General features: G+C 37.9%; 49 protein-coding genes (2 of these 49 cut by a window edge). 20 read left to right on the forward strand and 29 right to left on the reverse strand.

The features are described from left to right. From bafA (ACFIKH_RS02165) to bafA (ACFIKH_RS02175), 3 genes are all read right to left on the reverse strand, one after another. Positions 1-1,273 carry the start of a BafA family autotransporter gene (gene bafA / locus ACFIKH_RS02165; protein WP_375670891.1) on the reverse strand. The gene continues 1,298 nt to the left of window position 1, outside the view, so only the first 1,273 of its 2,571 coding nucleotides appear in the window; the start codon lies at positions 1,271-1,273; the stop codon falls past the left edge of the window. 405 nt (positions 1,274-1,678) lie between these two features. Next, positions 1,679-4,243, reverse strand: a complete 2,565-nt coding sequence (gene bafA / locus ACFIKH_RS02170; RefSeq protein ID WP_375670893.1) for a BafA family autotransporter — start codon at positions 4,241-4,243, stop codon at positions 1,679-1,681. A 363-nt stretch (positions 4,244-4,606) separates the two neighbouring features. Next, positions 4,607-10,171, reverse strand: a complete 5,565-nt coding sequence (bafA, locus tag ACFIKH_RS02175) for a BafA family autotransporter (RefSeq protein ID WP_375670895.1) — start codon at positions 10,169-10,171, stop codon at positions 4,607-4,609. Positions 10,172-10,734: 563 nt separating this feature from the next. Between bafA (ACFIKH_RS02175) and ACFIKH_RS02180 the strand changes: the two genes are divergently transcribed. Continuing rightward, positions 10,735-12,024 carry an MFS transporter gene (locus ACFIKH_RS02180; protein WP_375625008.1) on the forward strand — a complete coding sequence of 430 codons (1,290 nt, stop codon included), beginning with the start codon at positions 10,735-10,737 and terminating at the stop codon, positions 12,022-12,024. Here the strand turns inward: ACFIKH_RS02180 and ACFIKH_RS02185 are convergent. Next, a complete protein-coding gene (locus ACFIKH_RS02185) occupies positions 12,021-12,284 on the reverse strand; it encodes a hypothetical protein (RefSeq protein WP_012754973.1) in 264 nt (87 codons plus the stop codon). The two genes, ACFIKH_RS02180 and ACFIKH_RS02185, sit on opposite strands and share 4 nt — an antisense overlap. A 165-nt stretch (positions 12,285-12,449) precedes the next feature. After that, positions 12,450-12,896: a DNA polymerase III subunit chi gene (locus ACFIKH_RS02190; RefSeq protein WP_330167384.1), complete on the reverse strand. Its 447-nt coding sequence runs from the start codon at positions 12,894-12,896 to the stop codon at positions 12,450-12,452. 397 nt (positions 12,897-13,293) lie between these two features. Here ACFIKH_RS02190 and lptF point away from each other — a divergent pair, with 397 nt between their 5' ends. The 6 genes from lptF to rsmA all read left to right on the forward strand — a co-directional run bounded on the left by lptF (position 13,294) and on the right by rsmA (position 20,833). Continuing rightward, the gene (gene lptF, locus ACFIKH_RS02195) at positions 13,294-14,484 is read left to right on the forward strand and encodes an LPS export ABC transporter permease LptF (RefSeq protein WP_375653297.1); all 1,191 of its coding nucleotides are present in this window, start codon (positions 13,294-13,296) and stop codon (positions 14,482-14,484) included. Continuing rightward, on the forward strand, positions 14,481-15,572 hold the full coding sequence (gene lptG, locus ACFIKH_RS02200) for an LPS export ABC transporter permease LptG (protein WP_375653293.1): 1,092 nt from the start codon (positions 14,481-14,483) through the stop codon (positions 15,570-15,572). The genes lptF and lptG overlap by 4 nt, the downstream gene beginning before the upstream one ends. After that, a complete protein-coding gene (locus ACFIKH_RS02205; protein ID WP_375670185.1) occupies positions 15,573-17,933 on the forward strand; it encodes an LPS-assembly protein LptD in 2,361 nt (786 codons plus the stop codon). Positions 17,934-18,042: 109 nt separating this feature from the next. Next, on the forward strand, positions 18,043-18,999 hold the full coding sequence (locus ACFIKH_RS02210; protein ID WP_375670897.1) for a SurA N-terminal domain-containing protein: 957 nt from the start codon (positions 18,043-18,045) through the stop codon (positions 18,997-18,999). Then, the gene (pdxA, locus tag ACFIKH_RS02215) at positions 18,999-20,012 is read left to right on the forward strand and encodes a 4-hydroxythreonine-4-phosphate dehydrogenase PdxA (RefSeq protein WP_375670899.1); all 1,014 of its coding nucleotides are present in this window, start codon (positions 18,999-19,001) and stop codon (positions 20,010-20,012) included. The genes ACFIKH_RS02210 and pdxA overlap by 1 nt, the downstream gene beginning before the upstream one ends. Further along, complete coding sequence (rsmA, locus tag ACFIKH_RS02220; RefSeq protein ID WP_375625014.1) at positions 20,003-20,833, forward strand: 16S rRNA (adenine(1518)-N(6)/adenine(1519)-N(6))-dimethyltransferase RsmA; 831 nt, start codon at positions 20,003-20,005, stop codon at positions 20,831-20,833. The genes pdxA and rsmA overlap by 10 nt, the downstream gene beginning before the upstream one ends. A gap of 30 nt (positions 20,834-20,863) precedes the next feature. Here the strand turns inward: rsmA and gmk are convergent, their stop codons facing one another. The 7 genes from gmk to ACFIKH_RS02255 form a co-directional block, all read right to left on the reverse strand. Beyond that, positions 20,864-21,541: a guanylate kinase gene (gmk, locus tag ACFIKH_RS02225; protein ID WP_375625015.1), complete on the reverse strand. Its 678-nt coding sequence runs from the start codon at positions 21,539-21,541 to the stop codon at positions 20,864-20,866. A gap of 300 nt (positions 21,542-21,841) precedes the next feature. Then, positions 21,842-22,951, reverse strand: coding sequence for an endolytic transglycosylase MltG (gene mltG, locus ACFIKH_RS02230; protein ID WP_375625016.1), 1,110 nt, complete (start codon positions 22,949-22,951; stop codon positions 21,842-21,844). Positions 22,952-23,047: 96 nt separating this feature from the next. Continuing rightward, entirely contained in the window at positions 23,048-24,310 is a 1,263-nt protein-coding gene (gene fabF, locus ACFIKH_RS02235) for a beta-ketoacyl-ACP synthase II (protein ID WP_375625890.1), read from the reverse strand. Between the two features lie 101 nt (positions 24,311-24,411). After that, positions 24,412-24,648: an acyl carrier protein gene (locus ACFIKH_RS02240; protein WP_004860281.1), complete on the reverse strand. Its 237-nt coding sequence runs from the start codon at positions 24,646-24,648 to the stop codon at positions 24,412-24,414. 261 nt (positions 24,649-24,909) lie between these two features. Next, a complete protein-coding gene (gene fabG, locus ACFIKH_RS02245; protein WP_375625888.1) occupies positions 24,910-25,647 on the reverse strand; it encodes a 3-oxoacyl-[acyl-carrier-protein] reductase in 738 nt (245 codons plus the stop codon). Between the two features lie 18 nt (positions 25,648-25,665). Further along, positions 25,666-26,610, reverse strand: a complete 945-nt coding sequence (gene fabD / locus ACFIKH_RS02250; protein WP_375670901.1) for an ACP S-malonyltransferase — start codon at positions 26,608-26,610, stop codon at positions 25,666-25,668. Between the two features lie 74 nt (positions 26,611-26,684). Beyond that, the gene (locus ACFIKH_RS02255; RefSeq protein ID WP_375625884.1) at positions 26,685-27,272 is read right to left on the reverse strand and encodes an undecaprenyl-diphosphatase; all 588 of its coding nucleotides are present in this window, start codon (positions 27,270-27,272) and stop codon (positions 26,685-26,687) included. A gap of 329 nt (positions 27,273-27,601) precedes the next feature. Here ACFIKH_RS02255 and rpsF point away from each other — a divergent pair, with 329 nt between their 5' ends. From rpsF to ACFIKH_RS02300, 9 genes are all read left to right on the forward strand, one after another. Then, the gene (gene rpsF, locus ACFIKH_RS02260; protein ID WP_375625882.1) at positions 27,602-28,012 is read left to right on the forward strand and encodes a 30S ribosomal protein S6; all 411 of its coding nucleotides are present in this window, start codon (positions 27,602-27,604) and stop codon (positions 28,010-28,012) included. Then, positions 28,012-28,260 (forward strand): 30S ribosomal protein S18, encoded by a 249-nt coding sequence (rpsR, locus tag ACFIKH_RS02265; protein WP_375625880.1) that lies wholly within the window; start codon positions 28,012-28,014, stop codon positions 28,258-28,260. Before rpsF ends, rpsR begins: the two co-directional genes overlap by 1 nt. 151 nt (positions 28,261-28,411) lie before the next feature. Continuing rightward, positions 28,412-29,392, forward strand: a complete 981-nt coding sequence (locus ACFIKH_RS02270) for a hypothetical protein (protein WP_375625878.1) — start codon at positions 28,412-28,414, stop codon at positions 29,390-29,392. 25 nt (positions 29,393-29,417) lie between these two features. Then, the gene (rplI, locus tag ACFIKH_RS02275) at positions 29,418-30,014 is read left to right on the forward strand and encodes a 50S ribosomal protein L9 (RefSeq protein WP_375625876.1); all 597 of its coding nucleotides are present in this window, start codon (positions 29,418-29,420) and stop codon (positions 30,012-30,014) included. Positions 30,015-30,609: 595 nt separating this feature from the next. Beyond that, the gene (locus tag ACFIKH_RS02280) at positions 30,610-32,100 is read left to right on the forward strand and encodes a replicative DNA helicase (protein WP_375670903.1); all 1,491 of its coding nucleotides are present in this window, start codon (positions 30,610-30,612) and stop codon (positions 32,098-32,100) included. A 6-nt stretch (positions 32,101-32,106) separates the two neighbouring features. Then, positions 32,107-33,483: a DNA repair protein RadA gene (radA, locus tag ACFIKH_RS02285; protein ID WP_375648249.1), complete on the forward strand. Its 1,377-nt coding sequence runs from the start codon at positions 32,107-32,109 to the stop codon at positions 33,481-33,483. A gap of 127 nt (positions 33,484-33,610) precedes the next feature. Further along, the gene (locus tag ACFIKH_RS02290; RefSeq protein WP_375625022.1) at positions 33,611-34,186 is read left to right on the forward strand and encodes a CvpA family protein; all 576 of its coding nucleotides are present in this window, start codon (positions 33,611-33,613) and stop codon (positions 34,184-34,186) included. An 82-nt stretch (positions 34,187-34,268) separates the two neighbouring features. After that, positions 34,269-35,762: an amidophosphoribosyltransferase gene (gene purF, locus ACFIKH_RS02295; RefSeq protein ID WP_375625023.1), complete on the forward strand. Its 1,494-nt coding sequence runs from the start codon at positions 34,269-34,271 to the stop codon at positions 35,760-35,762. 2 nt (positions 35,763-35,764) lie between these two features. Beyond that, on the forward strand, positions 35,765-36,508 hold the full coding sequence (locus tag ACFIKH_RS02300; protein ID WP_375625024.1) for an SDR family NAD(P)-dependent oxidoreductase: 744 nt from the start codon (positions 35,765-35,767) through the stop codon (positions 36,506-36,508). Between the two features lie 70 nt (positions 36,509-36,578). Here ACFIKH_RS02300 and pssA read toward each other — a convergent pair whose 3' ends face one another. The 5 genes from pssA to cysS all read right to left on the reverse strand — a co-directional run bounded on the left by pssA (position 36,579) and on the right by cysS (position 42,467). Further along, positions 36,579-37,418 carry a CDP-diacylglycerol--serine O-phosphatidyltransferase gene (pssA, locus tag ACFIKH_RS02305; RefSeq protein ID WP_012754949.1) on the reverse strand — a complete coding sequence of 280 codons (840 nt, stop codon included), beginning with the start codon at positions 37,416-37,418 and terminating at the stop codon, positions 36,579-36,581. Between the two features lie 8 nt (positions 37,419-37,426). Further along, on the reverse strand, positions 37,427-38,125 hold the full coding sequence (locus tag ACFIKH_RS02310; protein ID WP_375638586.1) for a phosphatidylserine decarboxylase: 699 nt from the start codon (positions 38,123-38,125) through the stop codon (positions 37,427-37,429). Positions 38,126-38,242: 117 nt separating this feature from the next. Then, positions 38,243-40,126, reverse strand: a complete 1,884-nt coding sequence (locus ACFIKH_RS02315; RefSeq protein WP_375670905.1) for an ABCB family ABC transporter ATP-binding protein/permease — start codon at positions 40,124-40,126, stop codon at positions 38,243-38,245. Between the two features lie 115 nt (positions 40,127-40,241). After that, a complete protein-coding gene (locus ACFIKH_RS02320) occupies positions 40,242-40,913 on the reverse strand; it encodes a DUF421 domain-containing protein (RefSeq protein ID WP_375648245.1) in 672 nt (223 codons plus the stop codon). A gap of 45 nt (positions 40,914-40,958) precedes the next feature. After that, positions 40,959-42,467, reverse strand: a complete 1,509-nt coding sequence (gene cysS / locus ACFIKH_RS02325; protein WP_375670907.1) for a cysteine--tRNA ligase — start codon at positions 42,465-42,467, stop codon at positions 40,959-40,961. 499 nt (positions 42,468-42,966) lie between these two features. Here cysS and ACFIKH_RS02330 point away from each other — a divergent pair, with 499 nt between their 5' ends. Next, the gene (locus ACFIKH_RS02330) at positions 42,967-43,335 is read left to right on the forward strand and encodes a TIGR02301 family protein (RefSeq protein WP_375625865.1); all 369 of its coding nucleotides are present in this window, start codon (positions 42,967-42,969) and stop codon (positions 43,333-43,335) included. A gap of 417 nt (positions 43,336-43,752) precedes the next feature. Here ACFIKH_RS02330 and ACFIKH_RS02335 read toward each other — a convergent pair whose 3' ends face one another. Further along, the gene (locus ACFIKH_RS02335) at positions 43,753-45,081 is read right to left on the reverse strand and encodes a dihydroorotase (protein ID WP_375670909.1); all 1,329 of its coding nucleotides are present in this window, start codon (positions 45,079-45,081) and stop codon (positions 43,753-43,755) included. Between the two features lie 64 nt (positions 45,082-45,145). Between ACFIKH_RS02335 and ACFIKH_RS02340 the strand changes: the two genes are divergently transcribed. Continuing rightward, entirely contained in the window at positions 45,146-46,018 is an 873-nt protein-coding gene (locus tag ACFIKH_RS02340; protein ID WP_375648242.1) for a YgfZ/GcvT domain-containing protein, read from the forward strand. Then, entirely contained in the window at positions 46,011-46,628 is a 618-nt protein-coding gene (locus tag ACFIKH_RS02345; protein WP_375648241.1) for a YfbR-like 5'-deoxynucleotidase, read from the forward strand. The genes ACFIKH_RS02340 and ACFIKH_RS02345 overlap by 8 nt, the downstream gene beginning before the upstream one ends. A gap of 513 nt (positions 46,629-47,141) precedes the next feature. Here the strand turns inward: ACFIKH_RS02345 and panB are convergent. The 11 genes from panB to rpoZ all read right to left on the reverse strand — a co-directional run bounded on the left by panB (position 47,142) and on the right by rpoZ (position 56,541). Then, positions 47,142-47,957: a 3-methyl-2-oxobutanoate hydroxymethyltransferase gene (panB, locus tag ACFIKH_RS02350; protein WP_375670912.1), complete on the reverse strand. Its 816-nt coding sequence runs from the start codon at positions 47,955-47,957 to the stop codon at positions 47,142-47,144. Beyond that, complete coding sequence (panC, locus tag ACFIKH_RS02355) at positions 47,954-48,814, reverse strand: pantoate--beta-alanine ligase (protein WP_375670914.1); 861 nt, start codon at positions 48,812-48,814, stop codon at positions 47,954-47,956. The genes panB and panC overlap by 4 nt, the downstream gene beginning before the upstream one ends. A gap of 23 nt (positions 48,815-48,837) precedes the next feature. Continuing rightward, positions 48,838-49,584: a DNA repair protein RecO gene (gene recO / locus ACFIKH_RS02360; RefSeq protein ID WP_375670916.1), complete on the reverse strand. Its 747-nt coding sequence runs from the start codon at positions 49,582-49,584 to the stop codon at positions 48,838-48,840. Between the two features lie 31 nt (positions 49,585-49,615). Beyond that, positions 49,616-50,515 (reverse strand): GTPase Era, encoded by a 900-nt coding sequence (gene era, locus ACFIKH_RS02365; protein ID WP_375670918.1) that lies wholly within the window; start codon positions 50,513-50,515, stop codon positions 49,616-49,618. Beyond that, on the reverse strand, positions 50,508-51,215 hold the full coding sequence (rnc, locus tag ACFIKH_RS02370) for a ribonuclease III (protein WP_375625851.1): 708 nt from the start codon (positions 51,213-51,215) through the stop codon (positions 50,508-50,510). Before rnc ends, era begins: the two co-directional genes overlap by 8 nt. Then, positions 51,196-52,008, reverse strand: coding sequence for a signal peptidase I (gene lepB / locus ACFIKH_RS02375; RefSeq protein WP_375670920.1), 813 nt, complete (start codon positions 52,006-52,008; stop codon positions 51,196-51,198). The genes rnc and lepB overlap by 20 nt, the downstream gene beginning before the upstream one ends. Before the next feature lie 79 nt (positions 52,009-52,087). Further along, complete coding sequence (acpS, locus tag ACFIKH_RS02380; RefSeq protein ID WP_375625039.1) at positions 52,088-52,489, reverse strand: holo-ACP synthase; 402 nt, start codon at positions 52,487-52,489, stop codon at positions 52,088-52,090. Between the two features lie 37 nt (positions 52,490-52,526). Then, a complete protein-coding gene (locus tag ACFIKH_RS02385) occupies positions 52,527-53,099 on the reverse strand; it encodes a DUF2062 domain-containing protein (protein WP_375625847.1) in 573 nt (190 codons plus the stop codon). Between the two features lie 94 nt (positions 53,100-53,193). Further along, entirely contained in the window at positions 53,194-53,772 is a 579-nt protein-coding gene (gene pyrE, locus ACFIKH_RS02390; protein WP_375619471.1) for an orotate phosphoribosyltransferase, read from the reverse strand. A gap of 16 nt (positions 53,773-53,788) precedes the next feature. After that, positions 53,789-56,014, reverse strand: coding sequence for a RelA/SpoT family protein (locus ACFIKH_RS02395; RefSeq protein ID WP_375625041.1), 2,226 nt, complete (start codon positions 56,012-56,014; stop codon positions 53,789-53,791). Positions 56,015-56,142: 128 nt separating this feature from the next. After that, positions 56,143-56,541: a DNA-directed RNA polymerase subunit omega gene (rpoZ, locus tag ACFIKH_RS02400; protein ID WP_375625042.1), complete on the reverse strand. Its 399-nt coding sequence runs from the start codon at positions 56,539-56,541 to the stop codon at positions 56,143-56,145. A gap of 545 nt (positions 56,542-57,086) precedes the next feature. On the opposite strand from rpoZ, the gene ACFIKH_RS02405 reads away from it, so the two are divergent. Next, positions 57,087-57,671, forward strand: partial view of a uracil-DNA glycosylase gene (locus ACFIKH_RS02405; protein WP_375625043.1) — the 5' portion only. 84 nt of this gene lie beyond the right edge of the window; the window shows 585 of its 669 coding nt (coding positions 1-585); the start codon lies at positions 57,087-57,089; the stop codon falls past the right edge of the window.

The following is a 57,671-nucleotide window of genomic DNA, read 5'->3' on the forward strand; positions in this document are numbered from 1 at the left end:
CAGAAAGTCTACTTAAATACCAAATTGTAGCACTACCACTAGAACTAGCACATCTTTCTCTCTTCAGCAATTGATACTGATAGGTTCCACCATCGACAGCTGTAATGTCCTTGCCCAAAAAATCTGCCAGAGTAAAATTAGCTCCTCCATCTTGGCTTCTATCAGTAATTAACGGAAGTTCAGTAACCAGACTATTCCTTTTTGAGAGAGAACCTGTAATTTCACGACCAGAATCTGCAACGCTTATTTTGTGATTACCTGCGCCCTTACCAATTGATAAGTAATCATTCAAATCTCCCGTAGCACTAATATTGAATCGAAAATGTAAATCCCCTGAAAGTTTCTCAACATGAAGTAAAATATGTCGTGGATCATACGGGATAGAAGTAAAAATAACAGTTCCTCCGTGCCCCCCTAAATCTTCAATTTCAATCTGAGGTTTTTCTCCTATATTCCGCTCACCAACCTCAAATATTGTTTCATCAACTCTTGCCTCTATAGGAATCTTTTTCTTAGTGATATGGTTTGTCCTATCACCAGCAAATAAATAAAGTTCTCCGTGATCATTGACCCTTACTTCTCCAACGATTTTTTGAACACCAGAGTGAAACCATGACCTAGCAGAATCCATAATTGTTAAAGTATTCACAACCCCTTGAGGATATACAACTTGAATAGCCTGTCCCTTCAAAGTAGTAGCATAAGATCCTGCATGCGCTAAGACATGCTGTCTCCCATTCCCAGAGACCTCAGTAGATATTGCTCTTCCCCCCTCTTTTCTTTGTCCCGCATAAAGATTTTGTTCTCCGTTATCTCCCACTTTCGTATGCCAAACCCACGCTCCATCATACACGTTCTGCTGTCCCACTACTCCACCATCACCTGAAACTGTGGAATTATATGCACTACTTTTTCTCTCCACGCTTGTAAGATCAAGACCTTTTTCTTCATGAATAAACTGCTTACCACCAAGGATTTTGGTGCCTATCGCAGTTCCTCCGCGTGTAACTATTTGCATCCCTCCTTTTTTAATAGTAGAATCTATAGAAGTTGCTCCATTTTCAACAATCTCAACACTGCCATCTCCAATTTTGCTCTTACTACTGGGAAAATTATTTGTAATCAGTGCTGAACCTTTTGGTATCTCTGCTCCATTTCCTACATGTTCTACTATTGTTAGCTCTCCATTTCTGTTTTCAACTGCATTTGCAACTTGTACAAGACAACTACTGATCATCAATACTGAAAAACTTAATTTATGTTTATACTGCATTATCGACACTCCACTCTCAATTATTTAGAAAAATATCCCACGGCTACGTAGGTAACTCGCTTTAGATTGTATCGTAATGTGTTTTATTTATGTTTAAAAACACTTTTAAAGTGTATTTTTTAATATAAACAACTTTAAGTTGTGTATCTATAAGCAGCTAGAAAGTTCTAACTTAAGGCAGAAAATCTGAATAAAATTCAAATTGTTTACTTGAGTTCAAGGAACAATTTTCAATATTTGAGGTTATAGATGAAAAAAACGCTCGTGCCTTCAAAGGAGAGTATAAAAATATCCTTACTGTTTAAGAAGATCTCTACACTCTCGAGAAGACAAAATCGAGCGTTATCTGTTTAAGCATGCAAAGCAATTACATTCATAAAGTTAATCAGCCGTGTACACACATATTTAGAAACTATAGCGTAATCCTAAAATACCTTGAAGAGCATTCTTAATCTTATGTCCTTTCAGATAATGTGCTTCCGCATAAAGTGTCAGTTTATCATTGACCGAGCCGTTTAAACCAATTCCCAATTTACCTGCACTGCCTGATAAATCTGTAATAAATTTATACTGGTTATTAATTGTCGTATAATTATTATTTATATTCTCACGCAACCAAGCTGCCATAATGTAAGCTGTTAATGAAGTTTCTGAATTCACAAAAAATTCATGTCCTGCAGTTAATCCAACTTCACTGCGGAATGAAGTTAATGGACTTAGATCACCTATCATTCCATTGGAAAGTTTTATTTTTTTACCTTCAACCTGCAAACCTGTTAGCTTGATATAAGGCTGCATCCAAGTATTCTGTGCCGGTGTAAAATAACAACCAATTTCAAATGACCCACCTATCGCCCACTGATTGTAATGACTTTGAATAGCTAAACCATTCGTGGAGATAGCTTTCAAATTATCTCGGTAATAATTATATTTCAAAACACCATCCATATACCATCCACGATGATCAAAATAAGTTGCGTAAGTTCCAATGCTATAAGAGCTCAAATCGCTGTCACCACCTCGTGCATGAGAAACACGTGCTTGATCATAACTACCGAAACCACCAACATACAACTCTCCATGCCTTAATTCACTCAACTGATCAGCACCAAAGACTAAACCTGTCTGCCCAAGCTTAAAGTGTGTATGGCCTGTCGCAACACGTTCTCTACTCTTAATCCCATAAGTCCATAGTTCGATATCTTTCTTATTTCTGTCCCAAATTTTTCTACCATTCCGTACAACTTGCAACTCATTATTAAAAATAAGTCCAGGAACTACGGACAACGTTAACACTGCATCTGTAGAGGGGGTTGTTGATGTTTCACCAGGAAAAAAAGGATCTGTCGGATTTGGCATAGAAGGCTCTGGTCCACTGAGGCGGTCTGCCGATAAAAACCAAACTTTTCCATTTTCATCCTTTCTTTCTTTCAAATCATACATATACGTTCCACCATCAATGGCGTTAATTTTGTCACCCTTAAGATCTGTCAACGTAAAATGTGCGCCACCACTTTGATCCCTAATTAAATCACGCTTATTTGAAAAAGGATCCGTGATTTCAACTCCAGAATCAGCAACACTTATTGTATGTTTCCCAGCGCCTTTCTCAACCAAGAGATAATCACCACGGTTATGAGCAATCGTCGTATTGAACGCGAAATGTAAATTTCCTGAAAGATTATTCACATGAAGCTGAGAATAATATGGATCAGAACCTGTAAACGAAAAAATAACACTCCCTTCACCACTTAATTTTTGTATCAAAGAACTTTTTCCATCAAACTCATCAGTAATAGAATACAGTTTTGTATCTTTTCCATTTAAAATAATATCTTCTACTATGGTACGATGTTGATCATTCCCAGCATAAAGATGAATCTGCCCAGAATGATTTACCTGTGTCTTGCCTTCTAATGTTGCCCCAGCATGCACCCATGATTTTGTTTCATCATTCATTGTTAGATTTTTTACAGATCCATCAGAATATATTTCCTGAATAGCGCTCTCATTTAAAGTAACTCCAATAGCCTTACCGCCTTTTAAGATACGCTGTTTACCACCGCCAAAAACTTCTGTGTCAAATGCAAAACCACCATTTTTAGCACTTTGAGATTTTTTTCCAACCTCTTGTACGCCCCCTCGCATAACTTTCGTATCCCAAACTTTTCCGCCATCATATACTTTTTGTTGGCCTAGTATTTCATCTTGACCATAAATGACAGTATGAGAAGCACTACTCCCTTTAACCTCTCCTCCAACATCCCCCTCCCCGAAAACAAGTTGCTCACCACCATAAATTTTAGTCCCCTCTACTTTTCCTCCATTTCCAACACTTTGTTGTCCACCTTCTTTAACGACAGCATTTTTCGAAAAGCCTTGTTTTCCCTTCAAAGCCTGAACATTTTCAATTCCACCATGTTCAATTTTACTATTCTCACTGAGTCCTCCTGCATACACATAAAGCTCTGCACCATTCCTTACAGTGTTATTAATGGATCGCCCTGGACTATTAATCTCACCATCATTTGAAATGTATGCTTTACCTTCATTATCAAGGATATAATTTTCTAACATTGCCCCATCTTTAATGGAGATAAGTTCAGGTTTTTTAAGAAACGCAATATTTTCTTCTTGTACATCATATCCGACATTGTCACGACGACTGCTGTCAAGCTCCTGTTGACTCGCAAACACTCGAGTGCCCTTATCCTCAGTAAAATCGCTAGGATTTTTTAAAAAGTCTAATTCATTGCGTGCCCTTATAATAACATCATTAGATGCTCCAAGTATGCATCTTCCTGTTTTCATATCCTCATTGTATTGATCCTGAAATATTTTGCCATTTTCATAACTTGAAGATTGACAAAAAAGTGCTGCCCCCGCCTCATTTGCAACAGCAGCTTGCACAAAACAGCTGCTCAACATGAGTATCCAACAATGTCGTTTCCATTTATATTGTAGAGCCATATCCTCCCCCCTTCACGCCTGCATAGACACTAAACGTAATTAGCTCTATAAAACATATTTTCAACCTTAGATTGCAAACAATCCTTCTTAAAAATCCTCCTTATCTCATAAAAAACTGTTCTTTACAGTTTTTTAAATACTTTTTTGATCAAGAATATAAGGGCGTTTTTATAGTGCTTCTTTAGTATTTCCTCGGAGTTTTCTTATCAAAGAAAAAAGTAATGCATAATAAAGTATATAAGGGTATACAGCTTATCATGAAAAGCGAAGCTGCATGCTCTGAAAAATTGTTCTCTGAACCTTCAATTAAAGACCTTTAAAAACAATCATACATTTAAAGATAACTAAAAAATAACCATATAATTAGAAACTATAGCGTACACCTAAAATACCCTGAAGGGACTGTTTTGTTTTACGTCCTTTAACATAATGTGCCTCACCATATAACTTTAACTTCTCACTCACTAAACTGCTCAAACCGATTCCTAACTTACCTGCATTACCCGATAAGTCAGTGGTAAATGAATGCCGTTGATTAATCAATGTATGGTTGTCATCTTTATGCTCACGCAACCATGCTGCTGTAATATACGCAAGTGATGAGGAATCCATACGAGAACCAAATTCATATCCTAAAGATATGCCAACCTCACTGCGTAATGAAGTGAATGGACGCATGTCACCTATCATGTCATTTGATAACTTGATTTCTTTACCCTCAACTTGCAACCATGTAAATTGTCCATAAGGCTGCAACCAACTGCTCTTTGACGTCTTAAGTCGATAACCTGCTTCAAAGGAGGTGCCCACCGCCCATTGCCTATAACTTCCTTCAATCCCTAAACCATTCGTTGAAACGGCCTTTAGAGTATTCTGATAATGATTATATTTTAAAATACCATCGAGATACCAACCACTATGATCCAAATAAGTAACATAAGCGCCAATGCCATAAGTATTAATACCGCTTATACCACCCCGTGCATGCGCAATGCGCGCGCGGTCATAACTGCCAAAACCACCTATATAAAATTCTCCATTTTCCCACTCGCTTAAACTATTGATCCCTAAAACAATACCTGTCTGATCCAACTTAAAATCTATATGCTCTGTAGCAATACTCTCTTTAGACTTGATCGCATAGGTCCATAAAGCTGCATTCTTGTTACTTTTATCTAGAATTCCTCTTCCCGCACGCACGGTTTGCATTTCATTGTGAAAAACCATCGCTGGAGCCACAGACATAGACAATACGGCATCTGTAGAGGGAGTGGTTAAAAAGTGAGAAACTGAAAGCGTCTCTCTCAATTGTGGAGAAGGCTGTTCTTTATGAACTGGACGCAAAATCATTTGATCGGCTAACGATTGTGAAGATTCTGAAACAACAGCAGGTTGCTTTCCATCAGAAAAATGAAGAGGACTTGCTGGATATGCCCCTTCAATAATTTGACTTCCAAGAGTTGAAACAGTTAGAGATACAGAATCTGGAGATTTTTGCCTTAAGTTTTGGCGGTTTTCTCTTCGATGTAGCAACTTAATAGCATGCTCTTTTGTAACTGTAATAGTTGAAAGAGAAGAAACTGATTGATTTTGATTTAAATGCCACGCAGATCTACTCCTACTACGTGGCAAACTGTTGAGAAATGAAACATTATCAATAAATACCGCAGATAAATACCAAACTTTTTCACCCCCATCCTCATCAATTCTCTGTTTTAAACCATACATATAGATTCCGCCATCAATAGTTTTAACATTTGCACCAGAAAAGCTTCTCAGAGTAAAATGTGCTCCTCCACTTTGATCAACTATTAAATCAAGTTCTGTTGAAGAAGGATCAACAATTTCAATACCGGAATCTACAATACTTATTGTGTGAGAACCACGACCATTCTTGATAAAGAGATAATCACCCTCTCCTTCTGCAAGGCTAACATTAAAATCGAAATGTAGACTCCCAAAAAGATTATCAATATAAAGTTTAGAGTAATGTAAATCGGATTCTGTAGAAGTAAAAATAATATTTCCCACACCGCTTAGCTTCTTAATATAGATTTCTGTGTTTCCATATCCAGTAGAAATAGAGTATAATTTAGCGTTTTCTCCCTCTAAATTAATATCATCTACTGTTGTCTGAGAATTTTTATATTCAGTATAAAAGCTATTATTTCCAGCATAAATATGAACTTGTCCAAAATCATGAATCTTTATTTTTTCTTCCAACATCGCACCAGCAAAAACCCATGAATTGGCTCCTTCTTTAATTGTTAGATTTTTTACAATGCTACCAGCATGAACTTCTTGAGCAGCATGGCGGTGTAAAGTCACAATGTCCGCCTCTCCCCCTGCTAACAGCCGCTGTACCCCACCCGCGAAAACCTCAGTATTCACGGCTAAGCCACCACTTTTTTGTACAAAATTATCATCATCTGCAAACCATTTAGCAAGAGTTTGTATTCCTCCACTCATCACTTTTGTTCCCACCGCCATCCCATCATCATATACATTCTGCTGTCCCGGCGTGTCACCTTGACCATAAAGTGTCGTGTTATAAGTGCTACTTCCCACAATTTCACCATTTACATAACTATCTCCGAAAACAAGCTGCTCACCACCATAAATTTCAGCTCTCAATGCGGATCCTCCTCCCTCCACTCTTTGTTTTCCACCCTCGTAAATAATCGTAAATTCTGAGATACCCTGTTCCCCTACAATCTCTGAACCACCATTTTCAATTGTTGTATTCTTACTAAAACCACCATTCTTAACATAGAGTGTTGCAGTTTCTGGAACTGTATTATTAATGGATAATTTAAAATCATCCGTTTCTCCATCACCAACAATATAAACTATGCTATTGTTACCGAGTATGGAGTTTTGTAAAAATTTTTCACCTAGACCAGTAATGAAATCCTCTGCATAAAAATTGAAATCACCTGTATAAGAATTGGCTCTAGAATCTTCCGAAGGAGAAACAGTATTGTCTTGCTCAAAAGAGTTATCTATAGGCAACTCCGTATGAGATGGAGGAAAGATAGGAGTAGAAATTTTTTCCGATGTAGATGGTGTCGATAAAGACCAAATCTTTCCACCGTTATGATCTCTTTTCTTGAGAGCGTACATGTAGACTCCATTATCAACAGTAGCTATCTCCTCACCCAAAAAATCTATCAGAGTAAAATGCGCATTTCCGCTTTGATCATGAATTAAATCAAGCTCCAAAACTAAGTTCTGATTTTGTAGAAGAGAATTGGTCATTTCAACACCAGAATCGATAACGCTGATGGTGTGATGACCTGCTCCTTTTTTTATAAGAAGATAATCACCGCGCTGTTCTGCAAAATTAGTATTAAACCTAAAATGTAAATTACCTGAAAGATTACCGACCTCAAGTTTAGAGTAATGTGGATTAAACACGGTAGAAGTAAAAACAACGCGTCCATCCCCGCTTAGATCCTCAATCAAAGAGCTTTCACCATCCATCTTGGAAGCAATAGAGTATAATGTGGTATCTTTGCCATTTAAAACAATTTTTTCTACTTCAGTATGAGATTGCTCAGCACCAGCATAAAGATAAATCCGTCCAGAATCATGAATCATGGTGTTTCCTTCTAGTGTTGCACCAGAATGTAACCACGACTGTGCTTGATCCTTAATCGTTAAATCTTTTACATAGCCTCCTAAATCTATTGCTTGAAAAGCATTCCCTTGTAAGAGAACACCAATCGCGATTCCTCCCGCTAAAACGTGTTGTTCTCCACCAGAAAAGATCTTCGTATCAAATGCAAAACTGCTATAATGGTCTAGATCTTCTTCCACAAAAAGATTTTGTACCCCTCCTTCCATGATCTTTGTGCTAAAAACCTCTCCATCATCATACACATTCTGGTATCCTAGCACTCCACTTTTACCAGAAACGACAGTGTCATAGGCGCTACTCCTTACCATCCCACCTTTGATATTAGACTTTCCTGAAACAAACTGCTCACCACCGTAAATTTTAGCCCCTTCAGCTTTTCCCCCATCTTCAACCTTTTGTTTTCCCCCTCTCTTAACTGTACTATCCTGTGAAAGACCCTGTGTTCTAATAAGTTCAGTACCGCCTCTTTGAATTATCGTATACAGGCTAAAACCACCGTTATAAACGGAAAGCTTTCCAGCATCTTTAACTATATTACTAATTGAAGTTTCTCCATTGCTATCAACTTTCTCACTGTTACTATCAAAGCTAGGATCAGCAATCGTAATAATCATTCCCTTTTCAATTGTGCGTTCTATGAGATCATTCGATAATGAAGCCATCGCAGATGGTTGCAAGTTAAAATCAGAAAATAAAGAGGTATTTTCCTCATCAAGAGCATAATTCGCGTCTAAATACCAAATTTTACCACTGCTCTCATTTTTTCTATGTTTCAAACTGTACATGTATGTTCCGGCATCAATAGCTCTGATTTTTTCACCAAAACTGTTTGTCAGAGTAAAATGAGCGTTTCCACTATGATCAGAAATTAATTTAAGCTTTTTGTGGGAAGGGGTTATAACCTCACCTCCAGAATCAGTAATACTTATTGTATGATAACCTGAACCACTTTCTTTAATAACAAGATAATCACTAAGATGCTTGGCAAAGTTGACATTCAACTCAAAATGTAAAGAACCTGATAGATTATCAATATTAAGCTTAGAGTAATGCTTATCAGCCCCAGAAGACGTAAAAATAACCCTGCCACTTCCAGTTACATTCTGGATATTAACCTGAGATTTTTTGCCATTATCTTCAACAGCAATAATGTATAGCTTGGCATCTTCTCCATTTAAAATAAGATTTTCTACTTCCGTAACAGCTTCACCATTCCCAGCATAAAGATAGAGGTTGCCAAAATCATTAACATTTGTATCCTTATCTAATATTGCACCAGCAAAAACCCATGATTGTGCTTGGTGGTTAATTGTTAGATTATCCGCGTATCCAGAATCATATATCTTCTGAGTAGCTCTATCATATAAAGTAACTTCGCTCGCATTCCCTCCTGCTAAGATATTCTGCGCACCATTTTTAAAAAGCTCGGTACTAAGTGCAAAAGCCCCCTCATTAATTGTAAAATCCTCATTTTCTGTATCAGCTGTATCAGTATCTTCTGAGAATCCGTTATTAAAATTCTCTTTACCATCAAGATTCTGGACACCTCCTTTCATAACCTTTGTATCAACAACCATCCCCCCACTATAGACACTTTGTAGTCCTAGGATTCCATCTTCAGCATAAATTTCGGTGTTATAAGCACTACTTTCCTTATCTTTACGCGACAAACCAGTTCCAAGGACCCCTTTACCAAAAATAATCTGCTCACCGCCATAGATTTTAGCCCCCTCAGCATTTGCACCACTCTCAACAATTTGTTTACCACCTTTTTTAACAGTGGCATATTCTGAACTGCTCAGATTTTGGACGAATTCAATACCACCACTCTCAATTGTCGTATCCCTGCTAACACTTGCTGCATCAATGTAGAGTTTTCCACCTCCTTGAATCGTATTATTGATGGAATAGCCTGCATCTTCATATTTAAAGCTATTTATTTCAGAATCTTCAGAGTCACGATTAGTAATATAGACAATAGCACCATCACTTATTATTGAATTTGTGAGTACTTCAAAGAATAGGCTTTCTAATCTCTTCCTTTCCTCTTCTGAAGACTTACTTCCTTCTACTATCTGTTTATTCTCTATCCTTTTTGATCCCCCTTTTTTTTCTTTTAATCCCCTCACTTCCGATAACATTTTTTTTGTCTCTTCTAGATGTTCACTGATACTTACTGGTGTTAATAACTTTTCTTTTGGTGTCGCTACTCCATCTGCACTCGCAATCTTGACAAAAAAACTGCTGGTCATTAATGCATAAAAACTTAATTTAAATTTGCGTTGCATTATTCACACTCCATAATTTCAAATTTAAGTTTCCCTATTTAGAAAAAAGTGCATAGACCAAAACAACTCAATGCAATTGCTCAACCTCATGTTTTTTTAAGATGATAAAGCATTCGATGGACTAAACTCTGACAGATCAAATATACATCCTGTGTTTTAAAATACATGCACAACTAAAAGATTTAATTTCTTTCAGATACGCTTAAAAAGTGTTATAATTACATCTATGAAAAATATTTTTGAGATACCAAAGGCTGATCTATAAATAAGATTGATCCCTCAATAGATAAAAATGGCATTAAACATTAAAGGAAACAGTAATATTAATGAGAGCAGCCTTTATATCCACATATTTCATCCTCTACAGCATTTAAAACAGTGTCTTTATTCTATTTAACTTGGATAATCTAAAGAACACTTATTCATGCTCATCAAGCCATAACCATTGTTCTAATATATAAGAAACATCATAATATCGACTCGACAGTGATTTGAAATTTTTATAATTATAGTCAGTTAACTCATCATTTGATTTGTCATATACTGAAAGGGACATTCTATTCATGTCTATAAACTTAGAAATGCAAGGTAAAAGCAACAGAAATTCCCCTCGTCGCATTTTGTTTGCAAGCCTTATTGGCCCAACAATTGAATTCTTTGATTTCTACGTCTTTGCCACTGCCGCAGCTCTCATATTTCCTCATGTGTTTTTTCCAACACAAAATGATCAGATTGCCATTTTACAATCTTTCCTGATCTTTGGAGCAGCCTTTTTTGCCCGCCCCTTTGGATCAATTGTTTTTGGACATTTTGGAGATAAAGTTGGAAGAAAAGCAACACTTATTGCTTCTCTTCTCACGATGGGTCTTTCAACAGTCATTATTGGTTTTCTTCCTACTTATGAAACTGCTGGATGGTTTGCCCCTTTCCTCTTGACCTTGTGCCGTATTGGACAGGGAATGGGATTAGGAGGAGAATGGGGAGGAGCTGTTTTGCTCGCAACAGAAAATGCCCCTCCAGAAAAGCGCGGCTGGTACGCGATGTTCCCCCAATTGGGTGTTCCAATCGGTTTATTTTTATCTATTGCCGTTTATTTAGGTCTGTTGCATTTCCTTGATCATGAAGAACTTTTAGCTTGGGGATGGCGCATTCCTTTTATTGCTTCAGTTGTTTTTATGATTATAGGATTGTGGGTCCGTCTTTCAATCAATGAAACTGTTCAATTCAAAAAAACTCTTGAAAGTAAGGAACGAGTCAAAGTTCCTATCATCGATGTCTTTTTAAAATGTCCACGAATCTTATTTCTTGGAATATTTTCTGGTATGGCAACATTTGTTTTGTTTTACTTGGTCACTGCTTATTTGTTAAGCTACTCAACAAACCATCTGCAATTGCCATTTTATCAAGCTCTTCAAGTCGAAATTGTTGGTGCTATTTTCTGTGGAATTTTTACTGTCATCACTGGAAGACTCGCTGATCGTATTAGACGTAGAACTTTGATGATTTGGGTTACAATCATCACCGGTATCTATTCTTTTGCAATTCCTTATTTCTTAAATTCTGGAGTTGTAGGAGTCCTTGCAATGTCTGTTATTGGTTTGTCTATCATGGGGATGATATACAGTCCTCTTGGTGCTGTTTTGGCTTCACCATACCCAACAGAAATTCGATATACTGGTTCTTCTATTACTTTCAACTTATCGGGTATCGTAGGAGCCTCTCTTGCGCCTTATATTGCAGAATATCTGGTACAGCATTTTGATACATCTTATATCGGCTATTATTTGCTTCTCGCTTCTTTTATTTCACTGATTTGCTTCGTCGGATTTACAGATGATGAAATATCCAACTAAAATATAATAAAGAAGAATAAAATAAGTACTGGCAGCAAAAATGCTGCCAGTTTCATTTTTAAAGACATGGGTTGCGGTATTTTCCACCACAATATTCCCGCGAACAAAGCGCTTAAAAAGAAAAATAAAAAATCTGCAATATTGCTTATATAAGCAACAGTAAACATTCCTGATAGGATATGTGTTGTTCCCAACCACGAAACGCAAAAAAAAGCCAATATCACAGCCCATAAAACAAGCAAAATTCGATCAATTATCATGATGCCGTTTCATTTTTTTAATTGTAGACCATATCTTTAATATGCCTAAAAGAAAAATCACAATAAAAACCCAACGCCCTCCCCCTGATCCTTTCGCAATAAAAAGCGCTGGATTTACTATTCCTACCAATCCTATAAAAATCAGAAAAACAGAGATGAGACGCATTAAACCTGTTTTTCCCAACAACGATCTTCAGTCTGTTGCCAATACGTTAAATTATGATTTTCCATTTTATATTTTTTCCACTGTGCACGAACAAGACTCAACTGCTCATCATTTCTACCATCAAATATCACAACAAGCCGTTGATAAGTATCAATATTCGAACATACGGCTCCCTCTATGAGAAAACGAATCTTTGAATCATTTGGATTTTCTTGTCCTGTCGTCAGAAATACAGGCTGAAAGTTTGAATATTGATCACACTCAGTTCCATGTCCAATAAATGATTCATCCGCATAAACCCATAAATGCATATCCATAGAATCGCGTTGTTCTTCACTTACACATTGTATTGTTACCTTACCAAAACGAGCCAATGCACGCTCTACAAGCGTTGGCAAAATATCTTTCAGCGTTGACTGCGTCAAATGATAGAATAAAATATCCAACCTCTTAAGCCCTCATCACTCTTTATAAAAAGCTAACATCTTTTTTAGAGAAACTTCCATACCCCCAATATAAAAGGAAACGATTCAAGATATAAACCCTCTTTTTTGATTGAGATCATTATCTTTTTGCACATGTCTTTAAAAGACAAAAATTTTTATTTTCAACGTTAATAAAAAAGTTTTTTAAGTTATTTTCTAGATTCTTTGTAGACTATAGTTGAAAATAAAATATAATGTACGGAAAATTTAAAGAGGAACTCATAGGCAATTTTATATTATTTATTTAGTTAAAATATCCAATTCATGGAAGGATATTTTTTCAAACTTTATTACATTTTAACCGAAAGCAGTAAAAATATTTGCTATCGAATTAAAGGCTGAGGATTTTCCCCAATTTATGCGTATTATTGAGTTCTACATCCTGAAACGTGTCCTTGTTTTGTTTAGTTCTGTCATGATTGCAGCAGTGGGCGTTAGTTGGACAGTACAAATTCTCGCACGGATAAACTTTCTCACAACAAGCAAACAAACACTCCTCACAGTCTTACAATTTTCACTCTCATTGGTTCCTTCTGTTATTTTTCTTGTCATTCCATTTGCATTAGTGATCGCAGTTACAACCATCCTCTCAGCAATGCATCAAGACTCAGAACTTGCTGTCATAAATGCCTCTGGTTTTCCTAAAAGTACTGTTTGGAAACCTATCCTTCTTCTTGCTATTGTTACATCCTGTATCTCCTTTTCTATAGCTAATTTTGTTGTTCCTCAAGCGCGTCTTCATATGCGACAAATGCTAGCAAGCGCTCATTTTGATCTTATTAATCTATTCATTAGTGAAGGAAGCTTTCAAAAACTCGCCAATAACCTTTACATAGAAATTGGCGAACGAAATCCAAATGGAACACTTGAACGCCTTTTCATTGCCGACCAGCGTGATCCTAAGACTGATCTTTTTTATTATGCAACAGACGCATCCATTGTGAGCAATAAAAACGGCAGTTTTCTGGTTCTCAATAACGGTGAAATAGAAAGAGTCAACCATCAAAATAACAGTGTTTCAATCGTTCAATTTAGCTCATACACTTTTAGCCTAGGGGAGTTTATCCCCAGTGATAAAGCACCTACTCTTTATCCAAAAGATCGGTCTCTTTCTTATTTACAAAACCCTGATCCAAAAGATCCCTACTATCAACGAAAACCACTCCAATATAAAGCTGAATTTCACCGCAGATTAACACAATGGCTCTACCCTATTGTTTTTTCACTTATTGCATTAGCAGCGGCAGGGGATGTACGCTCCCATCGACAAGCTCGTCATTCCGCAAATCTCTCGGCAATTGCCCTTTCTTTTCTGGTGTATTGGATAGGATATTTTTTCGCAGAAAAAGCAAAGAACGATCTTGCATACGTTCCTCTCCTTTATATTATGCCCATAGGAACAAGTGCATTTGTCTTTTTTATGCTTTTAACGAATCATAAAATTGGGCTCCCTACAAAAGTTAATGAGATTATTCAAATCGCTTTTCAAAAAGTAATGAACAAATTTGAACATCGAAAATCTCAAGATTCCTCGGATGAAATATCATGATTGGGTGGACACTTGGACGATACTTTTTTATACGTTATCTTAAAATAACTTGTTATTTCTGGGGAAGCATTTTTGTTCTTGCTCTTTTAATCGATTTCACAGAGAACTCCGGCAGGCTATCCTCCATTCCGCATCATACAGCAAAAGATGCATTTTTCCTCTCTGTTTTACGCATCCCTTTTATCATGCAACAACTCATCCCTTTCATTGCACTCTTTTCTGCAATGGCAACACTTATCTCGCTCAACAAAAAACTTGAACTTGTGGTGACTCGTTCAATCGGTGTTTCGGCATGGCAATTTCTTATGCCAGCCTGTTTGGGAGCTTTTCTTTTGGGATTATTTTCAATTCTTCTCATTAATCCACTTGCTGCATGGGGATTTTCTCAAGCAGAAAAAAAGATGACTGAATGGCGCAATAACAATGTACTAACACCTTTTCATAATACAGGTATCCACTGGTTAACACAACGTACAAATTTAGGCAGAACAACCATTGGTGCTAAATTTATCACTGACCAAGGACTTTCTCTTCTCGATGCAACCTTTGTACAATACAAGGACAACGCAACCGTCAAAAATTGGATTAATACCCCAAAAGCAACCTTGACTAATGGATCTTGGCTATTAACAAATGGAACAATCTATAAAATAGGGCATCCTCCTGAAAAATTTGCCGTGTTGCAAATAAAAACTAATCTAAAACCTGAATTTTTAACGGAACGTTTAGTGAATCCCGCGACTATTCCATTTTATCAACTGCCAAAAAAAATTATGATTGCACGTTCATTTGGCTATTCTGCTAATAATTTTGATATGTATTTCCAATCTTTGATTGCATTACCGGCATTGCTTGTGGCAATGACCCTCATTGCAGCAACTGTATCTTTAAATTTTACACGTTTTGGGCAATCTAGAAAGTTGATTCTTGGTGGCGTAATAGCCGGGTTTATGCTTTATGTTATTTCCGTACTCGTTCAAGCATTTGGTAATGCTGGATATATTCCACCAATTATTGCAGCTTGGACACCCGTTGTTATTGCGTTATTCTTAGGAATCTCTTTTTTACTGCATAAAGAGGATGGCTAAGTGAAAGCATTAACGCTTAAAAAAATTATTTTAACAAAATTAAGTGCTCTCGCTTTTAAAAGTGTTATGGGGGTTATTTTAGGAGGCGCTTTGTCTTATTGTGCGCACGCTCAAAGCCTTATGTCTCCTTCTCAAAGTCGCATTCAAAATCCGGAACGTCCTCTTTTGCTCTCTGCGGATGAACTCATCTACAATCGTGATGAAAACACTGTTTCTGCACAAGGTAATGTCCAAATCGAATATGATGGCAATAAAGTTGTCGCTCAAAAAATTATTTACAATCAAAAAACAGGACGGCTTATAGCACAAGGGAACGTTGAAATTACTCAAAAGGATGGTAATAAAATTTATTCCAACCAAATTGATATGACCAAAGATCTTGGCGAGGGTTTTGTAAACGCCTTACGTATTGATACAGCCAACAATGTTCACTTTTCAGCCCAAAATGCTACACGCAAAAACAATCACATAACAGTCTTTGAAAATGCAACCTATACAGCCTGTGAACCTTGCTCTTATAAACCAGATAGAGACGTCCTATGGAAAATTAAAGCAAGAAAGATCATATGGAATAATAGTATCAAAAAAATTCGGTTTGAAAATAGCAGTTTTGAAGTTTTTGGTGTCCCGATTATAAAATTTCCAAATTTTGAGATCTATGATCCAACTGTCAGGCGTGCTAGCGGTCTGCTTACTCCTCATTTTTTTTATACTGATTATCTCGGTATGGGGATAAAGAATTCTTATTTTTGGAATCTCGCCCCTCACTATGATTTTACCCTTTCTTCTACCGTTTATACCCAACAAGGGCTTTTAACCGAAGGGGAATGGCGTCAACGTTTAAAAATGGGCAGTTATAATATTCGCTTTGCTCATATATACCAAATGAAACAGCATAGATTTGATAATGATACGATTGATGCACAGCATAAAAACCGTTATATGCTGGCAACAAAAGGGGACTTTCGTATTAATTCACACTGGACTTATGGATGGGATATTCTTGCACAATCAGATCGGCATTTTAGTCGTGCCTATAAACTTGAAAACTATAGCAATCCTACACAACTTTCTCAGATCTATCTGAATGGTCTTGCAGGAAAAAAATATTTTGATATGCATTTTTATCATTTTAAAGTTCAAGATTCATTATTGAATGATCCTCATTATGAACGTCACTCTCGGCAAGCTTGGGTCCTACCGCGCATCGATTATTTTTTCACACCAGATGAACCCATTTATAATGGGGAGCTTACCTTCCATAGTAATATACAATCAATTTATCGTCGTCATGCTGACTTCAGTTCACACGACCAGAAGGGAAACCCTCTCAACATAGTAAGACTTTCTGGTATGGCTGGAAATAGTTTGCGTTTAACAAACGAGCTTCAGTGGAAAAAGCGCTTCAACACGCACAATGGCCTCATATTAACCCCTCTTCTCTCTCTACGAGCTGATATTATTACAACCAATGCAAGCGAAAATTATACAGATTCTACAGAAAACAATGCCTTATCCGCAATTCATGGTTCAACAATTCGTGGCATGGCAACAGCAGGCTTGGAACTACGCTATCCCTTCCTCATTACAGCTGATCATTCTACACATATTATAGAACCAACCGCACAAATTTTTATACGCAATAATGAACAATATATTGGACAAATTCCTAATGAAGATGCTCAAAGCTTTGTCTTTGATGCAACCACTCTCTTTAAACGAGACAAATTTTCTGGTTATGATCGTGTAGAAGGTGGCACACGAGCCAATATAGGTCTAAGATATTCTGGAAGCTTTAATGACAATTGGTCTCTTTATGCTCTTGTTGGACAATCCTTTCATCTAGCAGGAAAGAATTCTTTTGCAGAAAAGGACTTTGTCAATGTCGGTATTCATTCTAGCTTAGAGGCAAAACGTTCAGACTATGTTGCAATGTTTGGTGCGACCCATAAAAGTGGTTTTTCCTTAGAAACGCGTGGACGCTTTGACAAAAAAACAGGAAAAATCCGCCGTAGTGAAATCGAAGCATCACAAAAATGGCAAAATTTTTGGGCGGCTCTACAATATGCCTATATCGCAAAGCAACCAGATTATGAATATCCTCAAGAGCGCCAAGAAATTTCTTTTCAAACAGGACTTAAACTGGCAGATTATTGGTCTATTAATAGCAACGCCGGTTATGATTTAGTATCTGGTACGTTTGTAAAGCGAGGAATTAGCTTGAATTATACAGATGAATGTTTCGGGTTAACATTCGGTTATCAACAGGTAACGAATCCAGGCAGGAAAACACCCTTGCAAAACTTTAATTTCTCTCTTTCATTGCGTACGATTGCAGATATCGGAAAAAAGATAGATTAATTTATAAAGAGAATGTATCAGTCATTTAACTTATCATTGTTTTTATGAAAGAAAGAGTATATTTTAAGTTGTTGATGAGAATTAATAAACAATGCGAAAGCCTATTCACATGAATAAATTGAAAAAGCGTATTCTTGCTTTATTTTATATTGCGTCTTTGAGCGTAAGTAGCCTTCTAATAAATGAATTTTTGATTCCGACAGTCTTTGCGCAGACTTCTATTGTTGTTACAGTTAATGGCAACCCCATCACAAATTATGATATACAAAGGCGCCTTGCTTTTCTCAGATTACAACAAAAGCAAGGCAATTTGGTGGCACAGGCTAAAAAAGAGCTTATCGATGAAAAGCTAAAAAATATTGAAATAAAACGTCGTAATATTGAAGTAAGCAATGATGAAGTTGATAAAGCTTTTGAGAATTTTGCGACACAAAATAATATGACGATTGATCAGCTCAACCAGATTCTGATCCAAACTGAGATCACTGTGCAACACTTTAAAGATTACATCCGTGGACAAATAGGATGGGGGCGTCTTGTTAGTGCACGCTATCAAGCTGAAACAGGTATGATTAGCGAACAAGAAGCTGTACGCAGGATATTAAAAAATGGTGGTGTAAAACCTTCAACCAATGAATATACATTACAGCGAATTGTTTTTGTTATTCCTGCACATCGTCGTTCAGAAATTTTTGAAAGACGTCAAAGAGAAGCAAGCAATTTTCGCGCACATTTCCGTGGATGTGCCAATGCTCACAATCAAGCAAGAGGTATTTTAGACGTTACTATCCGCCACTTAGGAAAGTTTCTGGAACCCCAACTTCCCAATGCATGGGAACAAGCTATTCTTGCAACGCCTGCTGGAAAAATGACAAAATTACAAGAAACATCTGATGGAATAGAAGCAATTGCTGTCTGCAAAATAAAAAGAGTTTCTGATGATTATGTCGCTCGACTAATATTTTCTCTTCAAGATAGTAAAAAAAGAAGCCCGCAAAAACTTGAAGAATTAAGCGACAAATATTTAGGAGAACTGCGGCGAGTGGCGCGCATTCAAAATTCATAATGGCTGCTCTTATTGTTAGCGGTGGTGATCCTGCCGGAATTGGTCCTGAAATAGTCCTAAAAGCGTGGAATTTGCGTGTTACGCGCCAAATTCCACCTTTTGTGCTTCTTGCTGATCCAGATGTTATTCGTTCGCGCGCTCGTTTTTTACAGATTGATGTTGAGGTGCAATCTGTTTTAATCAATAATTCCGCAAAAAATTTTCAAAACGCTCTTCCTATCATACCATTAAAAAACAAACAAAGTGATCAATTAGGTATACCTTCATCGAATAATGCCGCTGGAATCATTGAAGCAATTGAACGCTGTGTTCAATTGATTCAAAATGGCCATGCATGTGCACTTATCACTTGTCCTATTGCAAAAAAGAATCTTTATGATGCCGGTTTTCAATTTCCAGGTCATACAGAATTTTTAGCCGATTTAGCCCATAAAGCTTTTCATAAATGTTATCATCCAGTTATGATGTTAGCAGGACCTCGATTAAAAACAGTACCAATAACTGTTCATATTCCATTTAAAAATGTTCCTTCACAGCTTACCCGTGATTTAATTATTCAAACGGTACTTATTACTGAATGTGACTTAAAAACACGGTTTAAAATAACGTCACCCCGACTAGCTGTTGCTGGTCTTAATCCTCATGCTGGAGAAGAAGGTACAATGGGAAAAGAAGATATTGAAGTTATCACTCCTGCTATTGAATATCTTAAAAAAAAAGGACTCAATATTGCAGGCCCGCTGCCTGCCGACACAATGTTCCATGAATGCGCAAGAAAGGCATATGACGTTGCCATTTGTATGTATCATGATCAAGCCCTTATCCCTGTTAAAACATTAGACTTTGATAGCACTGTTAATGTCACGTTAGGTCTCCCTTTTATTCGCACGTCCCCAGATCACGGAACTGCTTTTGACATTGCTGATAAAGGGATAGCCTCTCCCGAAAGCTTTATTGCTGCTCTTAAACTTGCAAATCAACTTGCCGAAAATAGTTTAATACCATGCCAATAGATAATCTCCCTCCTCTACGTGAGGTCATTGATATATATGGATTACAAGCGCATAAATCTTTGGGGCAAAATTTTCTTTTTGATCTTAATTTAACATCTAAAATTGCTCATCATGCAGGTAATATAGAAGGAAAACCTGTTCTTGAAATTGGTCCTGGTCCTGGAGGTCTCACACGAGCCTTGCTAGCAAAGGGCGCCATTGTAACAGCAATAGAACGCGATGAACGCTGCATACCAGCTCTCTTAGAAATAGAAAAACACTATCCTAAAAAATTAAAAATTATTTGTAATGATGCACTGAAGCAAGACTTCTCAAAACTCTTTGAAACAAGCCCAGAAAAACCTCGCATTATTGCAAATCTTCCCTATAATATTGGAACACAACTCTTATTAAATTGGCTTTTGACTGAACCATGGCCTCCTTTTTATGAATCAATGACATTGATGTTTCAACGTGAAGTTGCCAAACGGATTACAGCTAAACCTCAATCTACTCATTATGGACGTCTTAGTGTCTTAACTGGCTGGCGTACCACTGCTAAAATTGCTTTTGATGTGCCCCCTCAAGCCTTCATACCAATACCTAAAGTAACTTCTTCCGTTGTTCATATTATTCCGCGAACACAACCTCTTGCCTGCTCTGCACAAAAACTAAGCCTCGTCACAAAAACCGCCTTTGGACAAAGGCGAAAAATGCTTCGTCAAAATCTCAAAATACTTGGAGGTGAAGTGCTGTTAGAAAAAGCTGGAATTGATGGAACGCGCCGTGCTGAAACGCTCTCGGTTTCCGAATTTGTAACTTTAGCGCATCTAGTTCTCTAAAAAATTGCAATTTTTGTTATACAATCTTTTTTAATCAAGACATTTATCGATCTTTTCAGCAATAAGCCCATCAACAAAAGAGTCAAGATAAGAACAGCGCTCGCGTTTTGCGGTTTCAGCTAAATAAATTGATTTAATAAAAGATAAAGACTGATCTAAATCTTCGTTAATCACAACATAATCATAAGAACGCCAATGCTTTAACTCCGTTCGTGCATTTTCCAATCGTAAATTGATGATATCTTGACTATCTTCTGCTCGACGATGTAACCGCGAAACAAGCTCTTTCATTGATGGTGGAAGGATAAAAACAGATACAGTGTCTCCCAGCATCTTTTTTTGCAGCTGCTCGGTACCTTGATAATCAATATCAAATAACATATCACGGCCAATACTCAATGCGTTTTCAACAGTTTCACGTAAAGTGCCATAATAATTTCCGTGAACTTCTGCCCATTCAATAAATTCATCTCTATCACGCTTATATTCAAACTCTTCCTTTGAAATAAAGTGATAATGCAGTCCATCTACTTCACTAGGACGCCTTTTCCTTGTGGTCACACTTACGGAAAGCTCTAATTGTCCATCTTTTAGAAGTAATCGAGAAATTGTTGATTTACCAGCACCTGAAGGTGAAGAGAGAATAAATAAAAAACCGCGGCGTTGATTTATTTTTATAGCACTCAATTTACTTTCGAAGACTGTCATTACATCACTCTACTTTGTTCATAAATGTTTCTCCAAAATTTGAATTATACATTATCTAAACCTTTCCCCTAATCAATGTGTTTTCTTAGCAGTTTTCAATGTTATTCTGCTCTTTTTTGAGATACGTTATTAGCAGTGTATTCACTGCTTTCTTAAATATTTTTATCCATACGCTAATCCTACTTGTGACAGACAAAAAAATGATTTTTTTATCATTCTCATAAAAAGTTTAAAGAGAAAAATTTTACTATATTTTGCATTCTCATTTACGATGCAAAAAGATGTGTTATCGTTATAAATTCAATGTCTTGCCTTTAATTCTCGCCACTTGCGAACATTCACATTATGTTCTTCTAAAGTTCGAGAAAAAACATGCCCTCCTGAACCATCAGCAACAAAATAAAGTGCGTCACTGCTTGGTGGATGTGCCACCGCTTTCAAAGAATCTCGACCTGGATTTGCAATAGCTGTTGGAGGCAAACCATTAATTTTATAAGTATTATATGGTGTTTCCTTCTCAAGATCTGAACGATAAATTGCACGACCTGATGGCTTTCCTTTTCCTCCAAAGAGACCATAAATAACTGTTGGATCCGATTGAAGACGCATATGCTTTGTAAGGCGGTTATAAAATACCGCAGCAACCATTGGTCTTTCTGCTGCAATTCCCGTTTCTTTCTCAACAATTGAGGCTAATATAACAAATTCATCAATCGATTTAATGGGTAAATCAGGCGAACGCGTAGCCCATATAGCATGAATTAATTTTGTCTGTTCTTCACGCAATCTGTTTACAATCTCTTTACGCGTTGTCCCCCGAATAAAACGAACAGTATCCGTCATTAAACAGCCCTCTGGAGGCAAAATTTTTGGAAGATCTCCAATCAAAATTTCATTCGCAGCTAATCGATCGAAAACTTGCTGAACCGTTAAACCTTCAGGTACTGTAAATGTATACTCAATAGATTTTCCTTTCACAAGAATATCCATAATATCCTGCATCGAAGCATGTGCTGGAATTAAATATTCACCAGCCTTCAGATGCGTTGTTTTTTGGTGATAACCAACCCCATAAACAAAAATATCTGATGATCGAATGAAACCACGTTTTTCTAGCAATGAAGCAATTTCACGAATTCCTGTGCCAGGATGGATAAGAACAATTTGTTCTTCCTCAATTTTCCCCTTTTCTTCAAAAATACTTTTTCCAATATAAAGAGGAATACTTATGGCGAAAAGAATAACCACAATCAGCATAAGAAAAAAATGACCGAGAATAACCAACGGATTACGGACGATCGATGATTTCTTTCGTTTTTTATGTACTAACATGTCATAACTATATGCTAAATGATTCGAAGAGGAATCACTTACGTCCTTTAATGATTTTCCTTTTTTCACACCGGACATAACCCCTCAATAGCGATTAAGGACAATATTATAATTTCTCATTCACCTTATAACAAAGTAGAAAACTCAAAAGCAGAAATTAAATAAAAATACTTACTATCCACTAAAACGTCGCATCACCAACGATGCATTTGTCCCACCAAATCCGAAAGAATTAGAAAGAATTGTATCAATCTTTCGTTCACGCGGTTTGTGTGGTACAAGATCGATTTTCGTTTCAATCGACGGATTGTCAAGATTAAGTGTCGCTGGAGCTATATTATCCCGTATAGCTAGAACAGAAAAAATAGCCTCAGCAGCACCGGCGGCACCAAGTAAATGCCCGATAGATGATTTCGTTGATGACATGGATACTTGTGGTGCATAATTCCCTAAAACACGTTCAACAGCTGCTAGCTCTATAGAATCAGCCATCGTTGATGTACCATGAGCATTAATGTAATCAAGTTCACTCACATTCACTTGTGCACGCTTAAGAGCAGCCATCATACTACGCTGAGCCCCTTCACCACTTTCTGAAGGCGCTGTAATGTGGTAAGCATCACCAGATAAACCATAGCCAATAACCTCAGCATAAATACGCGCTCCTCGTTTTTTGGCATGTTCCAGCTCTTCTAAAACAACAACTGCCGCTCCTTCCCCCATCACAAAACCATCACGATCAGCATCATAAGGACGTGACGCCCGTTCAGGATCATCATTGCGACAAGTAGAAAGAGCTCTACAAGCTGCAAAACCTGCAAGAGATATCCGATTTATCGGAGATTCGGCCCCCCCTGCCACCATGACATCGGCATCACCAAACATAATCAAACGTGCCGCATCACCAATCGCATGCGCTCCTGTCGAACAAGCCGTTACAACAGAATGATTAGGCCCTCGTAAACCATATTGAATAGACACATAACCAGAAGCAAGATTAATCAAACGACCTGGAATAAAAAAAGGAGAAACACGACGAGGTCCCTTATCACGAAGCGTATAACCAGATTCAACAATGCCCTCAATTCCCCCAATTCCTGAACCAATTAACACACCTGTACAAATCTGATCTTCATCATTCTTAGGAAACCATTCTGCATCTGCAAGCGCTTGGTTAGCAGCAGCCATTGCATAAACAATAAATGCATCAACTTTACGTTGCTCTTTAGGTTCCATATACAAATCAGCATTATAGGTCCCCTCTGTTCCATCCCCTAAAGGGATACGCGCAGCAATCTGGCATGGCAAATCTGACACATCAAACTCAGTAATACGTCGGACACCACTTCTTCCTTCAAGAAGTCGTTTCCAACTATATTCAATATTACCAGCTAATGGAGATACCAATCCTAAACCAGTAACAACAACACGTCTCATAACTTCTAACCTTGAACTAAACTTCACCTCTCAAAGCTCTCTTTTCAAAAGAGCTCCGAAGAATATAGGCAAAAGCAATTTATGCCTTTGCCCTTTAGTAATCATGCAGAAGCTTTATCAATGAACTTGACTGCATCACCAACTGTGAAAATCGTTTCAGCAGCCTCATCTGGAATTTCTACCCCAAACTCTTCTTCAAAAGCCATAACGAGTTCAACTGTATCAAGGCTATCAGCCCCTAGATCATCGATAAAGCTTGCATTTTCTACAACTTTATCAGCATTAACCCCAAGATGTTCCACAATAATTTTCTTAACGCGCTCTACTGTATCACTCATGTTGAAATCCTCGAATTTATATTTTCCTATAATTTGGTTAACTATATCGGCTCATCTAATCAAGCAATAGATGCATCACTTTAAAAGATTTTAGCAATGATTTAAAACATCCTGTGGATATCCCCTACAAAATGAACCAATCTGACATTCCGACATCAATTGATCAACGGCCATGTTAAAGAAATAGATGCATCTTTCTATTTCAATCGTTACTATCTAAAATAATACAACTCATAAATCAATGTGGAATAAAATAAATACTCAAATCATTGCCATTCCACCATTGATATGAAGTGTTTGACCTGTCGTATAGGCTGCTTCATCGCTTGCTAAATAAACAGCCGCAGCGGCTATTTCTTGCCCACTTCCCATACGCTTCATTGGAATCGCCGCCATAATGGCTTCTTTTTGCTTTTCATTAAGCTTGTCTGTCATTGCAGATTTAATAAATCCTGGAGCAATACAATTGACAGTGATGTTTCGCGAAGCAATTTCTTGTGCCAATGCTTTAGAAAAACCTATCAAACCTGCTTTTGCAGCACAATAATTCGTTTGTCCAGGATTTCCCACAACACCAACAACAGATGTAATGTTAATAATCCTTCCATAACGGCGGCGCATCATAAAATGTATTAATTCACGCGTCAAAAGAGAAGCAGCTGTTAGGTTAACTTCTAAAACATCATCCCAGTCTTTATCTTGCATACGCACAAAAAGACCATCCCTAGTGATTCCCGCATTGTTAACCAAAATATCGACGCCATCCATTTCTCTTTCTGCAACTTCAGCCAATTGTTTAATCGATTGGCGTTCAGAAAGATTAGCGGGAAATACAAAAACATTCTGCCCTAATTCTGCCGCCACTTCTCTAAGCTTTTCTTCACGTGTTCCATGAAGTCCAACAATGGCTCCTTGTGCATGAAAGCAGCGTGCAATTGCCTCACCAATTCCTCCCGAAGCCCCCGTTACAAGAGCTTTACGTCCTGTTAATCTAAACATTTTTTTACTCCTTATAGATTAAACGCCAAGCATGCCTAGCGCTGATTCTATTTCATCAACTGTTCCAATTGTTACCCCCTTTATATCTTTGTTAATACGACGCGTTAAACCTGTTAATACTTTTCCAGAACCAACTTCAAAAAGCGTATCAACCCCATTAGCAGCGATCCATTCTATCGTTTCACGCCATCGCACCCTCCCAGTCACTTGTTCAACAAGAAGAGCAGTAATACGCTCTGGATTGCTCTCAGGTGCAACAGAAACATTAGCAATCAAAGGAACAATAGGAGGCATTTTGTTAACAGTCAAAAGTGCTTTCTTCATGGCATCAGCAGCAGGTTGCATTAAAGATGAATGAAAAGGTGCAGAAACTGGAAGAAGAAGTGCACGTTTTGCACCTTTTGTTGATGCAATCTCTACCGCTGTCTCAACTGCTTTTGCTTTACCTGAAATAACATATTGTCCACCACCATTATCATTAGCAATCTGACATAGTCCTTCTCCAGAAACAGTTTCGCAAATTTCTTCCACAACGTGCTCTTCCAAACCAATCAGTGCTGCCATAGAACCTTCACCAACTGCGACAGCAGCCTGCATAGCATTGCCACGAATACGCAAAAGTCTTGCCGTATCTGTGAGAGCAAATGTACCAGCAGCACAAAGAGCCGAGTATTCGCCTAAAGAATGACCAGCAACAAACTTTACCTTTTCTTCTATACAAAACCCTAATTGTTGCATCACACGAATGACAGCCATGGATACAGCCATTAATGCCGGTTGTGCATTTGCTGTTAACGTTAAAACATCTGCTGGTCCTTCAAAAATGATCTTTGATAATTTCTCACCCAAAGCATCATCAACTTCCTCGAAAACCATCCGTGCGGCAATAAATTGCTCTGTAAGCGCCTTCCCCATACCAACAAGTTGACTTCCCTGCCCTGGAAAAATAAAAGCTGCACCCATTTATCAACTCCTAAAATTGTACAAAATTATTCTCTTTTGACCTTATTCATCCGCACAAATCAAGATAAAGCCCTTTATTTAAAACGAATACCACTCTTAAAATTATATTTTAAAGGCGGAATTTGATATAAAAACTTAGGAAAGTAGGGAGCTATAAACTGAATAACACCCAAACTTATGAGACTTCCTAAAATTGCACCTGCTAAAATATCAAAGGGATAATGTACACCCACAAAGATGCGCGCCCAACAGATCAAGCACAAAAACACCGTGGCAAATTTAAAAGCAACTTTGTATCGGTAAAAATAAAAGTTAGCTGCATAAGATGCAATGGTCAAGGCATGATTACTAGGAAAAGAAGCTGTTGCACGATGTTGAATAAGCGGTGTCGCTAACCCTACCACGAATGGGCGAGGATGAAAATAAAAAAGAGAAATGAGATAACCTACGAAAAGAGCCGCACAAATACTCATGCAAATGCTTAGTACGACACATCGTTCCCTCTCCCCACCACAAAACCACAACGCACAAAGATGGAGAGGAATAATGTAAATTAAAAACTTTGCACAAAAAATACTAAACAAAACTACAATCGACCAAGCTTGATGATTGCCGACAAACATTTCAAAGAGTGTAACATCAATCTGGTTTAAAAAGTCCATTTTTCTCTCCTTTATGTTACAGTACTATCTTTTTGTAGAAGAGGGAAATATATCAAGATTTAACAAATCAATTTTTTTATGTGCATAAACTTGCTATTTTAAAAGATAACCTGTAGATATGAAATATTCGTTGCCGGCACTTTAGCTGGAGGTTGAACGGAGGGCTGTAAAATATCAGTAGGAAATACAATGTTTCCGGCCTCCCGTGTCTCCGCTCTCGGATGTCTCGAATCGTAAACGCGTCCTTTCTTCTTTGGATTTCCAAAAAAGACAAGTCGCAGAGGCTTTGCGCTAAAACCGGTGAGATTTAATTGAAGAAAGGCAAAACAATGGCTCTTTATGAACATATGTTCCTTGCCCGACAAGACATTACACCGCAGCAAGTTGATGAACTTTTGAGTCTCTACAAAGGTGTCATTGAAGCACATGGTGGAAAAGTTGGGCGTGTAGAAAATTGGGGACTTCGTCCTCTTGCTTACCGTATTCGTAAAAACCGTAAAGCTTATTATACTTTGGTCAATATTGATGCACCAGCTTCAGCAATTGCTGAAGTGGAACGTCAGATGCGCATCAATGAGGATATTTTGCGTTATATGACCATTCGCGTAGAAAAACACGAAAAAGAAAAATCTGCTATGCTCTCACACCTTGATCGCAATAGCCATCACATTGGACACGATGAAGAGCGTCCTCGTTTTCCGCGTCGTCAACGTGAAAATGCTATAGAAGGGGTAGAATGATGACTGATACCAATCAAAACTCTGCACGTCGCCCCTTTCATCGTCGTCGTAAAACATGTCCTTTTTCAGGGACTAATGCTCCCAAAATTGATTATAAAGACATCAAGTTGTTACAACGTTATATTTCCGAACGTGGGAAAATTGTTCCTTCACGGATTACTGCTGTTAGTCAAAAAAAACAGCGTGAATTAGCTAATGCTATCAAACGTGCTCGCTTTTTAGGCTTACTTCCGTACATTATAAAGTAAACGATCAATACGCTATGCAACTGGAGAGTTTATCCAGTTGCTTTTCTTATATGGTTTTAAAAAATAGCTTGTTGCATCCTATGTTAAGCTATTACATGTCAAAGTTGGGGTATTGACGCGCCCCTAACTGCAGAAAGCAGGACAGCAATAAATGAAAAAAAATCGTACCTATGAGATATTAATCGGTATTTTAGCAGGATTATTTGCTGTTGTAATAGGAATGGCAATCATCAGTGTTGCAAATATCGCGCCCTTTTTTTCTCTTCTTCTTGGCTGCTTTCTTTCATTGCCAATTTTTATTGTTGCGTTCGGTCAAGGAACATTAGCCAGTCTCATCGCCCTCATAAGTGCCACTGTTGTTCTTATCATAACCACTAATACCTATATTGCTCTTGGCTTGATGTTCTTATTTTTCCTTCCTGCTGTCTATGCTTCTTGGCTTCTTGGGCTTGCACGACCAGCGCAAAAAGAAAACGAACTGATATGGTATCCATTATCATCGGTTATTTTTCATTTAACTAATTTTATCGCTCTTATAGCAACTTTCATTGGGCTCTATGTTCAAACCCGTCCTTCCACACCCGTCATTGCAAAAAAAATCACCGAAAACATAGCACAAACTCTGCAACAATCACAGTCAATAAAAGAAGCCGATATACGCGCTTTTAGTGAGCTTTTAATGACGCATCCAGCAACTTTTACTGCTGTTTCTTTGACTCTTTATAGTTTGGTTTTTCTCATTGGTAACCTTTACTTTTCCATGATAGCAGCACAACACATGAAATGGCTGAAAAGACCCCGTGATGATTGGAGCCAAACTCTCCGCCTTCCAATTTCTGGAATTGTTATTTTCATTATTGTTTGCATAGCATCGATGGTTGAGTTGAGCGCTTCTCTTAACTTGAGTACCCGTGTCTTTAGTACTGCATACACTGTCATCATATTAATTAGTGGTCTAGCATATCTTCACAATATTACAAAAGGGGTAAACGGTCGGATTATTATACTTTCTCTTGTTTATATTGCTATTTTAACAGTCGTTTTTACTCCACCTATTGTTTTCATGATGCTTTTGATGGGAATTTGGGCTGCTATTCAATATAATTTTCAATCACGCAAAAAACTCCACTAAATTTATTTGTTCGAAAGGAAAAACTATGGATATTATTTTACTTGAGCGCATTCCTCGTCTTGGTCAGATGGGTGATATTGTCTCAGTTAAAGATGGTTATGCGCGTAATTTTCTCTTGCCTCAAGGTAAAGCTTTACGCGCAAATGAAGCCAATAAAAAACATTTTGAGATACAACGTGCACAACTTGAAGCCCGTAATCTTGAACGCAAAAGCGAAGCGCAAAAAGTTGCTGAAAAACTTGATGGACAATCATTCATTGTTGTTCGTTCTGCTGGTGAAACAGGACAACTTTATGGTTCTGTATCAACACGTGATATTGCTGAAATTATAACAGATGAAGGCTTTTCTATTGGGAGAAATCAAGTCGAACTTAACCATCCAATAAAAATGATCGGTCTTCACACAATCACTCTTAGCTTACATCCTGAGGTTCAAATTTCTGTGATTATTAATGTTGCGCGTTCTACCAGTGAAGCACAACGCCAAGCAGAAGGTGAAACTCTCACTTCTGCTAAAGAAATATATAATATTCAAGAAGAATTATTAGAAGAAAATCAGGAAGAATTATTGGTAGAAGAAATTAATGACAACGATATAAACAGTTCTCATCAAGAAGCTTAATTGCTATTTTTGCTTTCTGTTTTATATTTTTTATTCTATTTTAAATATTGCTCATAAAATACTCACACTTTAAAATTGGGTATTTTATGGCTATCATACATAAAGAACCTAATTTTTATGAAAGAATTAGGAATATATTATTTAAAGGCATTACATGCCGAGAATGATAATATCACTAAGAGGAAATTTTCTTTTGTTGTCTAGCATCTAAAGCAAAAATAATTTAAAGTTCTACCCTTAAGGGTAAGGTTTGTATGAGCGGTAAGTTGATTATATCAACACATGATCTGAAATAATTTCAGTTATAAAAAAGTAATTCTACTTACACAGATATTGGAATTTTAAGGTCACATAACTTCAAAACACTTAAATTTAGAATAGCAAAACTTCCACTTTAAAATCACGTATTATAAAATAAAATAGATCAATGTTATATAAATAATACACAAATGATAGATGAGAAACGAAAAGAGGGTTTTGAAAAATTATATAATTTTAACTTAAAATGAAGATTTGTAGCTCTATTCTTTTAATTATACGATTTTCAATTTATCGCCTAAAGTAGCTAGACTTAGAATTTTAGTGGAAAAATATTATGGAAGAAACTAACGTTGTTAATGTCAGCTCTTCAAAGAAGGAAGATTCTCCTTCTTTTCGGCAGCTTCCGTATAATATTGAAGCTGAACAGGCATTGCTTGGTGCCATCTTTATCAACAATGATTCTCTTGACCGCGTTTCAGATTTTCTAAAACCAGAACATTTTTTTGAACCATTGCATCAAAAAATTTATCATGTTTTATCTCACCTTATTAAAACAGGAAAACGTGTAGATCCAGTTACAATCAAGCCCTATATCCAAATGGAAGAAAAAATTGGAGATATTACTGTATACCAGTATGTTGTTCGCTTAGCCACAGAGGCAGTCACTATTATTAACGCTGAAGATTATGGACGCGTCATTTACGATCTTTTTATCCGACGGTCTTTGATTAACCTTGGAACTCAAGTTGTCAATACAGCCTTTGATGCTCCTGTAGAGCTCACGCCTACCCAACAAATTGAAACTGTTGAAAATCAGTTATTTGAGCTAGCAGAAAAAGGGAAATATGGAGGTGGATTTGAAAATTTTAATGAGGCTATCAAAAAAGCTATCGATATGGCAAGTGCTGCGAAAAAGCGCTCTTCACAATTATCAGGGATAGCCACCCATATTAAAACACTTGATGAAAAAATGGGAGGATTACAAGCATCTGACTTAATTATCCTTGCAGGACGCCCTGGTATGGGAAAAACCTCACTGGCTACCAATATTGCCTTTAATATTGCTAATGCTTATAATCGTAATGCCAATATCCAAGAAAATGAAGGGGGTATTGTAGGTTTCTTCTCACTTGAGATGTCATCCGAACAGCTTGCAACCCGTATTATTTCTGAACAAACAGAAGTCTCTTCTTCTGATATTCGGCGTGGTAATATCTCAGATGAACAATTTTCAAAAATTATTCGTGCGGTGAACCAACTACAAAAGGCACCACTTTATATTGATCAAACTGGGGGAATATCAATTACGCAATTAGCTGCTCGTGCGCGGCGTCTCAAGCGACAACATGGTTTAGATATCTTGTTTATTGACTATATCCAACTCATGACAAGCGGTTCAAAGCGTTCATCAGAAAATCGTGTTCAAGAGATCACAGAAATTACCACAGGATTAAAAGCGTTAGCGAAAGAATTGAATATTCCTATTATCGCTCTCTCTCAACTTTCACGTCAAGTAGAAAATAGAACAGATAAACGTCCCCAACTCTCAGATTTACGTGAATCTGGTTCAATTGAGCAAGATGCCGACATTGTTCTGTTTGTCTACCGCGAAGAATATTATCTCAAAAATGAAGAACCAAAATTAGGTAGCTTAGAACATACAAAATGGCAAGAAATAATGGACAAAGCTTTTGGAAAAGCTGATGTTATTATTGCAAAACAGCGCCATGGGCCGACAGGAATCGTGCCACTTGCCTTTCAATCTGATTTCACACGATTCAGTGATCTGGCCGATAGCAATTATCTTCCAGAGCAAATCGGTTAAATTAACATGGCGCGTAATCGTATTCAATTTATCTGTCAAAATTGTGGAACTGTCCATTCTCGTTGGGCGGGAAAATGTAGTGCTTGTGGAGAATGGAATTCCCTTATCGAAGAAACTATAAATGGCGGCATAGGAAGTGGTCCTAAACAGAATGCTCGTAAAGGACGCATTGTCACACTCACATCTCTTTCTGGAAATATCGAAGATACTCCACGTATTCATTCTGGTATTGCTGAACTTGATCGTGTTACCGGTGGGGGCTTTGTCCGTGGATCAGCACTCCTTGTTGGAGGTGATCCGGGTATTGGTAAATCAACATTGCTGACACAAACAGCTGCTGCTTTATCACGCAAAGGATATAATGTTATCTATGTTTCAGGTGAAGAGGCTATTGCGCAAATTTGTCTGCGCGCGCAAAGGCTTGAAGCTAACAATACAGAGGTGAAACTTGCTGCTGAAACCAATGTTGAAGATATTCTGGCAACCTTAAGCGAACATAAAAACCTTGATATGGTGATTATCGATTCAATTCAAACCCTATGGTCAGATACAGCAGATTCATCACCCGGCACTGTTACACAAGTACGTATCGGTGCTCAAGCAATGATCCGCTTTGCCAAAAAAACGGGAACCGCCGTTGTTCTTGTTGGTCATGTTACAAAAGATGGGCAAATTGCTGGTCCTCGAGTTGTTGAACATATGGTTGATGCCGTTCTCTATTTTGAGGGTGAAGGAGGACATCATTATCGCATTCTTAGAACTGTAAAAAATCGCTTCGGACCAACAGATGAAATTGGTGTCTTTGAAATGTCTGATAAAGGATTACGCGAAGTGATAAATCCATCCGAATTGTTTTTAGGAGAACGTAATGAAAAAGCACCAGGTGCTGCTGTTTTTGCGGGAATGGAAGGGACACGCCCAATACTCGTAGAAATTCAAGCGCTTGTTGCTCCTTCTTCCCTTGGGACACCAAGACGTGCGGTTGTCGGATGGGATGGAAATCGTCTTTCTATGATTCTTGCCGTTTTAGAAGCCCATTGCGGCATTCGTTTTGGACAGCATGATGTCTATCTGAACGTGGCAGGTGGATATCGCATATCAGAACCCGCTGCTGATTTAGCTGTAGCCGCTGCTTTGGTATCCTCTCTTGCCAATATCGCATTGCCAACGGATTATGTATATTTTGGTGAAGTCAGTCTTTCAGGAGCTACCCGCGCTGTTTCACATTCAGCACAGCGCATCAATGAAGCAAAAAAACTCGGCTTTCAAGGAGCATTTCATCCCACAACAACAACCGAAATGATGAAGTCGCTCAATTTTCAACAAAAAACTTTCTCCGACCTTCCGGAACTCGTTGCTACTCTTACCGTAAGTAAAAAATGATCTGCACCATAGATATGATAATATAGAAAAAACTCTATAAAATACAAAAGATCCTTGCTATAAGAACAAAAAATATATTTGCACATAGACTTAGAAGAACACAACTTTATGTATAAGGAACAAACAAATGATCATAACAATCCTTGATGGAATTGTCGTAGTAATCATCCTGTTGTCCGCTTTTCTTGCTATGCTTCGAGGGTTTTCACGTGAAGTGTTATCGTTGATTTCTTGGGCAGTTGCAGCTATTACGACACTGTTTTTATTCAAGCCTGTCTTACCTTTCTTTGAACACTATCTCTCTAATAAAATGATTGCATTGATCACAACATTGGTCACGATTTTTATTATTGTTCTCATTATTACTTCAATTATTACAATGAAGATCTCTGATTTTATTATTGATAGTCGAATTGGTATTCTTGACCGTGCTATTGGTTTTATTTTTGGAGCACTTCGCGGTTTACTTATCATGGTCATCGGTATGTTGCTGATTAATGCACTGATTAAACCCGAGCTTCAAGCGAATTGGTTAAAAAATGCAAAAACAAGGCCTATTTTAGATTCACTAGGACAAAAAGTTTGGGAAATACTCCCAAAAGATATTGGATCGGTTCTCGAAAAGGCGGAAAATTTGTTTAAAGACAGCAATAAACATACGTATGGGCAACACTCTCATGAAAAGATAATTTTCAAAAAATAGAGAATAGTTTTTCATGAGGAAAGAGAACTAAATGATGTAGAATGTGATATTAATGATTCCTTCGTATCACAACTGAAAGAATATGATGATAAAGAGTGATGTTTTCTGTCAAGAATTTTCATTAGATGATGATACCCTTCATGAAGAATGTGGCGTTTTTGGTATTCTTGGGCATGAAGATGCAGCAACATTAACAGCTCTTGGACTCCACGCACTTCAGCATCGTGGGCAAGAAGCGGCTGGTATTGTTTCCTACCATAATAAAATGTTTCATCAAGAAAAGCATTTAGGTCTTGTTGGTGATCACTATACCAATCCTACAACACTTGCACGCTTACCAGGAAATCGCGCTATTGGACATACCCGTTATTCAACAACTGGAGAAGTAGCATTACGCAATGTTCAACCCCTTTTTGCTGAGTTGAAAGCTGGAGGCATTGCTATTGCTCATAATGGTAATCTTACCAATGGTCTCACATTACGCCGTGAACTCATCGCTTCTGGTGCTATCTGTCAATCAACGTCAGATTCAGAAGTTTTTCTCCATCTTATTGCCCGCTCACGTTATGAATCGTCCTCTGATCGTTTTGTTGATGCAATTCGGCAAGTAGAGGGTGGATATGCTATGTTAGCGCTCACGCGTACAAAGCTTATTGCTGCACGCGATCCAACAGGGATTAGACCCCTCGTGATGGGGGAACTTGATGGTAAGCCTATTTTTTGTTCTGAAACTTGTGCTCTTGATATTATTGGAGCAAAGTATGTCCGTGATGTTAAAAATGGGGAGATCATCATATGTGAAATACAAAAAAATGGGGAAATTACTAAAAAAATTATAAAACCAAAAAATGAAAAACCAGAAAAACTTTGCTTGTTTGAATATGTTTACTTTGCCCGTCCGGACTCAATCGTTGGAGGGCGTAGTGTCTATGCAACACGCAAAAATATGGGAATACGTTTAGCACAGGAAGCCCCTTGTGAGGGTGATGTTGTGGTTCCTGTTCCTGATGGAGGAACTCCTGCTGCAATTGGCTATGCACAAGAAATTGGAATTCCCTTCGAGCTTGGTATTATTCGTAATCACTATGTTGGTCGCACTTTTATCGAACCAACACAACAAATTCGTGCTTTTGGTGTCAAATTAAAACATTCTGCAAACCGTCCTGTGATTGAAAGAAAACGTGTTATTCTTGTTGATGACTCTATTGTACGTGGAACAACATCTCTTAAAATTGTGCGAATGCTCCGTGATGCAGGAGCAAAAGAAGTTCATATGCGCATTTCTAGCCCTATGATTTTCTATCCCGACTTTTATGGTATTGATACACCTAAAGTTGAAAGCCTTTTAGCAAATCAATATCCAGATTTAAAATCTATGTGTGATTTTATTGGAGCGGATTCATTAGAATTTCTTTCAACGGATGGATTATATCTTGCTGTAGCAGGAGAAAAACGGAATAATGCCGATCCACAATTTACTGACCATTATTTTACTGGATATTATCCTACGCAGCTGGTTGATCAAGAAAACCTCTCCAAAACTCATCAATCATCTGTTCTTAGAACAAGAGATTAATGATGACAAAATTTAGTCTCCATGGGCGTGTTGCACTTGTTACTGGCGCATCAAGAGGAATTGGTTATTATTTGGCACTCGAGCTTGCTACACGCGGCGCTCATATTATTGCTCTTGCACGAACAGTCAGTGGACTTACTGAATTAGATAATCAGATCCAAGAAAAAGGGGCTCATGCAACCCTTGTTCCCCTTGACTTGCATCATATGGAAAACATCGATACTCTTGCTATCTCAATTGCCAAACGCTGGAAAAAACTTGATATTATCGTTGCAAACGCAGGAATCCTTGGAACACTCTCACCAATAGCGCATATAGAAAACACGGTATTTGAAGATGTTTTTCAAATAAATCTTTTCAGCCAATGGCGCTTAATGAAAGCTGTTGAGCCTTTATTACGAGAATCTGATGCTGGACGAGCCATTCTGTTATCCTCAAGCGTTGCGCATGCTGCGCGCCCTTTCTGGGGAGCTTATGCAGCCTCTAAAGCGGCTTTAGAGATGATTGCCCGCTGTTGGGCAGAAGAACTCAAACAAACCCCTATTAAGATTAATTGTGTCAACCCTGGTGCCACACGCACTGCCATGCGCGCTGAAGCTATGCCCGGTGAAGATCCACAAACTCTCCCTTCACCACAAGAGGTTGCAAAAAAGATAGTACATTTGTTATCACCTGATTTAAAAGAAACTGGAAAACTCTTTAATGTCCATAAAAATCGGTTTGTAGATTATCATGTACCTGACTGATCATCATCGGAGAAGTAAATCGTTTGATTCTCTCTTTTTCCTGTGCTTCTCAACAGAAGAATGAAACACTTTATGATTCTTGGATAGCTTTAGCATCAGCCTTTTTCTCTTCTAAAGTAGCACGTTTATTATAAGCGATAAAACTACAGGGGAGAAAAATCATATAGCTAACAGCTGTAATCAATAAAGTTTTCCATGTGTAAGTCGCAAGAAAACCGACATAAATAACAATAACCAACATGCATGGTATAACGATATCGCGCCTTAAATTTTGATCAATTGTTTTTGCATTCCATACTGGTAAACGACTAATCAAAAGAAAAGCAATAATTACAGTATAAAGACTAAAAAATAATGCCCACCCCCAATTGGGGACCAAACCAAGAGCGCCTAAATAGGTAGGCAATAAAAGGAGTAATGCTCCTGCTGGTGCTGGAACACCAACAAAATAACTTTTCTGCCACTTAGGTATATTGGTGTTATCCAACATCACATTAAAACGTGCTAATCGCAAACAACAAGCAACACAATAAACAAGGGCTGCAACCCAACCAATGTGATTTGCTTGATTCAAGATAAAGGAATAAACAATAAGTGCAGGGGTAACACCAAAATTTATAACATCAGCAAGAGAATCCATCTGTGCCCCAAAAGATGAACTACCATCTATTAAACGGGCAATGCGACCATCAGCACCATCTAAAACTGCGGCCAAAAGCACCATTAAAATAGCAGCTTCATAGCGATGTTCAAAAGCCAAACGAATGCTGCTCATCCCTGCACAAATTGCTAAAATAGTAATGATATTGGGAATGACATACCGCATTGATGTAGGTGAACGCCGCCGACTTGCAACATCATCATGCTGCCCCTCAGGATTGAATGAAGAAAATGGCGAAAAATTTTTCATTGTGAGTCCTAATCGTATCTGAAGTCCGTTGTGGCACTCTTATCATCAAAAGAACCCAAAACTGTTTCTCCAGCAATTGCTGTCTGTCCAACTGCAACACGCAATTTCATTTCAGTTGGTATATAAATATCAAGGCGAGAACCAAAACGAATCAATCCAAATCGCTCACCAGTCATAACGGCATCGTTTTCTTTTGACCAACAAACAATCCGGCGTGCAACCATTCCCGCTATTTGTACGATACCGATTTTACCATGTTTGCTATCAATTACCATCCCATTACGCTCATTAAACTGGCTAGCTTTATCAAACTCAGCATTGGTAAATCGACCTGGATGATAAACGATAGACTCTACTGTACCACTGATAGGAATACGATTAATATGGCATGAAAAAATATCCATAAAAATGGAAATACGGATCATTTCATCTTTCCCTAATCCTAATTCTTCAGGTGGAACACATGATTCCACAAATGAAATACGCCCATCGGCAGGCGACATAACCCAATTTGAATTCAAAGGGATCACACGATCTGGATCACGGAAAAAGTATATACACCACACCGTGAGAACGAGACCAAACCAAAACAACGGACTCCATATCCAACCAAGAATGAGCGAAATAACAAAAAACGCTACAATAAAAGGATAACCCTCTTTATGAACCGGTACAAAGCTATTATGGAAAGATTGCAGAATACTCATATAATTTCCTATTCATCGTAAACTTAAACAAGCAACAAATCTTTTTGTTCCTCTTGTATCTTTTTATGTATTTAATCAATCACTCCATATAAAGATATAGATTACATTTTGCCCTATTTATTTTTTACGATTAACAACACTCGTCTCATCTTCTTCACGTATTTTACGTAATTTTTCTTCAGCTTTCGATGCTTCAAGCTGCTTATTCCACATTGAAGCATATAAACCTTTCTTGCGTAAAAGCTCTGTATGCGCCCCATTTTCAATAATACGACCACTTTTAAGAACCAAAATTTCATCAGCATTGATAACAGTAGAAAGACGGTGAGCAATAATCAATGTTGTACGTCCACGGCTTACAATATCCAATGCTTGTTGAATTTCCTGTTCCGTTGCCGTATCAAGAGCCGATGTTGCTTCATCTAGGATAAGAAGTGGGGGGGCTTTTAAAAGTGTCCGTGCAATAGCCACACGTTGTTTTTCACCACCTGATAATTTGAGACCTCGCTCTCCTACCATAGACTGAAAACCTTCCGGTAAAATTTCAATAAATTTTGATATTTGTGCCATTTCAGCAGCTTTGCGCATTTCTTCATCTGTAGCACTTGGACGCCCATAGCAAATATTATAGGCAATTGTATCATTAAATAACACTGTATCTTGTGGGACCATGCCTATCGCTTCACGCAAACTCTTTTGTGTTACGTCACGAATATCCTGCCCGTCAATTGTGATAGAACCCGCGTCAACATCATAAAACCGAAAAAGCAACCGAGAAATAGTTGATTTACCTGCACCAGATGGACCGACAATGGCGACTGTTTTTCCTCCAGGAACTTCAAAATCAATATCTCTGAGAATCTGACGTGTCGAATCATAGGAAAACTTTACCTGATGAAAACGAATGGTCCCATCGCTTATCTCTAACGGTTTAGCATCCGATTTATCAACGATCTCCTTCTGAACATCTAAAAGATCAAACATTGCTTCAATATCCGTTAAACCTTGTCGAATATCACGATAAATTGAACCAATAAAATTCAGTGGAATGGAAAGTTGCATTAAAAGTGCATTAATAAAAACAAAATCACCCAAAGTTTGTGTTTTATAAAAAACTTCATAAGCTGACATCAGCATCACGATCGTCATTCCAATACCAAAGATAAGAGCCTGACCAAAATTAAGCCAGCTTAACGATGTCCAAATCTTTGTTGCGGCTTTTTCATAACCTACCATAGAAGCATCAAATCGATCGGCTTCTAGAGTTTCATTGCCAAAATATTTCACCGTTTCAAAATTCAAAAGAGAATCAACAGCACGCGTATTGGCCTCAGTATCTGCTGTATTCATTTGTTGCCGAATACGAATGCGCCAATCACTCGCCTTAATGGTAAACAAGATATATAATCCAACCGTTGCAACAACGATGAGAAGATAATGCCACCCATAACTTATGTAAAATACAAGTGCCGTTAATATAAACTCTAGAACTGTCGGTACTGTGTTCAGAATTGAAAATCTTACGATCGCTTCAATTCCTTTTGTACCACGCTCAATCACACGAGAAAGCCCACCAGTTCGGCGTTCCAAATGAAATCGCAAGGATAACTCATGCATATGTACAAAGGTTTTATAAGCCAATTGACGAACAGCATATTGACCAACAGTGGCAAAAAGAGAATCGCGTAATTGATTTAATCCAGCCTGCATAATACGTGCGACATTATATGCCAAAACGAGCATGATGGGAATAATCAAACTGGATGGGAACCATTCAGGTAGCTGAAAGCTTGAATCAAGCACATTCGTAGAATATTTAAAGAAATACGGTACAGATATGAGAACGAGCTTAGCCAAAACAAGATAAAATATTGCCCATAGCACACGTATTTTTAGATCACGCCGACCTACTGGCCACATATAGGGCCATAAATTGTAAAGTGTGTGCAGAGTTCTCCCTGTATCTGATGATACAGTTTTTGTCATTTCATTGCGTTTCATAAAGTCCTTACTTCTCTATCATCCACACGAAAAAGGCAAAATACCCCCCGTGGTTGTTTATAGATTTATCTCTTCGTTACGCTTCCAATAAGCTATACCTACTCGTTGTTTGAAGTTAGACTGTTTTTGAACAAGGAACAAGAAATAATCCACTATACAATTTATTATTTTGATCTGTATTTTCATACCACTCTGCTGCAAATAAATTTTCAACTTTTACATGTTTTTTTTTCAATTCTGCATGAAGCCACTTTTTTGTTTTACCAATCTCTTTAAGTCCATCATCAATAACTTCACCATTTTCTATTAAAATCGTCGATTTCTTCCCCTCTTCCTTTTTAATGACAGTGAAATCACCATTGGTTTCCAAACGAACAAAAGCGGCTTCATGTAAGTGACACCCTTTAAGACGTAACATCGTAATGAGATCATTAACATTGATCCCTAAGTTCTTAATCTTATCTATTTGGAAAACCCCATCTAAAACTAATGTAATATTCCGCCCCGCGATAAGACGACGAAAAAAAACTGAATAGCGTGCAAAAAAATTAAAAGATGTAATCAAGGTTTGCCAGATGAGTAAAACAAGCAATAATTGAATGCTACTAATATTCTGATTATAAATAACTCCGCCAATAATACCTCCCATAACAAAATTACTGACCAAATCAACTGGTGTCATCTGACTAAGACTCCCCCGTCCTGTTGTTCTTAAAATAAATAAGAAGGCAACAAGACCTACAGCCAGCTTAAGCGCGATATATCCATAATGATATAAAAATTCCATCAAACTTTCCTCCCTTTATTTATGTAAGCTGCTGGAATAGGAAAATTAAAATCGTTTTATTTCCCACACAGTTATGCGCTCACCACTCTGCGGATCCTTACTGTCTTTTAAAAGAATCCCCTCAGCTGCAAGCTCATCACGAATTGTATCCGCTGCTTCCCACTCTTTATTATGGATAAGTCGTAGTCTTTCAGCAATACGTTGATCAATAAATTTTGAATCAAGAAAAGTTTTTTTTATAAATAATGGGCAGTCTATTTCTTTAATCCATTCTTGTCGTAACAGTCCTAATAAATTCATCCCATTAGCAAGAGCCAACGCATTCCCTTCTTTATAAAACTTTCGCAAAAGAGTCAGTGCTTTTGGAGTATTAAGATCATCACTGAGTGCATCTATCAAAGTATCATTAATTGCTTCATTGTTTTCCATCTCACTTTTTTTGCTGCGAAGCAATTCATACCAACGATACAGTTCGCTGCTCGATTGTATTAAACGCTGTGCTGTCCAATTTAATGGTTCACGATAATGCGTTTGCAACATCGAAAAACGCGCAGACAAACCAGCCCAATTTTTCTTCATTTCATCGGTTAAAATACCATTAAACTCCCAAAAGTTATTCTCTAAAACAGAACGAATAGTTATGAAATTGCCAAAGCTTTTCGACATCTTTTTGCCTTCAACTTGTAAAAAACCATTATGCATCCAAAAATTTGCCATTCGCTCCGTCCCAAAAGCTGAACAACTTTGTGCAATCTCGTTTTCATGATGAGGAAAAATTAAATCAAGTCCACCACCATGGATATCAAAAACATTCGCGGTTGGATCATCACAAGTTAAACCACCGCCATAGGGCGCTAATAACTTTGCCATTGACATCGCAGAACATTCAATATGCCAACCTGGACGACCTAAAACAGGAATTCCGGCCGGCGATTCCCAACCTGGCTCCCCTTCCACAGAAGGTTTCCATAAAACAAAATCCATCTCTTCCCTTTTATAAGCAGCAACATCAATACGCGCCCCCGCCCTCATTTCATCTAAAGAACGATTTGCAAATGCCCCATAGTGGGGAGGATTTTTTATGCTACTTACAGAAAATAATATATGATTTTCCGCTTTATAAGCGTGCCCCTTTTCAAGCAATCTTTCAATTAAAGAGCGCATTTCCTCTAAATGCTCGGTTGCGCGCGGCTGACTGGTTGGTAATAGACAACCAAGTGCTATTGTATCTTGTTGAAACTGGAAATATGTACGTTCTGTTAATTGACGAATGGCGTCATTCAATGACAAGTTTGGATATTCAAAAGCTGCTCGTGCATTAATTTTATCATCAACATCTGTAATATTACGCGCATATAGAACATGCTCATTGCCATAAACATGACGCAATAAACGAAATAAAATATCAAAAACAATGACAGGGCGTGCATTTCCTATATGCGCATAATCATAAACTGTCGGACCACAAACATAAAGACGTACTCTTGTCGGATCTATTGGTGTAAAATTTTCTTTTTTACGTGTCAGCGTATTATAAAATCGCAACTCTCTCATTATTGACTCCATGGACGATACTATGCACCGCTCCTTTTAGATGTATCTTATCTCAACTTATCGTATTACGCGGTTTAGGCTCAAAACTTTTATCTTATAGTAAATTCTTCTTACCATTTTCCCACTAGTATTCACGGCTGTATTCACCATTTATCATAAAAACAATCTATTTTATTTGATTGAACAAAAGCATTCTATCATTAGAGATGCTTTTCCTCCTTAAAGAAAACGAGCTTAGAAAAAGTTCTATAGGCAATACAATATAAATCTATGTGAAAAATAGATAGCTTTCAGGAAGCAAATCTTAAATTTTTAACCACACAAAGCTTCGTCAGTATTTTCAATATTCCACAATGGGTTCCTTACTGCCTCTTACGCCCTATATTTTATAATCAATAATTGAGAATAATATAGCAATTAACTCTATTTTTTTACACAGTTCTCATGACAAAATTATTTTATCTGTACAGAGTTTTATTCAAAGAAAGCAATAAAAATAATGCGTAATAGATTGATGAACATCATTATTTTAATATTTCTTGTCATTTCAATGCCAACCTTTGCGCAACAATCTCCACCTTATGAAAGAAAATTACTCCGACTAGCAGAAATTTTAGGATCATTGCATTCTCTCCAAAATCTTTGCGATCCTCCAACAAACCAATGGTATGATTATATGAATGCACTGATTGAAGCAGAACACCCCATTCCACAAAGACGTGCTTATTTTTATGAAGCGTTTAATGAAGCGTATCGTGCTTTCTCAGAAAATTATCATCATTGTACACAAGCAGCCATTGAAGCCAATCAAAGATACATTGAGGAAGGAAGAATTTTATCTGAAAACCTCCTCATGCATTATAAATAATTAATCTATACAAAAAGTATCTCTCTCAATTTTAGCGATATCAATGATATTCCTCTCACAAATGCGGAGAGCAATAAACCAGCTCTGAAAATAGAGAGACTTTTAAAAAATAATGTCTCGATACGCTTTTATTCGTATGAGCGCCTTCTTCCCATACAAAATCGTTCTTTGGCTTCCTCCCCACACCTCAAAGGATGAAGATTGTTAACTAAATTTTTTCTGTAAATAATCTAGGTTCTTGTTGAACAAGATTCCTCTTGGCTTCCCACTCATGTAATTTGCTTCATAGTTTCTACAAATAAGCCTAAGAATATTCACCACGCATAAAAAAATACTTATGTGCCAAAGAGGCTGACATACCCTATATCATCACTCTAAAAGATGATATTTTACGGCATATTTATAATTTTAATCTGTTTACACCAAAGTTTCCATAAATTTAACAGGCTCTCCTTGTGAAGGTGTGACAATTTCACCTTCCCACATAACGCGCATACCACGGATAATAGTCCCAACAGGCCAACCTTTAACTTTTTGACCATCATAAGGTGTCCAACCGGCACGCGAACCAATTAAGCCATTCGTAATAATTTCTTCTCTCTTAAGATCAACAATGGTTAAATCAGCATCATACCCAACAGCAATGCGCCCTTTACAGCTTATACCAAAAATACGACTAGGGCCATGTGAAGTGAGATCAACAAAACGTTCAAGAGATATTTTTCCTTCATTCACATGTGTCAACATAATTGCTGCTGTTGTTTGCACCCCTGTCATTCCTGAAGGTGAAGAGGGATAAGGTTGAAGTTTTTCTTCAAGGGTATGAGGCGCATGATCTGAGCCTAAAACATCAATAATTCCTTGTTGAACACCATACCAAAGAGCTTCACGGTGGCGCAATTCACGAATAGGCGGATTCATCTGAATTAATGTACCAAACTTCTTATAATCATCAGCCGTGAGTGTCAAATGATGTTGTGTCACTTCAATTGTTGCAACATCCTTATGTTTTTTTAGAAAATCAATTTCTTCTTCTGTCGAAAGATGTAACACATGAATCCGAGCCTTCGTCTCATGAGCAATTTTTACCAAACGCTGCGTACATTTTAATGCCGCAACTTCATCACGCCAAATCGGATGTGACGATGCATCCCCTTCAATACGCAATATTTTACGCTCTTGAAGCCTCGCCTCATCTTCAGAATGAAAAGCCGCACGACGGCGTGTATTCTTCAAAATAAGGCGTACACTTTCATCATCATCAACCAAAAGATCACCTGTAGAGGACCCCATAAAGACTTTAATTCCAGCCGCACCAGGAAGTCTTTCTAATTCAGAGAGTTCATGAGCATTTTCACGCGTTCCTCCAACCCAAAATGCAAAATCACAATGCATTCGATGAAATCCGCGTTGAACCTTATCGCTTAATGTTTCTTCTGATGTTGTTAATGGATTGGTATTAGGCATTTCAAAAACTGCCGTAACACCCCCTAACACAGCAGAATACGAGCCACTTTCCAAATCCTCCTTATATTCATTTCCTGGCTCACGAAAATGCACTTGGCTATCAATAATTCCTGGTAAAATATGAAGCCCCGTACAATCAATGACCTCACTAGCCGATGCACATGTAAGGTCGCCTATTTCAGCAATACGACCATTTGTAATACCAATATCACGCTTGCTTCTTCCATCATGATTCACAAGTGTTGCACCTTTAAAAATTGTATCAAATGTTTTAAACATAGCCACGCTCCTTACATATTGCTCACTTATCGATTATGTAACTTTGAGCAGAAAGGCAAGAACCATGATTGAAAAACAAAATGCCATTTGCTTAAAAAACCGCGGGCTTATTCAAATTACAGGCGAAGAAGCAACAGATTTTCTACAATCCCTAATCACGACAGATGTAAAAAAAATCAGCCCACAGGAACTTTTCCCTGGAGCCCTTTTATCTCCACAAGGAAAGGTTCTTGCTGATTTTCTTATCGGAAAAAAAGAAAATGGTTACCTGATTGATATCAGAATGCCTTTAGCTGATACGCTTCACCAACGTCTGTTGCTCTATAAGCTGCGTAAAAAAGTAGAAATTACACAACCATTACAAAAGCTTGTTACGGTTTCTTTGAATAATGAATCAGATTCTTTAAATTTTGATTCAAGTTTTGTTGATAAACGCTTCCCACAACAAGAAAAAATAATACGAATCTATGGCAAAAAACCTTTTTTGACTTCAGAATATCATGACACATGGAATCAATTGCGTATCCGTTATGCAATTGCGGAAAGTGATCAAGACTATGAAGTTGGTAAAGTCTTTCCTCATGATATTAATTACGATCAAATCAATGGACTCTCATTCAATAAAGGATGTTATATTGGACAAGAAATTGTTTCACGAATGCACCATCGCCGTGCAGCACGTCGCCGTATTTTTATTGTAAAAGGCCAGTGTGAATTAACCCCTCAATCTAGCATTGAAGCAGGAACAAAAGTGCTTGGCTACTTGGGAACGTGTGTAGAAAATGAGGCTCTCGCTTTAATGCGTATTGACCACGTCAAAGATGCTATGGATCATAACATCCCCTTTACTATAAAAAACATTCCTGTCACTATAAGCATTGCTGAAAATATGAATTTTACCTTTCCTGAAAATACTATAGAAAATACGCATGGCTAAAGCTGAATTATTAAAAAATGGAGAAGCCCGCGCTTGGCAAAGAATGCTCTCTGGAAGGCGACTTGATCTTCTCAACCCTTCTCCTTTTGATGTTGAAATTGAAGATATTGCCCATGGACTTTCTCGCGTGGCACGTTGGAACGGTCAAACACGAGGGGAGCATGCCTATTCTGTTGCACAACATTCACTTTTGGTTGAACAAATATTTCAAAAACTTTTTCCACAATCGGGAAGCAACGAATGTCTTTATGCTCTTCTTCATGATGCTCCAGAATATGTCATCGGCGATATGATTTCCCCCTTTAAAGCTGTCATAGGAAAACAATATGAACGCATTGAAAAGGGCATCCAAGATGCTATCCACATGCGCTTTTCTCTTCCCGTTGATCTTTCTCAAAAACTTTTAAAAAAAATCAAACAAGCCGACCGTATCGCTGCATATAATGAAGCGATTACGCTTGCTGGATTTAGTAGAGAAGAAGCCCTTCGCTATTTTGGCTCTCCCAATAATATTTTACCCGATGATCTTAATTTATACCCCTACTCTACCCAACAAATTGAAAACGCATTTTTAACTCGCTTCAATGCCTTGGATGCCCAAAGATTATAGACTCTTCGCATTGTTCCTTCCCTATCATTAAAGACTCATCACACTGATTTATAATAATAATTCATTGTTTTTTCATGTTGAATGAGAGCCACTAATATCGTAAGATTCACTCATTTCAAATCTGTTTATATTGAATCAATCAAAACCATTCTCTTGTACGTCATAAGTGGGACCGGCATATGGGTAAAAACTTTTAAAGAAAGAATTTGAAATGTCTCTTATGAAGCGTAAAGATGGGGGCGCTCTATAAATTGTACACTTCACAGGGGCTTTACCGCTATACCATTCACAAGCGCCGTCGCGAAATAGGATTGAGTCCCCAAGAAAGCTTTCTTAAAAAAAGCACATGACTTAGCAACCCAATGGCGTTCTGTTTTGCATGAGAGGAGTGACTCCATTAAAGAAATCGAAAAAATCACAGCTCAAATTGCATACCAAATATATGAAATAATACACTTTCATTATCAAAATAACAAATGTTCCCTTGTCAAACTTTTCATCTTAAACTGAAGTTTATTTTAGTTTATAAACTTCATTATCCGCTGGGAAAGCACGAGATGTGACATCCTCTGCATAATTCTTTATTGCAATTTCCATGGCTTGTTCAAGGTCTCCATAACGGCGTACAAATTTTGGCACATGAGCACCATAGCCCAACATATCTTCCATAACCAATACTTGTCCATCGCATTGATTGGATGCACCAATACCGATCGTAGGGATAGAAAGCTTTTCTGTCAGTTTTACTGCTAAAGGTTCAACAATCCCTTCTAAAACAATAGCAAAAGCACCGGCCTCCTCAATTGCAGCCCCATCGGCTTCAATTCTTTGCCAATCACTCTGTTTTCGTCCTTGTGTTTTGAAACCACCAAAACGATTCACCGCCTGAGGTGTAAGACCGATGTGTCCCATCACTGGAATGCCACGTTTACACAAAAAATCAATTGTTTCCGCTATATAAACACCACCTTCAAGCTTAACTGCACCACACCCCGTTTGAGCAAGAATACGCGATGCATTAAAAAAAGCTTGCTCTGGACTTTCCTCATAAGAGCCAAAAGGCATATCAATAACCACAAGAGCTTTTTGAGATCCACGCACCACGGCTTGTCCGTGTAAAATCATCATATCTAAATTAACAGGAAGCGTTGTCTCAAACCCATACACAACCATACCAACGCTATCACCAACCAAAAGGATATCGCAATATGGATCAGCAATCCGCGCAGTATAAGCTTGATAAGCTGTTAAAGAAACAATTGGCTGTTGTCCCTTTCTTGTACGTATTTCGGAAGATGTTATACGCTTTACGGTTTTATGTACACTCATTTTCCGCCCTTCTCTTGCAATATATATTGATCAATCAGCCTTACCTCTCCAAAGCGAACAGTAAGAAGTAAAACTGCTGGTTTATTCAATGTTCCTTTAACCACGCATAAAGTTTCCATATCCCGCAAATCTATTGCTTCAATGATTGCACGCGTTTCTTGTTGTAAAATATCACGAACAGTTTTGCATAATTTATCAACCGACCGTTCACCTTCATGGTAAAGCTTTTTAGCAGCTTTCCCACTTTCAGGAATAATTTTGGCAGCTTTACGATCTTCTAATGTTAAAAACTGATTGCGTGAAGAACAAGCTACACCATCTGACTCCCGTAGAATAGGAACTCCAACAATTTCAATAGGAAAAGCCAAATCTTCAACCATACGCCGAATAATTAAAATTTGTTGAAAATCCTTTTCCCCAAAAAAAGCCTTATCTGGTTGGACAATGTTAAAAAGTTTAGCAACAACGCTTGTCACACCACAAAAGTGCCCTGGACGTAATTTTCCCATCAAAATACGTGATAATTTTTTCACTTGCACAATTGTATCATTTCCCAGTGGCCACATTTCATCTACAGAAGGAGCAAAAACACATTCAACACCTGCTTCTTCTAACAAAGCACAATCGCCCTTCAAGTCTCTTGGATATTGAGAAAAATCTTCATGAGGTCCAAATTGCTTTGGATTGACAAAAATAGAAACCAATACGCGATCACACATTGCTCTTGCATACTGTACTAATGCAAGATGACCATCATGCAATGCCCCCATTGTTGGAACAAAACCAATCGAAAAACCTAAACGTCGTTCCTCTGAAGTATATTGGCGGACTTCAGCAATTGTCTTTAAAACTTTCATTTTTCCATTCAATTATCATCAGATCAATAAATTAATGCTTGTATACCAAATTGGCGCTCAAATAATTGTATCAAATTCATGCGCACTGACGGCTGCTTTATATCTCGTGGCGCCCAGACATGACGCATAAGAAAAAAACCCGTCAGTATAAAACCATTTATTATGTCACTAGAATCAGTAGGACGAGTCGTTCTTTGCACAAGAAACTGTGGTAGAATGAGAAGCTTTTTTTTCCAAGGTTCCCCTGCTTCTTCACAGACAGCCCGTCCAGATTTTGGTGATACGTAATGCAGCCTTTCCTGACGACCTGTTGCAGCACAACAAGATAAATCAAGACCAAAACCAAGTTCTTCAAGAAGCCGCATTTCAAAACGTACAAGCAATTCTGCAGTTACAAATGGTTCATCAAAATTCTGCATAAAAAGGTGTAAAATATCATATAAAACGGGGTGCGGATCACGTTCGGGAAGAAGTCGCAAATGAAAAGCTATCAATTGCAAAGCATAAAGTGCTTCTGGTAGACAGATTAATCTTGCCGCGTGTAAATCAAGAGCTTCAAGTCGAAAAAGTCCCAAATGCTCTTCTAAACGAGCCCACCATTCAGCCTCCACAAAATTTCCAGGTTGAAGAAGAGCTGCCATACGACGCGACCGCCCCCCTTTTACCACTCCCATATAACGACCATGTTCACGTGTCATAACCTCAAGAATAACACTTGTTTCACCATATTGGCGTGTACCAAGAATAACGGCTTGTTCTTTCCACTTCATTTTACTTTAATTATTTTTAAAAATCTTATTTTTAAAAATCCAATCCCATTTCGCGATAACGTTCTGGATCGGTATCCCAATTATCGCGCACTTTCACAAAGAGAAAAAGATGAACCTTTTGATCCATAATTTTCATGAGTTCTTTACGTGCTGCTTGACCAATCGCTTTTATTGTATCGCCTTTTGCTCCTAAGACAATTTTTTTCTGACTCTCACGCTCAACATAAATAACTTGATTAATTTTAACGGAACCATCTGAACGCTCTTCCCAGTTTTCTGTTTCAACCGTTGAGGAATAAGGAAGTTCATCATGAAGACGAAGAAAAAGTTTTTCACGCGTAATTTCAGCAGCAAGATGACGCATGGGCATATCGGAAATTTGATCTTCCGGATAATACCATGGTCCCTCCTGCATCATATTACTCAACGCATGAAGTAAATCCTTGCAACCAGAACCGTTTAGAGCAGAAATCATAAATGTTTGCGCAAACTTTACACGTTCATTTATTTTAGTGGTTAACGCTAGAAGAGATGATTTAACAACTGTATCAACCTTATTAAGAACAAGAACTTTTTCTTGTTTCATGTTGTTTACAATATCTAACATCATATCAACTTCATCCAAAAGACCACTTTGAGCATCAATTAAAACGAGCAGAACATCAGCGCTCTTAGCCCCTCCCCAAGCAGCAGAAACCATGGCACGTTCTAAGCGCTTATGGGGACGAAAAACACCTGGTGTATCGACCAACACAATTTGCACATCATCATGAATGACAATACCGCGGATTAAAGTTCGTGTTGTTTGTACCTTATGCGTTACAATTGAAACCTTTGTTCCAACCAATTGATTAACCAATGTCGATTTACCGGCATTAGGCATCCCAATAAGCACAACAAACCCAGAACGCGTTTTCATAACGTCACTCATGATCATTTTTTCCCACTGTTTTCCATACACCCTCTCGTCGCAAAATTTTTTCAGCTGCCATTCTTTCGGCATATCTTTTGGAGCTTCCCTGCCCAATCTCTGAAGCAAACCCAGAAATACTGACCTCTACCATAAAAACAGGATCGTGATCTGGACCTGAACGTTTTATAACCTGATAATGTGGTTGTGCATTGCCTTGGATATGCGCCCATTCCTGTAATTCGGTCTTGGCATCACGCCGACCAGCATTCATTTTCTTTGCCCGACTTTGCCAATATTTTTGAATAAAAGGGCGAACGCTTTCCAAGCCTCCATCGAGATATATCACGGCAATCAAAGCTTCCACGACATCTGCATGCATATTGATGAGTCGACGCCCCTCGAAATTTTTCATCTCAAAACCAACACGGATCATATCAGGCAGCCTCATTTCACGCGCAATATCAGCACATGTCTGCGCGTTGACCAGATGATTCAAACGGACTGATAATTCACCTTCACTTGCCTGAGGAAAAAGTTGATACAGCATTTCTGCAATCAAAAGCCCTAAAACCCGATCCCCTAGAAACTCTAGTCGTTCATAATTCCCCTGTTCCGAATCTTGCACACTCGAGTGTGTTAATGCCTTCTTTAACCTCTCTTCATCTTTAAAACGATGCCCCGTCAGCTTGAAAAGCTGATCAATCATTAGACGTTTCATCGTTGTTTCCTTGATTGATAAGCGGCAAATCATGAACCGTATTTATGAAAGAAAACAAACGCTTCCAACGCACATCAAATGGCCAGCGCCAAACCTGCCAAGCACTTGAACCGTTACTGATGGAAAAGAAAATCACGCTCGCGCGACCAATAAGATTTTCTTCTGGAACATAGCCTACATCTAAACGACTATCATCTGAATTGTCGCGGTTATCTCCCATCATAAAGTAATGTTCTTGAGGAACTTCAAAGACTTTTGTATCATCGACTTTCGGGATGAAAGCTAAATCAAGTGTATCATAACTGACACCGTTAGGCATTGTCTCGCGATAAACCTCAACAGGATAGTTAACCTCTGTTATATCAGAATTATCAATTTCCCCCATAAAGTGACGGGAAACAGCCTCATCATTAATATAAAGAATACTTTGACGGACTTGTATACGATCACCTGGTAGCCCAACAACGCGTTTTATATAATCAATCTTCGGATTACTTGGTAAGCGAAAAACGACCACATCTCCACGTTGAGGCTGAGATGCCCAAATCCGTCCAGAAAAAAGAGGAGGAGAAAAGGGGATGGAAAAATGAGAATACCCATATGCATACTTAGAAACAAACAGATAATCTCCCACCAACAAAGTAGGACGCATTGAACCGGAAGGAATACTAAAAGGCTGGAAAAAAAGTGTCCGAATAACCGCTGCTAAAAGCAGAGCCTGTATTAAAACAGAAATAAATTCACGAACCCCACCTTTTTTTTCTTTTTTATGCACTTTATCTTTTTGGATCATCACCAACTGCCTTCTCATCACAGATATAATTTTTTTCATCATAATATTCAAATAACAAAAGCACAATCTCTCACACCATCTATCCACGTGGAAGTGCTTCGATAATAATAAATGCCTGTGCCCAAGGAAAATCATCTGTTATGCTAAGATGAATAACTGCATCATGATGAGGAGGTAATAACTTTTGAAGTTGTACTTGCGCACGATTTGTTAATTGCATTATTGGTTTACCAGATGGCAAATTAATAACCCCCATGTCTTTCCAATTAATCCCACAAGCGATTCCCGTTCCTAAGGCTTTAGCACATGCTTCTTTAGCAGCAAATCTTTTTGCATAGGAAGAAGAGCTTTTTTTGAGATTTTCCGATCTATTCCTTTCAATATCCGTAAAAATACGTTGGGTAAAACGCTCACCATAACGAACCAACATTTTCTCAATACGTCGTATATCAACCAGATCATTTCCAAGACCAACAATCATACGATATTACCCGATCTTTCTTACGATGAACGCTTCTTTAAACGCCTTTTTTTATAATCTTTTGATATCGCTTTTGTTTAAAACGAACCGTTGCTCTGTAAACACCTATATAAGATAAACCACCAAAAACAATACCTAAAAGAGTTCCACCTAAAATCATAGGACTCATAATTGTGTCCCATGCGCCTTTAAAGAGGAGAGAGAGATTTGACAATGTCAAACCATTAAATAGAGCACGAATTTGCGAAAGAGAAATCTCTTTGACATCACTAAAAAGTGATAAACAAAAATACCCTACTTTATAATCAGCCATGACAATCAATAAAAATGTGAGTGGATTAGAAAAAATCGTCCCAATGATTGCGGCAGCAAAGTTTGCACGCAAAAGCCAAGATAAAAATATTGCCAAAATAATATGCAACCCAAAGAAAGGGGAACAAGCTAAAAAAATGCCAACAGCAACCCCTAATGCTACTTCATGCGGTGTTGCTGATATACGCAAAATACGTTTATGTATGTAGCAAAATGAGCGAGAAAATGAACGACGTGGCCATAACCAAAGTCGAATACGCGTTACAAAATCTATTGGTTCTCGACTACGAAAAAGCATATGACTCTCAATATACATCTTTTGATGATGAAATAATCTATATCATCCAAATTAATCTTTTTAAGCTTTTGCACAAAAAAAAATAGAAAGACAATTAAATATTTCGACTACCTGGTTTAATCGCTGGAAGAACAGAAAGCTCTGCAGGAAGTGCATCACTAGTATAAGAGGTTATCTCATATTCAGCAAGCGCAATCAATGGAACCCCAACATTGACCTTACCACCAGAACGATCAAGGATACATGCACTGGCCAATACCTCTGCTCCTGCTGCAACGAGCGCCTCAATAGTCTCACGAATGGAAAGACCCGTTGTCACAATATCTTCGACAATAACAACCCGTGCCCCCTTCTTGATTTCAAAACGACGCAATTCAAAGATGCCATTTACACGCTCTACCCAAAGAGAAGGAACACCAAGGTGCCGTGAAGTTTCATAGGAAGGAATAAGGCCGCCAATTGCGGGACCAACAACATAATCAATTTTTCCCTCGATAGATTTTTTGATTTTTTCAGCTAATCCACGACACAACTTTTCCGTCAAGTCAGCATGCATGAATACTTTCGCTTTTTGCATATAAGTCGCACTATGGCGTCCCGATGTTAAAATAAAATGCCCTTCTAGAATAGCATCTGCTTGTTTAAAAATATCAATGACATCTTGTGTATTCATTGCAAAATCTTTCTTTTTATCCATGAACCCGCCGTACTGTACTTACTGAACCCGCCTCTTTTAACTGAGAAAAAATACGATTCAAATGTTTTAAATCCCACACTTCCAAATCAATCATAATTTCTGTAAAATCTGGTGCTGTACGGATAAAAGATAAATTTTGGATATTAGCATCGTTAGCAGAAATTATTTGTGTAATTTCAGCCAAAGAACCAGGACTATTTACAACCAAAATGTTTATCCGTGCAGGAAAACGTTCATTCATTTGGGCATCAATATCCCAGCGGACATCAATCCATCGTTCTGGCTGATCATCATATGCCATCAAAGCTGAAGACTGTATTGGATAAATAATGATCCCAGCCCCAGGCTGCATAATACCAACAATCCGATCTCCAGGCACTGCTCCTTCCGGTGAAAAACGTACGGGTATATCTCCACGGGTTCCTCTAATAGGCAATGCTTTAGATTGATGATTCTCGAACATTTCATTCTTTTCATTTTCTGGAACTTTAAAAATCATACCTTGAGCATTCTCAATATTAAACCAACCTTCTTCCCCAGGCTTAAAAGATGACTTTTGTACTACACGGTGATCTTGATAATCAGGATAAACCGCTTTAATCACATCAGCGGAAAACAGCTCCCCACGCCCAACAGCAGCCAATACATCCTCTACATCTTTACGTGCTAAACGTGGCAAAACTTTCTTCAAAACGTCTTTTGAAAATTGTTTTCCCATATATTCAAATGAACGCTCGAGAATACGATATCCTAAACCCGAATATTGTTTACGTACCGCAGCACGACTTGCTCGTCGAATAGCTGAACGTGCTTTACCTGTGACAACAAGAAATTCCCATGCAGCCGGCGGAATTTGAGCATGTGAACGAATAATATCAACCTCATCACCATTTTTTAATTTGGTCATTAAAGGCATAATACGACCATTGATTTTCACACCCACACAAGAATCACCAATATCGGTATGGACGGCATAAGCAAAATCAATAGGAGTAGCTCCTTTAGGAAAAGCAATTAATCGACCTTTCGGCGTAAAACAAAAAACTTGATCTTGAAAAAGCTCAAGCTTTGTGTGTTCTAAAAATTCTTCCGGATTATCTCCATCTGACAAAGATTGAATCGTTTGACGCAACCATGCATACGCATTTGTTTCATTTGATAACCTCGAAGCCGAATAATTAGAACCCTGCTCTTTATAAATGGAATGTGCCGCAACGCCATATTCAGCAATTTCATCCATAGCAGCAGTTCTAATTTGCAACTCAACACGTTGTCGCGATGGTCCCACAATCGTTGTATGAATGGAACGATAATCATTTTGCTTTGGTATAGAGATATAATCTTTAAAACGACCAGGAACCATTGGCCATGTCGTATGAATGACACCAAGAGCACGATAACAATCATTCACGGACTCAACAATCACACGAAAACCAAAAATATCCGATAACTGTTCAAAAGATAATGCTTTACTTTCCATTTTGCGAAAGACTGAATAAGATTTTTTCTGACGGCTTTTAACATCTGCTTTAATGCCGTGCTCGAAAAAAAGCTTTGTCAATTCATTTTCAATTGTGGAAAGCAAATCACGGTTGTGTTTCAATAATTCAGAAAGTCGATTAGTAATCGTACGATAACCTTCTGGATTTAAATAAAAGAAAGAGAGATCCTCTAATTCCTCGCGCATATCCTGCATACCCATACGACCTGCAAGTGGCGCATAAATATCCATCGTCTCCTCAGCAATTCGCCGACGTTTATCATCACGCATAACACCAAGGGTACGCATATTATGAAGGCGGTCAGCGAGTTTGACTAAAAGAACGCGAACATCATCAGAAATAGCAATAAGAAGTTTACGAAGATTTTCTGCCTGTACAGCTTTCTTTGATACAAGATCAAGCTTATTAAGCTTTGTAAGTCCTTCAACCAACTTCCCAATTTCAGAACCAAAAAGCTGATCAATTTCTGCTCGTGTAGCGCTTGTATCTTCAATTGTATCATGCAAAAGAGCAACAGCAATCGTTGCCTCGTCCAACCGCATATCCGTCAAAATAGCAGCAACTTCTAAAGGATGAGAAAAATAAAGATCACCTGACGCACGCTTTTGATGTGCATGCTTTCTCATTGCATAATCATAGGCCCTGTTTAAAAGAGCCTCATCTACGTCAGACTTGTAACGTTGAACACGTCCAACAAGCTCACACTGACGCATCATACGAGCATATCCTTTATCTTTTCACACCCCTAATCTTTATTGAACACGTCCTATCAATAAAAGACAAGAAAAATAATTGCTCCTCACATGACAAGGTATCTTTACTCCTGTAACATAAATTGCTGCAATTAATAATCGTCACTTTTTTCTGGAACAACCAAACCTTCAATACCCGCTAAAAGCTCTTCTTCTGACATATGATCAAATGAAGTACCTTCTTCTTGCGACGACGTATTAAAAGCACTTTCAGCTTCACCTGAATGGGTAATAAATTCACTTGCCATTTCTGGCTCATCTACTTCCACATGCTTTTGCAGCGAATGAATAAGGTCTTCCTTTAAATCAGCAGGCGACAATGTTTCTTCTGCTATTTCACGCAAAGCAACAACTGGATTTTTATCATTATCACGATCAACCGTAATCTGCGCTCCTTGTGAAATCTGACGCGCCCGATGACCTGCTAAAAGTACCAATTCAAAGCGGTTGTCAACTTTATCAATACAATCTTCTACCGTTACGCGGGCCATTTATGCCTCTTTCTCAAATAAAAAAATTTAATAGCGGATAGGGAAGTATATACAATAATCAAAACAAAACACAAGAAAAACAACACAAACTTTTATATTTTTTGATTAAAGAAATTATTTAAGAAAATTTATAAAAATGTATAACCTATTCATGCCCGTTATCAAAGCTGCTCTTAAAAGCATTCCAATAGATTGGCTTCAAACAGAGGGAGCTCTTTCTTGACAAAATACTTGTCTGGAGTCTTTATCCTTTTAAAAAGAATACCAGCTGTTGAAAATCCTTTGCAATAAAGGCAGCCTTATGCATAATTTTTATGATAATATTTTATCTTAAAGAGAGAGATTTTTTCTTTGAACATCATGTGTATTACGCTCTTATTCATCGAATAAATTACTGAAAGATTACCTCTCTTTACACAATAATTAGTAATAAGTTTATATTAAATTTTATTTATATTCATTATAGATTGTTTCTCAAAACATAACCCGTCATATACGCTATAAAAGACTCAAAAAAATAGAAAAAACGATTGATGCCTAACACCATGAATAACCAATTAACATCACTTTTCCCAGAACCACCCAAAAATTGCAATTTATGTCCTAGGCTCCATCAGTTTATCGCTGACTGGCGTGTAAAAGAACCAAGTTGGTATAACGCACCGGTGCGCCCCTTCTTTCCTTATAAAGGAGCAGACACAACGCGCCTTCTTATTGTTGGACTTGCTCCTGGATTACGTGGAGCAAATCGAACTGGACGTCCGTTCACTGGTGATTATGCTGGGCACTTACTTTATTCAACTTTAAAAAAATTTGGTTTTGCCCAAGGAACCTTCGAAGAAAGAGCAGATGATACTCTTGAACTGATTGATGCAGCAATCGTTAACTCTGTTCGTTGTGTTCCACCAGAAAATAAACCCACCGGTGCAGAAATTAACACGTGCCGCTATTTCTTCTCACCTCTTTTAACAAATCTTCCCAAACTTAAAGCCGTTATTACCTTAGGAACCATTGCACACCATTCAACGATACGTGCCCTTAATGCAAAAGTTTTAGCTCACCCTTTTGGACACGGCGAAATCAATAACATCGGCAGATTACGCATCTTTTCAAGCTATCACTGTTCTCGT

The organism is Bartonella sp. SD1336NMGDW (assembly GCF_042193565.1).
GTDB classification, from domain to species: Bacteria; Pseudomonadota; Alphaproteobacteria; order Rhizobiales; family Rhizobiaceae; genus Bartonella; species Bartonella grahamii.

Coding starts and splice junctions, on each gene's coding strand:
- recO (WP_375670916.1), bottom strand. CDS start 49,584: ATGAAGTGGAAAGAACAAGCCGTTATTCTTGGTACACGCCAATATGGT.
- acpS (WP_375625039.1), bottom strand. CDS start 52,489: ATGATTGTTGGTCTTGGAAATGATCTGGTTGATATACGACGTATTGAG.
- rsmA (WP_375625014.1), top strand. CDS start 20,003: ATGCCAATAGATAATCTCCCTCCTCTACGTGAGGTCATTGATATATAT.
- ACFIKH_RS02255 (WP_375625884.1), bottom strand. CDS start 27,272: ATGGACTTTTTAAACCAGATTGATGTTACACTCTTTGAAATGTTTGTC.
- lptG (WP_375653293.1), top strand. CDS start 14,481: ATGATTGGGTGGACACTTGGACGATACTTTTTTATACGTTATCTTAAA.
- bafA (WP_375670895.1), bottom strand. CDS start 10,171: ATGCAACGCAAATTTAAATTAAGTTTTTATGCATTAATGACCAGCAGT.
- ACFIKH_RS02335 (WP_375670909.1), bottom strand. CDS start 45,081: ATGTTTAAAACATTTGATACAATTTTTAAAGGTGCAACACTTGTGAAT.
- ACFIKH_RS02330 (WP_375625865.1), top strand. CDS start 42,967: ATGCGTAATAGATTGATGAACATCATTATTTTAATATTTCTTGTCATT.
- ACFIKH_RS02290 (WP_375625022.1), top strand. CDS start 33,611: ATGATCATAACAATCCTTGATGGAATTGTCGTAGTAATCATCCTGTTG.
- ACFIKH_RS02300 (WP_375625024.1), top strand. CDS start 35,765: ATGACAAAATTTAGTCTCCATGGGCGTGTTGCACTTGTTACTGGCGCA.
- panC (WP_375670914.1), bottom strand. CDS start 48,814: ATGAAAGTTTTAAAGACAATTGCTGAAGTCCGCCAATATACTTCAGAG.
- rpsF (WP_375625882.1), top strand. CDS start 27,602: ATGGCTCTTTATGAACATATGTTCCTTGCCCGACAAGACATTACACCG.
- panB (WP_375670912.1), bottom strand. CDS start 47,957: ATGAGTGTACATAAAACCGTAAAGCGTATAACATCTTCCGAAATACGT.
- fabG (WP_375625888.1), bottom strand. CDS start 25,647: ATGTTTAGATTAACAGGACGTAAAGCTCTTGTAACGGGGGCTTCGGGA.
- ACFIKH_RS02320 (WP_375648245.1), bottom strand. CDS start 40,913: ATGGAATTTTTATATCATTATGGATATATCGCGCTTAAGCTGGCTGTA.
- rnc (WP_375625851.1), bottom strand. CDS start 51,215: ATGAAACGTCTAATGATTGATCAGCTTTTCAAGCTGACGGGGCATCGT.
- rplI (WP_375625876.1), top strand. CDS start 29,418: ATGGATATTATTTTACTTGAGCGCATTCCTCGTCTTGGTCAGATGGGT.
- gmk (WP_375625015.1), bottom strand. CDS start 21,541: ATGACAGTCTTCGAAAGTAAATTGAGTGCTATAAAAATAAATCAACGC.
- ACFIKH_RS02180 (WP_375625008.1), top strand. CDS start 10,735: ATGTCTATAAACTTAGAAATGCAAGGTAAAAGCAACAGAAATTCCCCT.
- rpoZ (WP_375625042.1), bottom strand. CDS start 56,541: ATGGCCCGCGTAACGGTAGAAGATTGTATTGATAAAGTTGACAACCGC.
- lptF (WP_375653297.1), top strand. CDS start 13,294: ATGCGTATTATTGAGTTCTACATCCTGAAACGTGTCCTTGTTTTGTTT.
- pyrE (WP_375619471.1), bottom strand. CDS start 53,772: ATGAATACACAAGATGTCATTGATATTTTTAAACAAGCAGATGCTATT.
- ACFIKH_RS02210 (WP_375670897.1), top strand. CDS start 18,043: ATGAATAAATTGAAAAAGCGTATTCTTGCTTTATTTTATATTGCGTCT.
- ACFIKH_RS02240 (WP_004860281.1), bottom strand. CDS start 24,648: ATGAGTGATACAGTAGAGCGCGTTAAGAAAATTATTGTGGAACATCTT.
- purF (WP_375625023.1), top strand. CDS start 34,269: ATGATGATAAAGAGTGATGTTTTCTGTCAAGAATTTTCATTAGATGAT.
- lepB (WP_375670920.1), bottom strand. CDS start 52,008: ATGATCCAAAAAGATAAAGTGCATAAAAAAGAAAAAAAAGGTGGGGTT.
- pdxA (WP_375670899.1), top strand. CDS start 18,999: ATGGCTGCTCTTATTGTTAGCGGTGGTGATCCTGCCGGAATTGGTCCT.
- ACFIKH_RS02315 (WP_375670905.1), bottom strand. CDS start 40,126: ATGAAACGCAATGAAATGACAAAAACTGTATCATCAGATACAGGGAGA.
- fabF (WP_375625890.1), bottom strand. CDS start 24,310: ATGAGACGTGTTGTTGTTACTGGTTTAGGATTGGTATCTCCATTAGCT.
- ACFIKH_RS02270 (WP_375625878.1), top strand. CDS start 28,412: ATGAAAAAAAATCGTACCTATGAGATATTAATCGGTATTTTAGCAGGA.
- bafA (WP_375670893.1), bottom strand. CDS start 4,243: ATGGCTCTACAATATAAATGGAAACGACATTGTTGGATACTCATGTTG.
- mltG (WP_375625016.1), bottom strand. CDS start 22,951: ATGTCCGGTGTGAAAAAAGGAAAATCATTAAAGGACGTAAGTGATTCC.
- pssA (WP_012754949.1), bottom strand. CDS start 37,418: ATGAAAAATTTTTCGCCATTTTCTTCATTCAATCCTGAGGGGCAGCAT.
- ACFIKH_RS02395 (WP_375625041.1), bottom strand. CDS start 56,014: ATGATGCGTCAGTGTGAGCTTGTTGGACGTGTTCAACGTTACAAGTCT.
- ACFIKH_RS02345 (WP_375648241.1), top strand. CDS start 46,011: ATGGCTAAAGCTGAATTATTAAAAAATGGAGAAGCCCGCGCTTGGCAA.
- ACFIKH_RS02340 (WP_375648242.1), top strand. CDS start 45,146: ATGATTGAAAAACAAAATGCCATTTGCTTAAAAAACCGCGGGCTTATT.
- rpsR (WP_375625880.1), top strand. CDS start 28,012: ATGACTGATACCAATCAAAACTCTGCACGTCGCCCCTTTCATCGTCGT.
- ACFIKH_RS02280 (WP_375670903.1), top strand. CDS start 30,610: ATGGAAGAAACTAACGTTGTTAATGTCAGCTCTTCAAAGAAGGAAGAT.
- radA (WP_375648249.1), top strand. CDS start 32,107: ATGGCGCGTAATCGTATTCAATTTATCTGTCAAAATTGTGGAACTGTC.
- ACFIKH_RS02185 (WP_012754973.1), bottom strand. CDS start 12,284: ATGATAATTGATCGAATTTTGCTTGTTTTATGGGCTGTGATATTGGCT.
- era (WP_375670918.1), bottom strand. CDS start 50,515: ATGAGTGACGTTATGAAAACGCGTTCTGGGTTTGTTGTGCTTATTGGG.
- fabD (WP_375670901.1), bottom strand. CDS start 26,610: ATGGGTGCAGCTTTTATTTTTCCAGGGCAGGGAAGTCAACTTGTTGGT.
- cysS (WP_375670907.1), bottom strand. CDS start 42,467: ATGAGAGAGTTGCGATTTTATAATACGCTGACACGTAAAAAAGAAAAT.
- ACFIKH_RS02310 (WP_375638586.1), bottom strand. CDS start 38,125: ATGAGTATTCTGCAATCTTTCCATAATAGCTTTGTACCGGTTCATAAA.
- ACFIKH_RS02385 (WP_375625847.1), bottom strand. CDS start 53,099: ATGCTTTTTCGTAGTCGAGAACCAATAGATTTTGTAACGCGTATTCGA.